Source organism: Streptomyces sp. bgisy027, assembly GCF_057710365.1.
Genome location: NZ_JBYIVZ010000055.1, coordinates 1 through 56100 on the forward strand (window position 1 = coordinate 1; position 56100 = coordinate 56100).

Below are 56100 nucleotides of genomic sequence, written 5' to 3' on the forward strand. Positions count from 1 at the left end.
AGTTCTGAGACAACGACCGTTGTCGGCTTAGAGCAGAACAGACAAAAGAAAAGTGTGCTTGTTCGCTCGAAACCATTAGGGTTTCGGTGGTTATAGCGTGAGGGAAACGCCCGGTTACATTCCGAACCCGGAAGCTAAGCCTTACAGCGCCGATGGTACTGCAGGGGGGACCCTGTGGGAGAGTAGGACGCCGCCGAACAATCTTTGGAGGACCCCTGGTCCCAGCGTTCAGCTGGGACCAGGGGTCCTTTTGTTTTTACAATGATTGCGGTACTGAAGACAGGAGTCACCCATGTCCACCAACTCTCCCGACGACCGACCGGAGCGCGACCAGCGGCGACGGGACGGCGGTGACCGCGGTGATCGAGGCGGTTACCGGGGAGACCGCGGTGACCGTGGTGGCTTCCGTCGTGACGACCGGGACCGTGGCTTCCGGCGGGATGACCGCGGTGACCGTGGCGGGTTCCGTCGTGATGACAGTCGCGGTGACAGCCGTGGTGGCTACGGCCGACGTGACGACCGCCGAGACGATCGGCGGGACGACCGTCGTGATGACCGCCGCGACGACCGTCGTGACGTTGACCGTGGGCCCCGTCCCTCCTTCCGTCGTGACGACCGGCCGGGTGGGCCGCGTCGGGACGACCGGGATCGTGACCGTGGGTTCCGGCGGGACGGTGACCGTCCGTCCTTCCGTCGTGACGACCGGCCGGGTGGGCCGCGTCGGGACGACGACCGCGGCGGGTACGGCCGGCGTGACGACAGGCGCGACGACAACCGTGGTGGCTACGGGCGTCGCGACGACCGCCGGGGCGATGACCGCGACCGTGGCTTCCGGCGGGACGACCGCCGGGATGACCGGCGTGACGGTCGGCGCGATGACCGCCGTGATGATCGGCGCGACGACCGTCGGGATGATCGGCGTGATGACCGCCGGGACGACCGTGGTGGCTTCCGTCGTGACGACCGGGACCGTGGCTTCCGGCGGGATGACCGGGGTGACCGCGGTGACCGCGGTGGGTTCCGTCGGGACGATCGGCGCGACGACCGTCGTGACAGTAGCCGTGGCGAGCGCGGCGACCGTGGTGGTTTCCGGCGTGACGACAGCCGCGGTGACCGCGGTGACCGCGGTGGTTTCCGGCGCGACGACCGTCGGGATGACCGCCGTGACGATCGGCGCGACGACCGCCGCGACGGTGACCGTGGCGAGCGCGGTGGGTTCCGTGGGCGGGACGACCGCGGTGGGCGTGGGCCGCGTCGGGACGACCGTGGCGGGCGTCCCGGAGGGTTCCGTGGGCGTGACGACCGGCGTGACGACCGGCGGGACGACCGGCGTGGTGGCGGGCGGTTCCGGGATGAGCGGGACCGTGACAGGGACCGCGAGCCGATCAAGCGGCTGCCGATCCCCGAGGACGTCACGGGCGACGAGATCGACAAGGACGTACGGCAGGAGCTTCAGAGTCTGCCGAAGACGCTCGCGGAGGACGTCGCCAGGAACCTGGTGATGGTCGCGCGGCTCATCGACGAGGACCCTGAGGGTGCCTACGGCTACTCCAAGGTGGCCCTTCGGCTCGCGTCGCGTGTCGCGGCCGTACGGGAGGCGGGCGGGTTCGCCGCGTACGCCAACCAGAAGTACGCGGAGGCGCTCGCCGAGTTCCGGGCGGCCCGGCGGATGACCGGTGGCGTGGAGCTGTGGCCGCTGATGGCCGACTGCGAGCGTGGGCTCGGACGGCCGGAGAAGGCGCTGGACATGGCCGGGGCTCCCGAGGTGCAGAAGCTCGACAAGGCCGGGCAGGTGGAGATGCGGCTCGTCGCGGCCGGCGCCCGGCGTGACATGGGGCAGCTGGACGCGGCCATCGTGACGCTGCAGAGCCCCGAGCTCGCCTCCAACTCCGTACAGCCGTGGACCGCGCGGCTCAGGTATGCCTACGCGGACGCGCTGCTCGCCGCCGGACGGCAGGGTGAGGCGCGTGAGTGGTTCGCGAAGGCCGTCGAGGCCGACAAGGACGGCAGCACGGACGCCTCCGACCGGCTCGCGGAGCTGGACGGTGTGGAGTTCGTCGACGCCTTCGAAGGGGACGAGGACGAGGGCGACGAGCGGGAGGCTCGCGGCGAGGCCGACGAGGACCGCGGCGAGTAGCGACGAGTGACGTGAGGGGCGGGATCCGGCAACGGGTCCCGCCCCTTCGGCGTTCTAGAGGTCCAGGGCGCGCAGTACCAGGCCGGACGCCGGCTTCGGGCCGAACGACGTCGACTTGCGGGGCATGGTGACGCCCTGGCGGGCCAGGTCGCGTACGACGTCCTCGCGGACGGGGTGCATCAGGACGGCCGTACCGCCGTCGCGTTCCGCCTTCTCGACGGTGGCGGCGGTGTCGTGGATGTACGCGATGCGGGTGGGGTCGTCCTCGGGGACGTGCCAGACGTGGGCGAGGAGCGTGGCGTGCAGGACCGTCGCGTCCAGGGTGCGCCAGGCGGCGGGGTGGTCGCCGGGGACCGTGCGGGCGAGGAGGGCGGCGTCCGGCTGGTCGACGAGGTGGAAGGCGCCGTCGCCGGCGATGAGGAAGGCGTTGCCCGCGCAGGCCGCGTCGGCCAGGGTCTCCAGCGCTGCGGCGAGCGGGACTTCGAGGCGGCGGACGCGGAAGTGGCCGTCGAGGGCGGCCAGGGCGTCGGGGACCGGCATGCCGTGCAGGAGGCGGTGGATGGCGCGCACGCGCAGGGGGTAGCGGGCCGTGTCGACCAGGAGGACCAGGCCGTAGTCCCAGGGGCTCGGCGAGCCGTGCTCCGCGCGTAGACGTCGATAGGTCGCCCAGCGGTGATGGCCGTCGGCGATCAGGGCCTGGCGGTGGATCAGGTCCGACTGGATGCGGGCCAGGTCGGCGGGGTCGGTGATCGACCACAGGCGGTGGCTGAAGCCGTCCTCGGTGGTGGTCGCGAGAAGCGGTGGGCCTTCGATGGTGCGCTCGATGACCGAGGAGGTGTCGGCCGCCGTCCCGTTGCCCCGGTAGGTCAGCAGCAGGGGTTCGAGGTTCGCGGACGTGGCGCGCATCAGGTCCGCCCTGTCGGCGACCACGTGCGGCATGACGTCCTCGTGCGGCAGGACCAGGCCCTCCGAGGGCTCCGACACACGCAGGGCGCCGATGACGCCGCGTTGCAGCATGCCGTCGCCGTCGGCCTGTTCATAGACGTAGAGACCGGGGTCGGTGTCGGTGGTCAGTACGCCTTCGGACTGCCAGCGGTGCAGGGTCCGGGCCGCCTGTTCGTTGCGGGCGGCCGGTGTGTCGGCCTGGGGCAGGATCAGGCGGACGATGTTGTGCGGGTCCGAGTCCTGGAGGTGGTGCAGGCCGTCGGGGCGGACGACGACGTCGTACGGAGGGGATGTCACGGCGGCCAGGCTGCCGACCCGGTCGGGGTCGTACCTCAGCCCTCGGAACGGGGTCAGTTCGAGGCCTCGGCGCGCCGTTGCTTCCGGGTGACCTGCTGTGTTCATCCCGGCATCGTACGGGTGTCGGTGGCATGGGGGATGATCGGGGGAAAGCCGTCGAACGAGGAGCGATGCCAAATGAGCCAGAGCGTCAGGACGAGGCCCTCGGGCAGTGGCCGGGCCCTGAGCGAGGCGTACGACACGGCGCTGCTCGACCTCGACGGTGTGGTGTACGCGGGCGGGAACGCGATCGTGCACGCCGTCGAGTCGCTCGCGGCGGCGCGGACGGACGGGATGCATCTCGCGTACGTCACGAACAACGCCCTGCGGACGCCGGACGTCGTGGCCGCGCATCTGACGGCGCTGGGGATACCCACGGGCGCCGACGACGTCATCACCTCGGCACAGGCGGCCGCGCGGCTGATCAGCGAGCAGGTGCCGGAGGGCGCCCGGGTGCTCGTCATCGGCGGCGAGGGGCTGCGGGTGGCCCTGCGCGAGCGCGGTCTTGAGCCGGTCGAGTCGGCGGACGACGATCCGGCGGCCGTGGTGCAGGGGTACGGCGGACCGGAGCTGGTGTGGGGGCGGTTCGCGGAGGCGTGCTACGCCATCGCGCGCGGGGTGCCCTGGTTCGCGTCCAACACCGACCTGACGATCCCCGGCGCCCGCGGGATCGGGCCGGGCAACGGCGCCGCGGTGGAGGTCGTACGGATCGCCACCGGCGCCGAGCCGCAGGTGGCGGGCAAGCCGTTGCCTCCCATGCACCGCGAGACGATCCTGCGTACCGGCGCCGAGCGGCCCTTGGTGGTCGGGGACCGGCTGGACACGGACATCGAGGGCGCGTTCTGCGGGGAGGTCGACTCGCTGCTCGTCCTGACCGGTGTGACCGACGGCGCCCAGTTGCTCGCCGCGCCGCCGCAGCACCGGCCGACCTATGTCGACGCCGATCTGCGCGGGCTGCTCACCGGGCAGCCGGACGTCGCCGAGCAGGCAGAGGGCTTCCGTTGCGGTGGCTGGACGGCGACCGCGCGGGCGGACCGGCTGGAACTCGACGGTGACGGGACGCCCTTGGACGGGCTGCGGGCGCTGTGCGCGGCGGCCTGGACGGCGGCCGGCGACGGCTCGTGCGCCCTGGACTCCGGGAAGGTGCTGGCGCGGCTGGGGTGGTGAATCGCAGGACGGCCGCGGTGTGAGGGAGCACATGCAGCGGGATCGTGGCTGAATGGGAGGGTAGGCTAACCTAACTGCGTGTTGGTCGACAGTCCTCCCGAACAGCGCGCGGAGTCCGTGTCCGCGCCGCCAACCCGACGGGCGATACGCGCCGTTGGGTTGCTCGTCTCTGTCCTGATCCTGTTGGCCGTTGTGCTGGCCAGCATCGCGATCGGGGCGAAACAGCTGTCCCTGGGGGAGGTCTGGCACGGGCTGTTCCAGAGTTCGGGCACCTACGGCGACGTCGTGGTCGACGACCGGATCTCGCGCACCCTTCTCGGACTGCTCGCGGGCGCCGCGCTGGGTCTCGCCGGGGCCGTGCTCCAGGCGCTCACCCGCAACCCGCTGGCCGATCCGGGTCTGCTCGGCATCAACGCGGGCGCGTCCGCGGCGGTCGTCACCGCCATCACCTTCTTCGGCATCACCAGCCTGAACGTCTACGTCTGGTTCGCCTTCCTCGGTGCCGCCGCGGTCGGGGCGATGGTCTGGTTCCTCGGCGGCAGCAGGGGCGCCACGCCGGTCCGGCTCGCGCTGGCCGGTACGGCGATCAGCGCGGCCCTGTACGGCTATCTCCAGGCCGTGATGATCATGGACAGTGCGGCGCTGAACAGGATGCGCTTCTGGACGGTCGGTTCGCTGACCTCGGCGACGGACTCCACCATCAAGCAGGTGCTGCCGTTCCTCGTGGCCGGCATGGTCCTCGCGTTCGCTCTCGCCCGGCCGCTCAACGCCATGGAGATGGGCGACGACACCGCCAAGGCGCTCGGCGCCGACCTGAACCGCACCCGGGTGCTGTCGATGCTCGCGGCCACCGTGCTGTGCGGTGCCGCGACCGCCGCGTGCGGGCCGATCGTGTTCGTCGGCCTGATGGTGCCGCACGTCGTGCGCTCCTTCACCGGGCCCGACCTGCGCTGGATCCTGCCGTACGCGGCCGTCCTGTCGCCGGTGCTGCTGCTGGGTGCCGACATCATCGGCCGGATCGTCGCCCGCCCCTCCGAGCTCCAGGTCGGCATCGTCACCGCCATCCTCGGCGGACCGGTCTTCATCTTTCTCGTACGACGGCGGAGGACGGCCCAGCTGTGAGGACCGCGGTGAAGAGCGAACCGAGGGCCGATGCGCCGGACGCGGTGAAGTCCGGCCGCGCCAACCGTGCCGTACGAACCCCGGGCGGGCTCTCCGTCCTTCTGGACGTGCGGGCGCTGACCGTCGTCCTGCTGCTGCTGCTCGCCGGGCTCGCCGCGAGCGTGCTGCTGATCGGCACCGGCGACTTCCCGATCGGGGCCGGCGACGTCCTCAGGACACTGTTCGGTGAGGGCAACGCCGGGCAGGAATTCATCGTCAACGAGCTGCGCCTGCCGCGGGTGCTGGTCGGGCTGCTGGTCGGGGCCTCGCTCGGCCTCGGTGGCGCGCTGTTCCAGGCGCTGTCCCGCAACCCGCTGGGCAGCCCGGACATCCTCGGCCTCGGACAGGGTGCCACGGCCGGCGCGCTCGTCGTGATCGTGCTGTTCTCCGGGAGCGCGGGCCAGGTCACCGTCGGCGCACTGGTGGGCGGACTGGCGACCGGTCTCGCCATCTATCTGCTCGCCTGGAAGCGGGGTGTGCACGGCTATCGACTGGTCCTGGTCGGTATCGGCATGTCCGCGATCATGACGGCGGTCAACGGCTATCTGCTGACCAAGGCCGACCTGGTCGACGCGGCCCGCGCGGTCGTGTGGATGACCGGCTCGCTCAGCGGCCGTGACTGGGCCCAGGTCTGGCCGCTGCTCGCGCTGTGCGGCATCCTCGTGCCGCTCGTCCTCGCCAACGCGCGCGGGCTCAGGATGATGGAGATGGGCGACGACGTGTCGTACGCCCTCGGGGTGCGCGTCGAACGCGTACGGCTCCTGCTGATGCTGGCCGCCGTGCTGCTGACCGCGGCCGCCACCGCCGCCGCCGGTCCCGTCAGCTTCGTGGCGCTCACCGCCCCGCAGCTCGCCCGGCGCCTGACCCGCTCGCCGGGGCCGAACCTGCTGCCCTCCCTGTGCATGGGCGCCGCGCTGCTCGTCGCCGCCGACTGGATCTCCCAACGGGTCTTCGGCGCCGACCAGATGCCCGTGGGCGTGGTCACGGGTGTGCTCGGCGGCGTATATCTGCTGTGGCTGCTGGTCACCGAGCGCAAGGCGGGCCGGATATGAGCGACGGCGGCAGCAGGAACAGCAAGGGCCTCAGCAGCGGGCCGGACAACCGAAGGAGCACTGTGAACCGCCTGTCCGCCGACAACGTCACCCTCGCCTACGACCAGCGGGTCATCGCGGAGCAGCTGTCGGTGGAGATACCCGACAACTCCTTCACCGTGATCGTCGGCCCGAACGCGTGCGGCAAGTCCACGCTGCTGCGGGCACTGTCGCGGATGCTCAGGCCCAGCCAGGGCCGGGTGCTCCTCGACGCCCAGGTCATCCAGTCGATGCCGGCGAAGAAGGTCGCGCGCACGCTCGGGCTGCTGCCGCAGTCCTCGATCGCGCCCGACGGGATCACCGTCGCCGACCTGGTGGGCCGCGGCCGGTACCCGCACCAGGGGATCCTGCGCCAGTGGTCGACCGAGGACGAGCGGGTCGTCCAGGAGTCGATGGCGCAGACCGGCGTCGCCGAGCTCGCCGATCGCTATGTCGACGAACTGTCAGGCGGCCAGCGCCAGCGTGTGTGGATCGCGATGGCGCTCGCCCAGCAGACGCCGCTGCTGCTGCTCGACGAGCCGACGACCTACCTCGACATCCAGCACCAGATCGACGTCCTCGACCTGTGCGCCCAACTGCACGAGGAGCAGGGCCGCACGCTCGTCGCCGTGCTGCACGACCTCAACCACGCGGCCCGCTACGCCACCCACCTCATCGCCCTGCGCGGCGGGGCCGTCATCGCCGAGGGCGCGCCGAACGACATCGTCACGGCCGAGCTGGTCGAGGAGGTCTTCGGGCTGCGCTGCCAGGTCATCGGCGACCCGGAGACCGGCACGCCGCTGGTGGTCCCGGCGGCGCGCAAGGCGCGAGAACAGGTCAAGAAGGAGCAGGGCCCGAAGAACCCGGCCGAGCGGGAGGCCGCCGAGCCGGCCCGGGGCGACAAGGTGGCGGCTACAGAAGCTTCCTGAGCAGCAGCAGGTCGCGCATCCCCGCGTGCAGTTTCACGCGGCCCGCGCCCCAGGCCTTGGCGAAGTGCAGCTCGCCCGCCACCAGGGCGACCAGGTCGTCGCCGGTCATGCTCAGCCTGATCTGGGCTTTTTCGCGGGGCGCGCCCTGGAGTGTGTCGTGGACGTGGATCCGGCCGCCCGCCATGCGGCCGGCGAAGGTGACGTCCAGGTCGGTGATGTGGCAGCTCACCGAGCGGTCGAGGGCCGCCGCCGAGCGGGCGTCCCCTTCGGCGTGCTGCATGTTGTCCGAGAGCTTTTCGAGTGCGGCGCGGCACTCCTCAATCGTGGCCATCGCGATCGACGGTACCCCAGCGGTTCGGGGTAGCGTCTGGGCATGAGCGACACGGTTCCGCAGACGCAGATCCCGGTGGCGCAGGCCGAGGCGGAGACCGCGGCCGAGGACGCGACCGGGCTCGCGGCCGAGCCCGAGTACGACCCGGCCGCCCCCGCCCCGCTGAACGTCCCCCGCGTCCCCACCGGCGACGCCGAGGTGGACGCCCGGCTGGAGCGCCTCGGTGACGCCGACCACCTCGCCACCGACGGGCACCTGGAGGTGTACGAGGATGTACACCGGGGGCTGCGCGACGCGCTGACCGCGCTCGACGCCCGCCCGGGACCTCCGGCGCCCCCGTCGATGCCTGGGATGAGGAGCTGAACCGAACGTGGCAGGAGTCGCACGCCGCCGTCTTGACGCGGAGCTGGTCCGCCGGAAGCTCGCGCGCTCGCGTGAGCACGCCAGCCAGCTGATCGCCGCCGGACGGGTGACCGTCGGCAAGACCGTCGCGACCAAGCCGGCCACTCAGGTGGAGACCGCGGCGGCGATCGTCGTCCAGGCCGGCGCCGGTGATCCCGAGTACGTCTCGCGCGGCGGGCACAAGCTCGCGGGCGCGCTGGAGGCGTTCGTGCCGCAGGGGCTCGAGGTGCGCGGGCGGCGGGCGCTGGACGCCGGCGCGTCCACCGGAGGCTTCACCGACGTGCTGCTGCGGGCCGGAGCAGCGCACGTCGTCGCCGTGGACGTCGGATACGGACAACTCGCCTGGACTCTCCAAAGCGATGAACGCGTCACCGTCAAGGACCGTACGAACGTACGCGAGTTGACGCTCGAAGCGATCGATGGGGAACCAGTGGATCTTGTCGTGGGGGATCTGTCCTTCATCCCGCTCGGCCTGGTACTGCCCGCCCTGGTGCGGTGCGTGAAGCCGGACGCCGATCTGGTGATGATGGTGAAGCCGCAGTTCGAGGTGGGGAAGGAACGGCTGGGCAGTGGGGGAGTCGTACGGAGTCCGCAACTGCGGGCGGAGGCCGTGCGCGGTGTCGCCGAGAAGGCGTGGGATCTCGGGCTCGGGGTGAACGGGGTCACGGCGAGTCCGTTGCCCGGACCCTCCGGGAATGTCGAGTACTTTCTGTGGCTGCGTGCCGGGGCGCCTGCTCTGGACCCGGCCGACGTTGACCGAGCAGTGGCGGAGGGGCCGCGTTGATGCAGAACTCAGCTCGTACTGTTTTTCTCCTCGCCCACACCGGGCGGCCGGCGGCCATCCGCAGCGCCGAGCTGGTGGTCAAGGGACTGCTGCGGTCGGGGATCGGCGTGCGGGTGCTGTCGGCCGAGGCGCAGGACCTGCCCCTGCCGGACGAGGTGGAACTCGTCAAGGAGGCGACCCCGCAGTGTCTCGACGGATGCGAGCTGCTGATCGTGCTGGGCGGCGACGGGACGCTGCTGCGCGGCGCCGAGTTCGCGCGGGCGTCGGGGGTGCCGATGCTGGGTGTGAACCTCGGGCGTGTCGGGTTCCTCGCGGAGGCCGAGCGGGACGACCTGGACAAGGTTGTCGACCGGGTCGTCACCAAGGCGTACGAGGTCGAGGAGCGGATGACGGTCGACGTCGTCGTGCACCAGAACGGCGACATCGTGCACACGGACTGGGCGCTGAACGAGGCGGCCGTGCAGAAGGCCGGCGCCGAGAAGCTCCTGGAGGTCGTGCTGGAGATCGACGGGCGGCCGGTGACGGGGTTCGGCTGCGACGGCATCGTGCTGTCCACGCCGACCGGGTCCACGGCGTATGCGTTCTCCGCGGGCGGGCCCGTGGTGTGGCCCGAGGTCGAGGCGCTGTTGATGGTGCCGATCTCGGCGCACGCGCTGTTCGCGAAGCCGCTGGTGACCTCGCCGGACTCGGTGCTCGCCGTGGAGGTGCTGCCGCACATCCCGCCGGGGGTGTTGTGGTGTGACGGGCGGCGGACCGTGGAGTTGCCGCCGGGGGCGCGGGTGGAGGTACGGAGGGGGGCCGTGCCGGTGCGGCTGGCTCGGTTGCATCACGCGTCGTTCACCGATCGGCTCGTGGCGAAGTTCGCGTTGCCGGTTTCCGGGTGGCGGGGGGCGCCGCATTAGCCCGTTCGCCGTGGCGTGAAGGGGTGCGTCGGCGACTGCGGGCCCGTTGCGGCCGGTCGCGCCCACGCGGCGGAGCCGCAGATCGATACAGCCCCGCGCCCGTGGGTATCTCCACTCGGCCGAGTGACAATGTGCTGTCGGTACGCATTCGTCACCTGGACCTTCACATGACTGGGACCGGGGGGCGTCGCGTCCCCGGTACCTGACCTCGTAAGGTCGTGTCCGTGTTGGAGGAGATGCGGATACGGTCGCTCGGAGTCATCGACGACGCGGTCGTCGAGCTGTCGCCGGGGTTCACCGCCGTCACGGGCGAGACGGGTGCGGGCAAGACCATGGTGGTCACCAGCCTGGGGCTGCTGCTCGGCGGGCGGGCGGACCCGGCACTCGTACGGATCGGGGCCGAGAAAGCGGTCGTGGAGGGGCGGATCACCGTCCCCAAGGGCACGTCGGCGGTCGTACGGGCGGAGGAGGCCGGGGCGGAGCTCGACGACGGTGCGTTGCTCATCAGCCGTACCGTTTCCGCCGAAGGGCGGTCCCGGGCCCATCTGGGCGGACGCAGCGTGCCCGTGGGGATGCTGGCCGAGCTCGCCGACGAGCTGGTGGCCGTGCACGGGCAGACCGACCAGCAGGGCCTGCTGAAGCTCACCCGGCAGCGGCAGGCGCTCGACCGGTACGCGGGCGACGCCGTCGCGGTGCCGCTCGCCAAGTACGGCGAGGCCTACCGGCGGTTGCGGGCGGTCGCCGTCGAGCTGGAGGAGATCGTCACGCGCGCGCGTGAGCGGGCCCAGGAAGCCGACATGCTGCGGTTCGGGCTCGACGAGATCGCCGGTGTCGAGCCGCGCGCGGGCGAGGACGTGGAGCTCGCCGAGGAGGCCGAGCGGCTCGGGCACGCCGAGGCCCTGTCGTCCGCCGCCACGGCCGCTCACGCCGCTCTCGCCGGGAATCCGGAGGACCCCGAGGGCATCGACGCGGCCACACTCGTCGCGGGCGCCCAGCGGGCCCTGGACGCCGTCCGCTCGCACGATCCGGCGCTGGCGGCCCTCGCCGACCGCATCGGGGAGATCGGGATCCTGCTGGGCGACGTCGCCGGGGAGCTGGCGGGGTACGCCGACGACCTGGACGCCGATCCGCTGCGGCTCGCGGCCGTCGAGGAGCGGCGGGCCGCGCTGACCACGCTCACCCGCAAGTACGGCGAGAACATCGCCACCGTGCTCGCCTGGGCCGAGGAGGGCAGCAGCCGGCTGACCGAACTGGACGGCGACGACGACCGGATCGGCGAGCTGACCGCCGAGCGGGACGCGCTGCGCGCCGAGCTGGGCGGCCTGGCGCAGGCACTGACGGACGCGCGCACGGAGGCGGCCGAGCGCTTCGCCGCCGCCGTGACGGCGGAGCTGGCCTCGCTCGCCATGCCGCACGCGCGCGTGTCGTTCGCCCTGCGGCAGACCGAGGACCCCGAGGGCGTCGAGGTCGGCGGCCGAGCGGTCGCCTACGGCCCGTCGGGCGTCGACGAGGTAGAGCTGCTGCTCGCCCCGCACCCGGGAGCGCCGCCCCGGCCGATCGCCAAGGGCGCCTCCGGCGGTGAGCTCTCACGCGTGATGCTGGCCGTGGAGGTCGTGTTCGCGGGGACCGATCCCGTGCCGACGTACCTCTTCGACGAGGTGGACGCCGGCGTCGGCGGCAAGGCGGCCGTGGAGATCGGGCGCCGGCTCGCCCGGCTGGCCAAGAGCGCGCAGGTCGTCGTCGTGACGCACCTGCCGCAGGTCGCTGCGTTCGCCGACCGGCAGTTGCTCGTCGAGAAGACCGACGACGGGTCGGTCACCCGCTCCGGCGTGAAGGTCCTGGAGGGCGAGGAGCGGGTCCGGGAGCTGTCCCGGATGCTGGCAGGTCAGGAGGACTCGGAGACCGCCCGGGCGCACGCCGAGGAACTGTTGGAGACGGCCCGGTCCGACGGCTAGGGATGCCGTGGCGCGTGTCGCCGGCATGATCGGGAAGACACCCACGGGCGCGTGCCAGGGGCCCGTAGGGTGGCCGGATGATCAGGCGACTCGCGCTCTCCGCCGCCCTCACCCGCGCCACCGCGGGCGCCCTGCGCGCCAAGCCCCCCGGTGGACGCGAGCGCTGGGAGCGGAAGAACTACGCGGGGCGGCACGTGGGGTTGTACGCCGGGCCCGCCTCGGCGCTGGCCGTCGCGGTCGGGACGGGGCGGGTGTCGCCCGCCGCCGGGGTCGCCGTGGCGGTCGCCGGGATCTGCGGGGCGTACGACGACATCGCCGGGGCGGATGACGCGCGACGCGGCTTCCGGGCGCATCTGCGCGCCCTGCGGGACGGCGAAGTCACCAGCGGGGCCGTCAAGTTGTTCGGGATCTCGGCCGCCGGACTCGTCGCGGGGGCGTTCCTGAAGGAGCGGCCGCTGGACAAGCTGCTCTCCGGGGTCGTGATCGCCGGCGCCGCGCACTTCGTGAACCTCGTGGACGTACGGCCCGGTCGGGCCGCCGCCTCGGTGCTCGCGCTCGGCGCGCCGGGGCTGCTCCGTGCCGGTGCCGGGATCGCCGCCGCCGCCATGGGCGCCGCCGCGGCCGTACTGCCCGACGACCTCGGTGAACGGGCGATGATCGGCGACACCGGAGCGCATGCGCTGGGCGCCGCCCTGGGGGCGGCCGTCGTGGTCGGGAACAGCCGCGCCGGACTGGTCGCGCATGCGGCCGCTGTCGTGGCCGCGGCGGTGTACGGGGACAAAGTGAGCGAAAAGATACGGACGTTGGGCGGGGCCTGAGCCACAGGGGGCTCCGGTCGTTGAGACATGCGCCACGTGCGCGTGTTCGTGCACGACGTCCACCGCGACTCACTCGTGCAGGTGACTCCGGCCGCCGCGTTGCCCGCCCTCGTACTCCCGACGGTCCCGGAACACCCGTGCGTCCTGGCATCCTTGGCGTAAACACGTCGTACGCGAAGGGATCCTCGCGGTACACCCCCTCCGCCCGATCCTTCTGTACGTTCTTCGTGACCGTCCCACCCACGACCAGGAGCCCCGGCCACGTGACCCCCGTGAGCAGCCACTCACCGCACGGCCAGTCGTCGCTGCGCACCGTGCAGGTGCTGGGCGGCGGCAACGCCGGCAGCAGCGCGCACGTGCGATCGCTGGCCTCGGGACTGGTCGCGCGGGGCGTGCGGGTCACCGTGTGCGCCCCTGTCGAGGCCGACCGCTCCTACGACTTCACGGGCTCCGGCGCCGAACACGTACACGTGCCGCGCAGCAGCGATCCCGCCTCCGTGGCCGCGCTGCGGGCGGTGTGCGCGGACGCCGACCTGGTGCACGCGCACGGGCTGCACGCCTCCTTCCGCGCGGTGCTGGCGCTCAGCGGACGGCGCACTCCGCTCGTCGTCACCTGGCACGACCGGGCACACGCCGAGGGTGCCCGCGCCCATCTCGTGCGGCTGTTGGAGCGGCGGGTCGTCAAGGCCGCCTCCGTCGTCCTCGGCACCACCTCGGCGCTGGTCGACCGGGCCCGCCGCACCGGTGCCCGGGACGCGCGGCTCGCTGCCGTCGCCCTGCCCGGCCGCCGGCCGGAGGCCGAGAAGGACGACCCCGACCGGCGGCGGCCCAAGGTGCGTGCCGAACTCGGCGCCACCGGACGGCCGTTGCTCATCGCGGTCGGATCGCTGGAGCGGCACCGCGGATACGACGTACTGCTGGACGCCTCGCGCGCGTGGCGCAAGCTCGACCCCGCCCCATTGGTCGTGATCGCGGGAGAGGGGGCGCTGCGGGCCGGGCTCCAGCGCCGTATCGAGGACGAGGAGCTGCCCGTGCGGCTCATCGGGCGCCGCGACGACGTCTCCGAACTGCTCGCCGCCGCCGACATCGCCCTGCTGTCCAGCAGTTGGGAGTCGCGGTCCGTCCTCGCGCAGGAAGCCCTGCACGCGCGCGTGCCGCTCGTCGCCACCGACGTCGGCGGCATGTCCGAACTCGTCGGCGACGCCGCCGAACTCGTCCCGTACGGCGACGCCGGCTCCCTCGCCGACACCGTCGTACGACTGCTCGCGGACCCCGAGCGGCAGGACCTCCTGCGGGAACGGGGTGTGCGGCAGGCGGCGACCTGGCCGACCGAGGACGAGACGGTGGCCCAAGTGCTGAGCGTCTACGACGAGTTGACGCAGCCCCGGCCCATGATCTGAGCGCGGCTCTAGGCGACGTGCCGTCTGGCCCGCAGTGCCAGGCTCAACGCCAGCACCGTCTGCGGGTCGTCGAGGTCGGTGCCGAGCAACTCTCCGATGCGGGCGAGGCGGTTGTAGAGCGTCTGCCGGTTCAGGTGCAGTTCGCGGGCTGTCTCCGCCTTGCGGCCCGCGTGCGCCAAGTACGTCTCCAGGGTGGGCAGCAGAGGCGGCCTGGAGCGGTCGTCGTGGTCGCGCAGCGGGCCGATCGCCCGGTCCACGAAGGCCGCGAGGTCGGGATGGTCGCGCAGCCGCCACAGCAGCAGGTCGATGTCCAGACGGCGGGCGTCGTACCAGGGGCGGTCCGCCAGGCCCTGCGCCGCCGTAGCCGTCTCCGCCGCGTGCCGCAGGCCCGCCGAGGCCGCCGTCCAGCCGCCCGCGACGCCGACCACCACGACCGGTGGACGGGCCCCGGGACGCTGGATCCCGGCCCGCTCCACGCCCGCCCGCAGCGCCACCGCGACCCGGTCCGCGACCGCCGAGCGCTCCGTCTCCGCACGCAGGCCCACCAGCAGCGGCACCCGGCCCTCCACCGGCCGCACGCCCAGCAGCACCGGCACCCCCACCGAGGCCAGCTCCTCACCGACGGCGCGCGCCAGCACCGCCCAGCCTCCCCCACTCTCGAATCCGCTCGAGCGGGAGGTACCCCCACCCGGCGACAGCACGTCCCCGAGCCGCATCACGACCGGCAGCAACGGGCCGTCACCCGGCTTGAAGCCCAGCACGCGCGCCTGCGCCGGGGCGTCCTCGGCGGCGACCCGGCCCTCCGCGAGATCGGTCAGGAAGTCGCCCCGCCCGCGTGCCGCCAGCTCCTCCTCCTGGCGGGCCTGCATCAGCACCACGGCGAGGATGCCCGCGGCCCGCTCGGCGGCCATGCGGTGCACCGGTGCCAGCGGGCCCAGCACGGGCAGCAGGACGATCCGGCCGCGGACCGACCCCGCGCCCTGCCCGCCGCCCGGCACGTCCACCAGCACCGAACCCGTGGGCGGCGGCACGTCCTTGTGCTGCCCCCGCAGCCCCTCCCACACCTGCAACGGGTCCGCGCCCTCGGGTCCGGCGCCGGCCGCGTACAGCAGCCGCCCGTCCGTGGCCTCCAGGAAGACCGGGTTGCCGCTGAAGTCCGCGAGGATGCCGAGCACTTGGGGCACGCCACCGCCGCCGAGCAGGGCCTCGGTGCAGCGGCGGTGCACCTCCTCCGCCCGTTGCAGCAGCGCGTAGTGGCCGTTGACGATCTCGGTGTGGATCTCCTCGGTGACGGTCACGAAGGGGACCTGGCGATGCAGCTGGACGAGTGGGAGTCCGGCCGCGCGGGCCGTGTCGACGAGGGCCGCGGGCAGCCGGGTGAAACGGGCACCCAGCTCGATGACCAGCGCCGCGATGCCGCGCTCCGCCAGGGTGCGCACGAACGCGCGCTGGTCGGCCGGGCGGGTACCGAGGCCGTAGCCCGTGGTCAGCAGCAGTTCCCCGCCCTTGAGCAGGGAGGCGATGTTGGGCACTTCGCCCGCGTGCACCCAGCGCACGGTCCGCCCCAGCCGGTCGGCGCCCGCGAGGATCTCGGGCAGCCCGCTGCGCAGACCGGGCAGCTCCAGCGCCCGCCGGACGGTGATCCCGGCGCCGTGAGTGTCGAATCCGCTGTTCGTCGCGCTGTCCATAGGCGGACGCTACCTGTGCGGCCGGCCTCCTGACATCTCCGAGGGCGTTCATCGGCAGGGGGTGCACGGACGCCGACGGGGCCCGGCGGGAGCCTGACCGTACGGGCCGCTCAGGCCGGCCTGATGTTGTGGTTGAAGCGGAACACGTTGTCCGGGTCGTAGCGGCGCTTCAGGTCGGCCAGGCGGCGGGTGTTCTCCGGGCCCAGTCCGGCGACGACCCGCTCGGCGCCCTCGTCGCCGATGAAGTTGAGGTAGACCGCGCCCGTGCTCCACGGCTGTGCCGCCGCGCGCACGTCGCGGACCCACTTCACACAGCGCTCGTCGTCCGCGGGGTCCTCCCAGATCGCGAAGGGGTGCACGGCCCAGGGCGCGTCCCGGTAGGGCACGGGGTACTCGTGCGGGCCCGACGCGATCGCCCCGCCCTGCGGGAACAGCACATGAATGGTGCCGGTCGGCGGCATCGCGTCGCCCCCGGCGCAGAACGCGTCCAGGTAGGCGTCGGGCGCGCTCGTCAGATACTCCGCCGACCAGTAGTTCCGCATCCCCGGCGGATCGTCGAGCATGCACTGGACGTCGGCGTACGGCATCGCCCCGACGAGCGCCGACTCGTGCGGCAGCGCCAGCAGGGGCTCGGCCAGCTTGCGCATGTCCTCCTCGGGCCCGGCGTACGTCAGCAGCGCACCGCACAGGAGTTTGCCGACCAGGTGCGGCGGTACGAACTCCTCGGGCGGGCCGGTGAGATACAGCACGCCGCCGCTCGCCTCGTCGGGGGCCAGTGTGATGAGCTCGCGGTAGGTGCGGGTGACCTCGCGGCCGTACTCCGGGAGGTACAGCACCAGCGCGATGGAGAACTCCGGCAGTTCGTGGAGCTTCAGGGTGAGCGCGGTCGCGACGCCGAAGTTGCCGCCTCCGCCGTGCAGGCCCCAGAACAGCTCCGGGTTCTCGTCGGCGCTCGCGTGCACCCGCTCGCCGTCCGCTGTGACGAGTTCGACGCCGACCAGGTTGTCCACGGCCAGCCCGCACCAGCGGTCCAGCCAGCCGGAGCCGCCGCCGAGGACGAACCCGCCGACCCCGGTCGTGGAGGCCCGGCCGCCGGTCGTGGCGAGGGCGTGCGGCTGGCAGGCGCGGTCCAGGTCGCTCATCGTGGCGCCGCCCGCGACCCGTACCGCCTCGGCCGCGGGATCGACGCTCACCGCGCGCATGTGCCGCAGGTCGACGACCAGGCCGCCGTCGTTGACCGCCGTGCCCGCCACGCTGTGCCCCCCGCCGCGCACCGCGATGTTCAGATCGAGGTCCCTTCCGAACCGCACGGCCCGCACGACGTCGTCCTCGTCCACGCACTGGGCGATGACCGCGGGCCGGCGGTCGATCATCGCGTTGAAGACCGTGCGGGCCTCGTCGTAGCCCGCGTCCGAGGGGGCGAACACGTCGCCGACCAGATCCTCGCGCAGCGCGGCGAGGGCCGCGCCCGCCTTCGATGGGGAGGCCATGGGGCGCCCCCTTTCGTGCAGGGGCTGATGCATCCCAGCGTAGGCAGGCTTCGGCCGGCGGTCCTGTTCAGCCGCCGTAGGCCCCCGAGGCCGTCAGGCGCAGCGCGGTGTCGATCAGCGGAACGTGGCTGAAAGCCTGCGGGAAGTTGCCGACCTGACGCTGGAGACGGGGGTCCCACTCCTCGGCCAGCAGACCGAGGTCGTTGCGCAGCGACAGCAGCCTCTCGAACAGCTTGCGGGCCTCGTCCACGCGGCCGATCATCGCCAGGTCGTCCGCCATCCAGAAGGAGCAGGCGAGGAAGGCGCCTTCGTCACCGGACAGGCCGTCGACGCCCTCGTGCTCGCCCTGCGTCGGGTAGCGCAGGATGAAGCCGTCCGACGTGGACAGCTCGCGCTGGATCGCCTCGATGGTGCCGATCACGCGCTTGTCGTCCGGCGGCAGGAAGCCCATCTGCGGGATCAGCAGCAGGGAGGCGTCCAGCTCCTTGGAGCCGTACGACTGCGTGAACGTGTTGCGTTCCTTGTCGTAGCCCTTCTCGCACACGTCCCGGTGGATCTCGTCGCGCAGTTCCTTCCAGCGCTCCAGCGGGCCGTCCGCGTCGCCGGACTCGATCAGCTTGATCGTGCGGTCGACGGCGACCCAGGCCATCACCTTGGAGTGCACGAAGTGCCGGCGCGGGCCGCGCACCTCCCAGATGCCCTCGTCCGGCTCCTGCCAGTGGTCCTCCAGGTAGCGGATCAGCTTCAGCTGCAGCAGGGAGGCGTAGTCGTTGCGGGCCAGGCCCGTCATGTGGGCCAGGTGCAGGGCCTCGGTGACCTCGCCGTAGACGTCCAGCTGGAGCTGGTGCGCGGCGCCGTTGCCGACCCGGACCGGCGCGGAGTTCTCGTAGCCGGGCAGCCAGTCCAGCTCGGCCTCGCCGAGCTCGCGCTCGCCGGCGATGCCGTACATGATCTGGAGGTTCTCCGGGTCGCCCGCGACCGCCCTGAGCAGCCACTCGCGCCAGGCGCGGGCCTCCTCGCGGTAGCCGGTGCGCAGCAGCGAGGACAGGGTGATGGCCGCGTCGCGCAGCCAGGTGTAGCGGTAGTCCCAGTTGCGGACGCCGCCGATGTCCTCGGGCAGGGAGGTCGTCGGGGCGGCGACGATGCCGCCCGTGGGGGCGTAGGTCAGCGCCTTGAGGGTGATCAGCGAGCGGATGACCGCCTCGCGGTAGGGGCCGTGGTACGTACAGTGCTCGACCCACTCGCGCCAGAAGTCCTCCGTCGCCGTCAGCGACTGCTCCGGCTCGGGCAGCGCCGGGGGCTGCTTGTGCGAGGGCTCCCAGGAGATCGTGAACGCGATCCGCTCGCCCGGGGCGACCGTGAAGTCCGAGTACGTCGTCAGCGACTTGCCGTAGGTCTCGGCCTCCGTGTCGAACCACACCGAGTCCGGGCCCGCGACGGCGACCGTGCGGCCCTCGTGCTTGTGCACCCAGGGCACCACCCGGCCGTACGAGAAACGCATCCGCAGCGTCGAGCGCATGGGCACCCGGCCCGAGACGCCCTCCACGATCCGGATCAGCTGGGGCGCGCCGTCACGCGGGGGCATGAAGTCGATCACCCGGACCGTGCCGCGCGGCGTGTCCCACTCGGACTCCAGGATCAGGGAGTCGCCGCGGTAGCTGCGCCGGGCCGCGGTGGGCGGCGGGGAGTCGGAGGCGTGCGCGGGGCCGAGCCGCCAGAAACCGTGTTCCTCGGTGCCCAGCAGTCCGGCGAAGATGGCATGCGAGTCGAAGCGGGGCAGGCACAGCCAGTCCACCGTGCCGTCCCGGCAGACCAGCGCGGCGGTCTGCATGTCTCCGATGAGTGCGTAGTCTTCGATGCGCCCGGCCACGTGCAACTCCAGTCGAACGGCCACGTCACCCCCTCTTGGGAACAAGGGGGCTCTCGCTAGTGCGGTCAAGGGGTGTTGTAAATCGTCGTTGAGCGGTGAAGCAAAGCAGCCGCTTCGGCCGTGAGGCAAAACGACTGTCGCTTCTCGACAATCTCTGCTCAACGAACTGACGAGCTCTCGTTGTTCCGGAGGCTACGGGCGAGGGGTGGTGCCGTGTTACCGGCCGGGCTCGGCAGCGAATGTCCGAGCAGGATACGACGCACGTAGATGATCTGCGTGCCGCTCCGGGCAACCCGGGTCCGCCGAACGGGTGAGCAAGGGGTGAGAAACCGGGACGGTCGTGCAGGTTCGTGGCGGGACGTGTGCGGAGCGTGGCCGGAAGCCATCGGTTCCGGTCGCTGATACCCTGGTAGCCCGTGGACCGGTGGGAGAGAAACCCCCGAACCGCAGCGACGGCGACCCCGGAGATCTCTCCGGCCAGGCAGCCGCACCGCACCCCAGATCGCGACCACGGGAGCTCCCTCTTGGCCATGCCGCCCAAATCCACGACGACCAAGCACATCTTCGTCACCGGGGGTGTCGCCTCCTCGCTCGGCAAGGGCCTGACGGCCTCCAGCCTCGGCATGCTGCTCAAGGCGCGGGGCCTGCGCGTGGTGATGCAGAAGCTGGACCCGTACCTCAATGTCGACCCTGGCACGATGAACCCCTTCCAGCACGGCGAGGTGTTCGTCACCAACGACGGCGCCGAGACCGACCTGGACATCGGCCACTACGAGCGGTTCCTCGACCGTGACCTGGACGGTTCCGCGAACGTCACCACCGGCCAGGTGTACTCCACCGTGATCGCCAAGGAGCGGCGCGGCGAGTACCTCGGCGACACCGTGCAGGTCATCCCGCACATCACCAACGAGATCAAGCACCGCATCCGCCGCATGGCGACGGACGAGGTCGACGTGGTGATCACGGAGGTCGGCGGCACGGTCGGCGACATCGAGTCGCTGCCGTTCCTGGAGACCGTCCGCCAGGTCCGTCACGAGGTCGGTCGTGACAACGTCTTCGTCGTCCACATCTCGCTCCTGCCGTACATCGGCCCCTCGGGAGAGCTGAAGACGAAGCCGACCCAGCACTCGGTTGCGGCTCTGCGCAACATCGGTATTCAGCCAGATGCGATCGTGCTGCGCTGCGACCGCGAGGTACCCACCGCGATCAAGCGGAAGATCTCGCTGATGTGCGACGTCGACGAGGCGGCCGTGGTCGCCTGCCCCGACGCCCGCTCCATCTACGACATCCCCAAGACCGTGCACGGCGAGGGCCTGGACGCCTATGTCGTCCGCAAGCTGGACCTGCCGTTCCGCGACGTGGACTGGACGACCTGGGACGACCTGCTCGACCGCGTCCACAACCCCGACCACGAGATCACTCTCGCGCTGGTCGGCAAGTACATCGACCTGCCCGACGCCTACCTCTCGGTCACCGAGGCGCTGCGCGCGGGCGGCTTCGCCAACAAGGCCCGCGTGAAGATCAAGTGGGTCACCTCCGACGACTGCAAGACCCCGGCCGGCGCCAAGCAGCAGCTCGCCGACGTGGACGGCATCTGCATCCCGGGCGGCTTCGGCGACCGCGGCGTACTCGGCAAGGTCGGCGCGATCAAGTACGCCCGCGAGAACAAGATCCCGCTGCTGGGCCTGTGCCTGGGCCTGCAGTGCATCGTGGTCGAGGCGGCCCGCAGCCTCGCCGACATCGGCGACGCCAACTCCACCGAGTTCGACCCGGCGACCTCCCACCCGGTCATCTCCACCATGGCCGAACAGCTCGACATCGTCGCCGGTGAGGGTGACATGGGCGGCACCATGCGGCTCGGCATGTACCCGGCCAAGCTGGCCGAGGGCTCCATCGTGCGCGAGGTGTACGACGGCAAGGAGTACGTCGAGGAGCGGCACCGTCACCGGTACGAGGTCAACAACGCCTACCGGGCGGAGCTGGAGAAGAAGGCGGGCATCGTGTTCTCCGGCACGTCCCCGGACGGCAAGCTCGTCGAGTACGTGGAGTACCCGCGCGAGGTCCACCCCTACCTGGTGGCCACGCAGGCCCACCCGGAGCTGCGCTCGCGCCCGACGCGCCCGCACCCGCTCTTCGCCGGCCTCGTGAAGGCCTCGGTCGAGCGCAAGAATTCGAAGTAACACACCAGTTGTACGGTGGCCGGGGTGCAAACCTTCAAAGGTGCGCACCCCGGTTCTCTTTGGCGGGTTCTTTCTGAAAGCGTGTGGAAGGGCAGGGCATGACGATCAAGGACACCCCCGAGGAGTGGGAGATCCGGGCGACGGACACCCCCTTCGTGGGCAACAAGACCTCCGTCCGCACGGACGACGTGGTCATGCCCGACGGTTCGGTCGTCCGGCGCGACTACCAGGTCCACCCCGGTTCCGTGGCCGTGCTGGCCCTCGACGACCAGGACCGCGTCCTGCTGATCAGGCAGTACCGCCACCCGGTGCGGCAGAAGCTCTGGGAGATCCCGGCCGGCCTGCTCGACATCCCCGGCGAGAACCCGCTGCACGCCGCCCAGCGCGAGCTGTACGAGGAGGCGCACGTCAAGGCCGAGGACTGGCGGGTGCTGACGGACGTCTACACCACCCCCGGCGGCTGCGACGAGGCCATCCGGATCTTCCTCGCACGGAACCTGTCCGAGGCCGACGGGGAGCGCTTCGTGGTGGAGGACGAAGAGGCCGACATGGAGCACGCGCGCGTGCCGGTCGACGAGCTGGTGCGGGGTGTGCTCGCGGGCGAGCTGCACAACAACTGCCTTGTCGTGGGTGTGCTGTCGCTGGTCGCGGCGCGTGCCTCCGGCGGGCTTGACGGGTTGCGGGCGGCGGATGTGGAGTGGCCGGCTCGGCCGTTCGACGCGTAGCGCTTCGCCGGGAGGGTCATGCGGATTCGCCGTAGGGGCGCCGTGATCTGCGGGCTGCGGCTGCGCCGGCTGGTCGCGCAGTTCCCCGCGCCCCTTGAGGGGCGCGGTCCTCACGCCCCGCTGAGTGGTGCCGGTCCTACCATCTGCTGATCCGGTCGGGGGATGTGTCCGTCGTGCTGCGCCCGGAACGTAGCAGAGCGTGAACTAGGCTCTGATACACGCCCGAACCGGAGTCCCGGCGGGCTTGCGCGTGCGTGGGACGGGAGTGTGGCCCGTGACGGATCAGGTGGTGGACACAGGCGGCGTGCAGGTGTCGGCACGGACCTCCGGTGCAAACCAATTCCTGGGCCGAACTCGCGAGTTGAAGGAGCTGCGCGCCGACATCGAGCGCGCCGGCCTGGACACGCTCTCCGGCCGCAAGGCGCCACGCGCGCGCGTGCTGCTCATCGCGGGCCGCCCCGGCTCCGGCCGCACCGCTCTCGCCGAGGAACTCGTACGGCAGGTGGCGGACCGCTACCCGGACGGGGTGCTGCGCGCCAGGCTGACCGACCCCGACGGCACCCCCGTCCCCGTCGAGCGCACCGCCCGCCTGCTGCTCACCGCCCTGGACCGGCCCACCCCGCCCGGCGCCCCCGAGGACGACCTCACGGCGGCGCTGCGCGAGGCCCTCGCCGACCGCCGGGCCCTGCTGCTGCTCGACGACGCGGCCGAGGCCGACCAGGTCGACGCCCTGCTGCCGGACACCCCGGAATGCCTGGCCGTGGCCGTCTCCGGCGGTCCGCTGACCGGGATCTCGGACGTCCGGCCCTGCACGCTCGGCGGCCTCGACACCAAGTCGGCCGTCGAGCTGCTGTCCCGGCATGCCGGATCGGTGCGCATCACCGTCGACCCGCGGGCCGCCGAGGGCCTGGTCGAGGTGTGCCAGGGCCAGCCCGCCGCGCTGCGGCTGGCGGGCGGCTGGCTCGCCGCCCGGCCCAAGTCCGCCGTCGCCGACCTGGCCAAGCAGCTGCGGGCCGGCGAGGAGGGCACCCCGCTCAGCCGGGTCTTCCGCCTCGCCTACACCGGCCTGCCCGCCCCCGCCGCCCGCATACTGCGGCTGCTCTCCCTCGCCCCCGGCGGTCTGATCGACCCGCACACGGCCTCCGCGCTGGCCGGGTCCTCGGTGGACGGCGCCCACACCACCCTGGACGACTTCGTCGCCCTCGGCCTGCTGCACGCCGTCGACTCGCCACTGCCCCAGTACGAGGTCCCGGCCTGTCTGCACCCGCTGCTCACGGCCCTCACCGAGACCCAGGACCGGCCCGCCGAGCTCCAGCTCGCCCGCGCCCGGATGCTGGAGCGGACCGTACGGCTGCTGCAGTCCTGCCGGGCGATCACCGAGACCGACAGCCCCGAGACCCGGCAGAAGCTCCTCGGGATGCCGCGTGCCCTGCGCTTCCCCAACCCCCGGGCCGCCGCCGACTGGCTCAGCATCCGCAGGCCCGCCCTGCTGGCCTCGGCCCGCGCCGCGGTCGCCGACGGGGAGCTGGACACCCTCGCCAGACGGCTGATGTCCCAGCTGGTCAGAGCCATGGTCGCGCACTTCGGCACCAAGGCCGCCGCCCCCGACCTGTACGACGTGCACACCCTGGTCCTCGACGTGGCGCAGCGCCGCAACCTGCCCCGCGAGCAGGCCGCGGCCCTGCTGAACCTCGGCGACCTCGACGTCCGGACGGGGCGCACCCGGGAGGCGCTGGTGCGCTTCCGGGCCGCGCTGGACGCCGGACGGGAAGGAAGCGACCCGTACGCGACCGGCCGCGCGATGGAATCCGTAGGCGGCGCGCATCTGGAGCTCGGGGACTACGACCGGGCCGCCGACTGGTTCGGCCGCGCCCTGGCCGAGCGGCAGGCCCGGGCCGAGCGGGTGGACGAGGCCCGGCTGCACGGCCGGATCGGCGAGGCGCACACCTACGCGGGCCGGTACGGCGAGGCGCAGCGGAGCTGGCGGGCCGCGGTCGCCGGGCACCGCAAGAACGGTGATGTGGGGGGCCACGCCCGGGCGTTGAGCGAGCTGGCCCGGGTCCAGGAGTACGCCGGGCGGCTGGCGGAGTCGCTGCGTACCTGCCAGGAGGCGGTGGACTGGGCGCGGCGCGCCGAGGACGCGCGGCTCCAGGGCGCGCTGTATCTGCGGCTCGCCGACACCCTGGACCGCCTGGGCGATCCCGCGGCCGCGCAGCTGCACCGGGGCGCCGCCGAGCGGATGCTGGGAGAGGAGCCCGGGGACTGCGATCCGGCCGAGTCCGAGCCCCGGCAAGACGCAATCGAGCCGGAACCAGACTCTAACGCCTGCGAAATCCGTAGTGCATCCAAAGAAGATTGATGCAATGAAAGGCTAGACAGCGGGAACACCTTCATTAGACTGGCTCTGCCGCACCTTCTCCTGCGGTGTCTCCCGGTGTGCCCTGCACGCCTGGGTATGTATGGAAATGCCCCCACACCCTCTGAGCCAAGGACCGTGATCGACGTGAAGGTCGGCATCCCCCGCGAGGTCAAGAACAACGAGTTCCGGGTGGCCATCACCCCCGCCGGCGTGCTGGAGCTGGTGCGCCATGGCCACCAGGTCGTCATCGAGCAGGGCGCCGGTGTCGGCTCGTCGATCCCGGACAGCGAGTACGTCGCCGCCGGTGCCCAGATCCTGCCCACCGCGGACGAGGTGTGGGCCACCGCCGACCTGCTGCTGAAGGTCAAGGAGCCCATCGCCGAGGAGTACCACCGCCTCCGCAAGGACCAGACGCTCTTCACCTACCTGCACCTGGCCGCTTCCAAGGAGTGCACGGACGCCCTCATCGAGTCCGGCACCACGGCGATCGCGTACGAGACGGTCGAGCTGCCCTCCCGGGCCCTGCCGCTGCTCGCCCCGATGTCCGAGGTCGCGGGCCGCCTGGCCCCGCAGGTCGGTGCCTACCACCTGATGCGCGCCAACGGCGGCCGCGGTGTGCTGCCCGGCGGCGTCCCCGGCGTGCTCGCGGGCCGCGCCGTCGTCATCGGCGGCGGTGTCTCCGGCTGGAACGCCGCGCAGATCGCCATCGGCATGGGCTTCCACGTGACCCTGCTCGACAAGGACATCAACAAGCTCAAGGAGGCGGACAAGATCTTCGGTACGAAGATCCAGACCGTCGTCTCCAACACCCTCGAGCTGGAGAAGGCCTGCCTGGAGGCCGACCTCGTCATCGGTGCCGTCCTGATCCCGGGCGCCAAGGCCCCGAAGCTCGTCACCAACGAGCTCGTGTCGCGCATGAAGCCGGGAAGTGTCCTTGTCGACATCGCGATCGACCAGGGCGGTTGCTTCGAGGACTCGCGTCCCACCACGCACGCCGAGCCGACCTTCCCGGTCCACGAGTCGGTCTTCTACTGCGTCGCCAACATGCCGGGCGCGGTGCCCAACACCTCCACCTACGCGCTCACCAACGCGACGCTGCCGTACATCGTCGAGCTGGCCAACCGCGGCTGGGTCGAGGCGCTGCGCCGTGACGCCGCGCTGGCCAAGGGCCTCAACACGCATGACGGCAAGGTGGTTTACCGCGAGGTGGCGGAGGCGCACGGCCTGGAGCACGTGGAGCTCGAAACGCTGCTCGGCTGAGCCGATCGCCTAAGTCACTTTCTGGTAAAGGCGATACGTCAACACCACTCGTCAACCGTACGCACCCGGCCGGACCTTGCCCGAAAAGGTCCGGCCGGATGTGTGTATGGTCACTTTGCGACTCTCGGTCAACTCGCCTCGAACGCAACCCTTCGACCGATTCGCACACCGGTGAAACCTGCCGTGCGACGGCCGTACGCCCTTGACAGCGGGATGTTTCATTGTCGACACATCTGCCCGGTCCGGCGGATTGTGTTGCTGCGGACGCCCGACACGCCATAGAGTCGCCAACCGTCGGCATGGTGCCACGCTGACCTGTCTAGAAGTTTCCTGGTCACCAAGGAGGTAAGACGACTTGTGAATGAGTCGACATTTTCTCCCGGGGGTGGTCAACCAGGAATGCCGGTACGGGGCCAGGGTCCCGCGGGGTTCGAGGCTGTCGGCTCCGTCGCGGTGCGCACCTTCGCAGCCCACCAGGGTCACCAGGCCCCCTCAAGGGTGACTCTGCCAGCACACATGAGCATGGATGGCCATCACGTGAACGCCATGGCCGGCGACGGAAGTGGCGCGCCCCACAACCACTTCGCCGACTACGACGAACTGCCCGAAGGGCACTTCTACGACCCCGACGCGGAGTACGAGCCCGACCCCGAGTACGCGGCCACGCTCGCGCCCGACGCTGCCCGGCAGCGCCGTGAGCGCATCGGCCCGACCGGGCGTCCGCTGCCGTACTTCCCGATCCCGGGTCCGCTGACCGACCACGGTCCCGCGAAGATCATCGCGATGTGCAACCAGAAGGGCGGCGTCGGCAAGACGACGTCGACCATCAACCTGGGCGCCGCACTCGCGGAATACGGACGCCGGGTCCTGCTCGTCGACTTCGACCCTCAGGGCGCGCTCTCGGTCGGCCTCGGCGTCAACCCGATGGAGCTCGACCTCACCGTCTACAACCTGCTCATGGAGCGGGGCATGTCGGCGGACGAGGTGCTCCTGAAGACGGCGGTCCCCAACATGGACCTGCTGCCGAGCAACATCGACCTGTCGGCCGCCGAGGTCCAGCTGGTCAGCGAGGTCGCGCGCGAGTCGACGCTCCAGCGCGCGCTGAAGCCGCTGATGGACGACTACGACTTCATCGTGATCGACTGTCAGCCCTCGCTCGGCCTGCTCACGGTCAACGCGCTGACGGCCGCCCACAAGGTGATCGTGCCCCTGGAGTGCGAGTTCTTCGCGCTGCGCGGTGTGGCGCTGCTGACCGAGACCATCGAGAAGGTCCAGGAGCGGCTCAACCCGGAGCTGGAGCTCGACGGGATCCTCGCCACGATGTACGACTCGCGCACGGTGCACAGCCGTGAGGTGCTCGCGCGTGTGGTCGAGGCGTTCGACGACCACGTGTACCACACGGTCATCGGGCGCACGGTGCGCTTCCCGGAGACCACGGTCGCCGGTGAGCCGATCACCACCTACGCCTCCAACTCCGTCGGTGCCGCCGCCTATCGCCAGCTCGCCAGGGAGGTGCTCGCCCGGTGTCACGCCGAGTGAGTCTGCCGGGGGCCGACGAACTGTTCCGTACGACAGGGGGTATGGCGCTCCAGCCGTCCACTCCCCGGCGTCCCGCCAACGGCGAGGCCCGGGTGCCGGCTCCCGCGGGGGAGAGCGACTCGGCCGCGGCCGTGGAGGACGCGCCGCAGTCGGTGCCCGCACAGGGCGGTGACGGCGACGGCGCGGAACACGTGGCGGCCGACGCGGAGTCGGCCGATGCCGGCGAGTCCCGCAGCCGGTCCGCCGCCGCGGAGCGCTCCTCGCGTCGGCAGGCGGCGCAGGAAGGTTCTGCCGGAGCGCCCGTGAGTGCCGCCGGTGCCGGCGCCGCCTCCGGTGCGGCCGCCGCAGCGCCGCGCAAGCGTGGGCGCTCCGCCTCGCGCCGGCCCAGTGGCCGCGAACGGCACGACGAGAAGATCACCGTGTACGTCTCCGCCGAGGAGCTCATGGATCTGGAGCACGCCCGGCTGGTGCTCCGCGGCGAGCACGGGCTGGCCGTCGACCGCGGGCGGATCGTCCGCGAGGCGGTGGCGGTGGTCCTGGCGGATCTGGAGAGCCGCGGAGACGCCAGCATCCTGGTCCGACGGCTTCGCGGGCGGTAGCGGTAGCCTGCGGGGGCCATGACCTCGAACGATGTTCCCGCCCGCGGTGCCGGTGCCTCCGGCGGCCGTCGGCGTGCGCTGGGGCGGGGGCCGGGAACGGCGCCGGTGTCCGTGCCGGATCCTGTTGCTCCGGAGCCGGAGCCGGAGCCGGAGCGCGAGCCCGAGGTTGCCGAGGTACCCGAAGCCCCTGAGGTTTCCGCGGTTCCCGAGGTCGTGGTCCCGCAGCCGCAGCCCGAGCCCCCGGTCTTCGTGCCGGAGCCCCCGGCCGTTGTGCCGGAAGCCGGTCCTGAGCCGGTCCTGGATCTCGGTCCTGAGCCGGTCCCGGATCCCGGTCCCGAACCCGAGGCCGCCGCCCCGCAGGACGGGACCGAGGCCGGTGACGGCGGTGACGAGGGCGGTGTCTTCAAGGTCCGGCTCGCCAACTTCGAGGGCCCCTTCGACCTGCTCCTCCAGCTGATCTCCAAGCACAAGCTGGACGTCACCGAGGTCGCGCTGTCCAAGGTCACCGACGAGTTCATGGCGCACATCCGGGCCATGGGGCCGGACTGGGACCTCGACGAGACGACCGAGTTCCTCGTCGTCGCGGCGACCCTGCTCGACCTCAAGGCGGCCCGGCTGCTGCCCTCCGCCGAGGTGGAGGACGAGGCCGACCTCGCGCTGCTGGAAGCCCGGGACCTGCTGTTCGCGCGACTGCTCCAGTACCGGGCGTACAAGCAGATCGCCGACATCTTCAACCGCCGGCTCGACGAGGAGGCGCGGCGCTATCCACGCACCGTCGGGCTCGAACCGCACCATGCCGAGCTGCTGCCCGAGGTCGTCATCAGCATCGGGGCGGAAGGATTCGCCAGGCTCGCGGTCAAGGCGATGCAGCCCAGGCCCAAGCCGCAGGTCTACGTCGATCACATCCATGCGCCGCTGGTCAGCGTGCAGGAGCAGGCCGGGATCGTCGTCGCGCGACTGAAGGAGCTCGGCGAGGTCAGCTTCCAGGCCCTGGTCGAGGACACCGACGACACCCTGACGGTCGTCGCGCGCTTCCTTGCCCTGCTGGAGCTGTACCGCGAGAAGGCGGTCGCCCTCGACCAGGAGACCGCGCTCGGCGAGCTCCTGGTGCGCTGGACCGGCGGGGAGGGCGACGAGGCACCGATGGTGACCGACGAGTTCGACCGGCCGCCCGAGCCGCCCAAGGAGGAGAAGAAGTCGTGAGTGAGGAGACCACAGAGCTTCCGGCCGGGCTGCGAACCGTCGCGGACCTCGACCTCAAGCCCGCCCTGGAGGCGATGCTCATGGTCGTGGACGAGCCCGCGACCGAGGAGCACCTCGCGAAGATCCTGGAGCGGCCCAGGCGCCAGGTCGCCGACGCTCTGCGGGAGCTCGCCGACGAGTACGCCGTGCAGGGCCGCGGCTTCGAGCTGCGGTTCGTCGCGGGCGGCTGGCGCTACTACACGCGTGCCGAGTACGCCCCGGCCGTGGAACGCCTGATCCTGGACGGCCAGACCGCCCGGCTCACCCAGGCCGCCCTGGAGACCCTCGCGGTCGTCGCCTACCGCCAGCCGGTCAGCCGCAGCCGGGTCTCCGCCGTACGCGGAGTCAACTGCGACGGTGTGATGCGCACCCTCCTCCAGCGCGGGCTGGTCGAGGAGGCGGGCGCGGAACCCGAAACAGGTGCGATCCTGTACAGGACGACGAACTACTTTCTGGAGCGGATGGGCCTGCGCGGTCTGGACGAGCTCCCGGAGCTCGCGCCCTTCCTCCCGGAGGCGGAGGCGATCGAGGCCGAGACCCAGGAAGGTGTGCCGTCGTTCGACCCGGACGCTCCCGATGACGGTCCGGGCGCCCCGGCACCACGGGGCACCGACGACGTAGACGACCAGACGGAATTTTGATGCGAAGCAGCAGCGGCAGGAACAGCAGCGGAAACAACGGCGGGAGCCGTGGTGGCAACAGCGGCGGCCGCGGCGGAAGCAGCGGTGGCCGCGGTAATTTCCGTGGCGCCGGTAACAACCGCGACGACAAGCAGGGCGGGCGGCCGAAGAGGCCGCGCCCGGAGGAGCGGCGCTACGACGTGGGCCCCGGCGCCACCCAGGACGGTCCGAAGTCGGGGCGTGGCGCCTCGGCGCGCGGCGGCGCCAAGGGCGGCCCCAAGCAGTCCCAGGGCACCGGCCGGGGCCGCTCGGCTCCGGCGACGTCCCGCGAGTACGACGCGCGGGCCGAGGAGCGCAACCGCGAGCGCTACGCCGGCAAGAAGGACGTCAAGCTGCCCAAGACGTTCCCCGGCGCCGAGCAGGAGGGTGAGCGGCTGCAGAAGGTCCTCGCGCGGGCGGGCTACGGCTCGCGGCGTGCCTGCGAGGAACTGATCGAGCAGGCCCGCGTCGAGGTCAACGGAGAGATCGTCCTCGAACAGGGCAAGCGCGTCGACACGGAGAAGGACGAGGTCAAGGTCGACGGCCTGACGGTCGCGACGCAGTCGTACCAGTTCTTCTCGCTGAACAAGCCCGCCGGTGTCGTGTCGACGATGGAGGACAACGAGGGTCGGCAGTGCCTCGGTGACTACGTCACCAACCGGGAGACGCGGCTCTTCCACGTCGGGCGGCTCGACACCGAGACCGAGGGCGTCATCCTGCTCACCAACCACGGTGAGCTGGCGCACCGGCTGACCCATCCCCGGTACGGCGTGAAGAAGGTCTACCTCGCGCACATCGTGGGTCCGATCCCGCGCGACCTGGGCAAGAAGCTCAAGGACGGCATCCAGCTGGAGGACGGGTACGCGCGCGCGGACCACTTCCGGGTCGTCGAGCAGACCGGCAAGAACTACCTGGTCGAGGTCACCCTGCACGAGGGCCGCAAGCACATCGTGCGCCGCATGCTCGCCGAGGCGGGCTTCCCGGTCGACAAGCTGGTGCGCGTCGCCTTCGGGCCGATCACCCTCGGCGACCAGAAGTCGGGCTGGCTGCGACGCCTTTCGAACACCGAGGTCGGGATGCTGATGAAGGAAGTCGACCTCTAGGAATCCCATAGGAATCCCATAGGAATCCCGACAGGAAGTCCGACAGGAAGTCCGATGTGTCGGCCGGTCCCGGAACCGTTCCGGGACCGGCCGATGCGTTTTCGCCCCCGCGCCGGTCTGTACTGGTGACGGAGGGAGCGGGGATGAGTGCGACCACTGCGGACCGGGACGAGTTCATCCGGCTGACCGACCCGTACCGGCGGGAGCTGCTCGCGCACTGCTACCGGATGCTGGGCTCGGTCGACGAGGCCGAGGATCTGGTGCAGGAGACGTATCTGCGGGCCTGGCGGTCCTACGACGGTTACGAAGGCCGCGCCTCCTTGCGGACCTGGCTGCACCGGATCGCCACCAACACGTGTCTGACGGCCCTGGAGAGCCGCGCGCGACGTCCGCTGCCCCCGGGGCTCGGCGGGCCCGCAGAGGCGCCTGAGGAGCCGCTGACGACCCCCTTGACGGACGTTCCGTGGCTCCAGCCGCTGCCCGACGCGCTCGTCGACCCGGCGAACGTCGTGGCCGCGCGGGGGAGCCTGCGCCCGGCGCCGGTCGCGGCGCTCCAGAATCTGCCGGCGCGGCAGCGGGCCGTGCTGATCCTGCGGGACGTGCCGGCGTGGCGGGCGGCCGAGGTGGCCCCGCTGCTCGGCACGTCCACCGCGGCGGTGAAGAGCAGCCTGCAACGCGCGCGTGTCCGTCTCGACGAGGTCGCGCCGGAGGAGGACCTCGTGGAGGAGCCGGCGGGCGCCACCGACCGGGAGGTGCTCCACCGGTACGTGGCCGCGTTCGAGAACGCCGACCTGGACTCGCTGATCGACCTCCTCCGGGACGGCGTCGAGCCGGAGATGCCGCCGTACGCGCAGTGGTACCGCGGCAGGGCGGACGTGCTGCGGTGCCTCAGGGCGCGGGTGCACGAGAAGGGCACCCCGCGGATGCTGCGCACGCGCGCGAACGGGCGGCCGGCCGGGGCGATGTACGTACGCGGCGCGGACGGCGTCTTGCGCGCGCACTCCGTGCAGGTGCCGACCGTGCGCAAGGATTCACCGGCCCGCGTCACCGCCTTCCTCGATCCAGAGGTGCCGGCCCGGTTCGGACTGCCGAAGGAGCTGCCGTGAACTCCGGGGAACTGCTGGAGCGTTCGCTCGCCTACACGCTGGGGAGCGTCGCGGAGATCGGGTCCGTGAACCTGGGGCGCGGGACACCCTGCGCCGAGTGGGACCTCGGGGAACTGCTCACCCACATCGACGACTCCCTGGAGGCGCTGTACGAGGGGCTGACGGGCGGGCGGATCGGGCTGTTCCCGCGTGCCGACCGGGTGTGCGGCCTGCGTACGCGCGCGTGCGCGGTGCTCGGCGCCTGGGCCGCCGGGCCCGCCGAGGAGCGCGTCCTGGTCGGTGAACGGCCGCTGGACGTGCGGGTGACGGGTGCCGTGGGCGCCGTCGAGATCGCCGTGCACGGCTGGGACGTCGCCCAGGCCTGCGGCCGGCCCAGGCCCATCCCGGCCGCCCTCGCCGCCGAACTGCTGAGCGTCGCCCGCCTGGTGGTCGCGGAGGAGGACCGGGGCGTGCGCTTCGGCGCGCCGGTCGACGTGGCGCCACGCGCGCGTGCGGACGTGCGGCTGCTGGCCTTCCTGGGCCGCCGCGATTCCTTTCCGGGGTGAGCCGGGTCTGCCTTCCGTGAGTGACCCGAGCGACTCACGGAAGGCACGGCCATGACCGACACCTTCAAAGCCCCACCACTGGGCACGCCACCCGCCGAACGGGCCCCGACCCGGCGCGTGTGGACCGTCGCCCTCGCCGGCCTCGGCGCGCTGCTGTGCTCCCTCGACGTCGTGGTCGTCGCCACCGCGCTGCCCGCGCCGCGCGCGGACTTCGGGGCGAGCCTGTCCGACCTGGAGTGGACGATCAACGCCTACAACCTCGTCTTCGCCTGCCGCTGGCGACCGTGGGCCTGACGGGCCTCGCCTGGGCGCCGGTGCGGGCGCCCGAGGCCGGCTGGGGGAGTGTCGAGGCGCTGACCGCGCTGGCGGTCGGGGCGGTGTTCGTCGCGGGGTTCCTGGCCCGGGAACGCGCCGGCGCCCGCTACCCGATGCTGCCCCTGTCGCAGTTCCGGCGGCGCGACTTCTCGACCGCCAACGCCTCCGGCTTCCTCCTCTTCGCCTCGCTGCTCGGCGCCCTGTTCATGATCACGCAGCTCTTCCGGCTCGGCCTCGGCTGCTCCCCGCTGGAGGCGGGCGTCCGCACCCTCGTCCGGAACGCCACGCCCCTGCTGGTCGCGCCCATCGCCGGGGCGCTCGCCGACCGGGCCGGGAACCGGCCGTTCATGCCCGGCGGTCTCGTCCTGCAGGCGACGGGCCTCGCTCTGCCGGCCGCACGGCTCGAACCCGGCGTCGGATACGGCAGCCTCGTCCTCCCGCTGATCGTCGCGGGCATCGGCATCTCCATGGCGTTCCCGAGCGTGGCCGACGCCGTGACCTCGGCCGTCCCGCTGGGCGACGCGGGCGTCGCGGCCGGCGTCAACAACGCGCTGCGCGAGCTGGGCGGCGTTTTCGGGGTCGCCGTCGCCGCGGCCGTGTTCACGACGTACGGCGGCTACGGCTCGCCCGGGGCGTTCATCGACGGCGCCGGGGCGGCGCTGTGGGTGAGCGCGGGCGCGGCGGCCGTCGGAGCAGCGGTGGCGGCGTTCGCGCCCTCCCGCGGCCGGACCTGGGCAGGGGGTTGCCGTAGTCCTCCCACCCTCTTTATAGTCGTAGTGACTATTAAGGGGGTGGGTTCGTATGGGCCACGACACGTCGGAGTACGACAAGTACGCCCATGAACCCTTCGCCGTCACCGCCGACCTCGCCGTCCTCACGATCCTCGACGGCGTCCTGCACGTCCTGCTCGTCGAGCGCGGACAGGAGCCGTACAAGGGGCACTGGGCGCTGCCCGGCGGGTTCGTGCAGCCGGACGAGTCGGCGGAGACGGCCGCCCGGCGTGAACTCGCCGAGGAGACCGGCCTGTCGGACGTCTCCGGGCTGCACCTGGAGCAGCTGCGGACCTACAGCGAACCCGACCGCGATCCCCGGATGCGGGTCGTGACCGTCGCGTTCACCGCGCTGCTGCCCCACCCTCCCGAACCGCACGGCGGCAGCGACGCCGCGCAGGCCCGCTGGGTTCCGTACGACACCGCGGGGCCGCTCGCCTTCGACCACGACCGGATCCTGGCCGACGCCCATGAACGCGTCGGCGCGAAGCTGGAGTACTCCGGTCTGGCCACCGCCTTCTGCCCGCCCGAGTTCACGCTCGGCGAGTTGCAGCACGTCTACGAGGTGGTGTGGGGCACCGCCCTGGACCGGCCCAACTTCCGCCGCAAGGTGCTCGCCACGCCGGGCTTCGTCGAACCCGTCCCCGGCGCCGCCCGGCTCACCGGCGGCCGCGGCAAGCCGGCCGCGCTGTACCGCGCCGGCACCGCCACCGCTCTTCACCCGCCCCTGCTGCGGCCCACTTCGGAAGGACCCGCATGACCACGACCACCGTCCGCAAGCGTGCCGCCACCGGCTCCCTGCTCGGCCTCGCCCTCGGGGACGCGCTCGGCTTCCCGACCGAGTTCAGCGACGTGCCGTCGATCCTCGCCAAGTGCGGCCCGTGGCGCGGGATGGAACTGCCGACGCCGGCCATCGTCACCGACGACACCCAGATGACGCTGGCGTTGGGGAAGGGGCTGCGGACGGCGATGGACCGGGGTGTTCTGGGGCCGAAGCGGCTGGCGCGGCCGGTGCGCGAGGAGTTCGTGGACTGGTACCGGTCGCCGGAGAACAACCGGGCGCCGGGCCGGACCTGCCTGGTCGCCTGCAATCTGCTGAAGGACGAGAACCTGCCCTGGCAGGACGCCGGCCAGATCGGCTCCAAGGGCTGCGGCGCCAACATGCGCGTCGCGCCGATCGGGCTCGTCCCCGGGCTCAGTGACGAACAACGGGCGGGTGCCGCCCAGTTGCAGTCGGCGCTCACCCACGGGCACCCGACGGCGCTCGCCGCGTCCGACCTGACCGCGCACGCCGTACGGCTCCTCGCGCAGGGTGCCGAGCCGACCGGGCTGGTCGGGCTGCTGCGGTCGTACGCCTACGAGAACCGCACCCAGTACCACGAGCGCTGGCTCGGCGATCTGTGGACGCGCAGCCAGGACCCCTCGGCCGAGCACTTCATCGCACGCGGCTGGGGCGAGTGCCTGGCTGTCCTGGACCGCCTCCAGGAGGCCCTGCGCACCGCCTCGCCGGAGACCGACCCGTGCCTGGCGACCGGCGAGGGCTGGATCGCCGAGGAGGCCATGGCCACCGCGCTGCTGTGCTTCCTGTGGTTCGTCGACGAGCCGCTGACCGCGCTGCGGCGGGCCGCCTGCACCGCCGGGGACTCGGACTCGATCGCCTGCCTGGCCGGGGCGTTCGCGGGCGCCTGGCTCGGCGCGGACGTCTGGCCGACGGAGTGGGCGGACCGGATCGAGTACCGGGGGGACCTCATGACCCTCGGGGCGCTCTGGGACGCTTGAGGGGTGATCGACGCCCTGGACATCGACCTCGCGCCCGTCGTCGCCGAACAGCCCGACCCGGTGCTCTTCGCGACCGTCTCCGGCGCGCATCTGTACGGCTTCCCGTCGCACGACTCGGACGTGGACCTGCGCGGAGTGCACCTGCTGCCGGCCGCCGACCTCGTCGGGCTGCGCGAGCCGGACGAGACACGGTCGCGGATGTGGCTGCGGGACGGCGTCGAGATGGACCTGGTCACGCACGACGTGCGCAAATTCGTACGGCTGATGCTGCGCCGCAACGGCTACGTGCTGGAGCAGCTGCTCTCGCCGCTCGTCGTGCACACCACCGACGCCCACCGGGAACTGGCCGACCTCGCTCCCGGCGTGCTCACCGGCCACCACGCGCATCACTATCGGGGCTTCGCCGGTACGCAGTGGCGGCTGTTTCAGAAGACCGGCGAGCTCAAGCCGCTGCTCTACACCTTCCGGGCGCTGCTCACCGGGGTGCATCTGATGCGCAGCGGTGAGGTGCAGGCGCATCTGCCCACGCTGCTCGGCGAGGTCGACGCGCCCGGCTACCTGCCGGAGCTGATCGCGGCCAAGGCGGCGCGGGAGCACGGGTCCGCCGACGTCGACCACACGCGCGTGGCGGCCGACGTGGAGCGGCTGCACGGTGTGCTGGACGAGGCGCAGGCGGTCTCAGCCCTGCCCGACGCCCCCGCTGCCCACGACGCCCTGCACGCCTTCGTCGTACGGATCCGGCTGGAGGGCTGAGGCGCGGCGGACGCGGACCAGGAAGTCCTCCACCCGGCGGCGGTCCGGTTCGGCCGGCAGCGGGCTCGCGCGAAGGGCCTGATCCGCCTCGTCCGCCAGGCGGGTCATCCGGGACTCCACCTCCGGCCAGGGGACCTCGCCGCGCTTGACCCGGAGCAGCGGCTCGCGCAGATCACCGACGTCGATCGTCAGCTGCCCGGCGCGCAGCAGGTCGCGGGCGCTCGTCAGCAGGCGCAGCAGGTGCATCGCGTGCTTCCAGCGCGGGGCGCCGTGCAGCCGGATGTCGGCCTCGAGCTTCTTGCGCTGGCCGAGCGCGTAGCGCGTGAACGTCTCGTACGCCTGCCGGGACAGGAACGCCTCGCGCAGGGCGAGCAGCTCGCGGCCGGTGCCGTCGACGTGCTCCACGAGCGGGGAGTGCAGGCACTCCAGGATGTTCGGGTTGGCGCGCAGGGCCAGCTCGCAGAAGCGCTCCAGCTCCCAGCTGAACTGTTCCTCCAGCGGGCCCTCGACATGCGTCGGCGGCTTGTCGAAGCGCCAGAAGAGCGGCGTGGGGGCGAGGAACACGCCGCGCCGGTCGGTGTCGCTGCCGTCCGTGGCCAGACCGAAGGCGCGCGAGCCCATCACACAGGCGTAGACCGTGTGGTCGCGTACCAGGGTCTCGGGATGCATGTCCCGGAGCGTACGCGGCGGATCACGCCAGGCTGATCGAATTTCCGTCCACGACGATGTTCATCGCAGGCAGTGGCTTCGTGGCCGGAGGGTTGGCGACCGCGCCGTCGGTGATCTCGAACTTGCTGCCGTGGCACGGGCAGTTGATCGTCCCGTCCGAAACGCTGCCGACCAGGCACTGCTGGTGGGTGCAGATGGCGGAGAAGGCCTTGAACTCGCCCTGCTGCGGCTGGGTCACCACCACCTTCCGGTCCTTGAAGATCGTGCCCCCGCCCACCGGGATGTCGGCCGTGTCGGCGAGCTTCTCGCCCGCGCCGTCCTGGCCGGGGGCGGTGGTCGTGGCCGACGCCGAGTCGCCGCCGCCGTCGTCGGAACCGCCGCAGGCGGCGACGAGCGCCGTCGCGCCCGTCGCGCCCGTGGCGATGAGGATCGTGCGCCGCGTCGGACGGTTGGTCATGTCGTCACTCCGAAGGTGCGGAAGAAAGCCAGAGAGCGGTGGCCGGCCCGGAAGCCGCTCAGAGCGGATCAGCAGCATCTTTGCATCGAAAGCAACAAAGGCGAAGCAACCTGGGATGGAGTGGGTGAAAACATACGAACCGTGCGTCTGGCGGCCCGGCGGGGCCGGTCGTCTCAGCGGGCGGGCGAGAGGCGTGAGCCGTACGCGGGCTGACTAGGCTGGACTTCCGAAGAGCCGATCCATGACTCAGCAAGGAGCAGCGCCGTGGCGGTACGAGCGGTCCGGGGGGCCGTCCAGCTGGAGCGGGACGACGCCGGCCACATGGACGAGCAGGTGGGGGCCCTGCTCACCGCGATCCTGGAGCGGAACGACCTCGCCGCGGACGACCTGATCAGCATCTGGTTCACGGCCACGCCCGACCTGCACAGCGACTTCCCGGCGGCCGCCGCCCGCAAGCTCGGCCCCGGCTTCGCCGACGTACCGCTGATCTGCGCCCGGGAACTGGACATCGAGGGCGCCATGCCCCGGGTCGTACGCGTCCTCGCGCACATCGAGTCCGACCGGCCCCGCGCCGACATCGCACACGTCTACCTCGGCGCCGCGGCCGCCCTGCGCAAGGACATCGCCCAGTGAGAACCGCACTCGTCATCGGCACCGGCCTCATCGGTACGTCCGCCGCGCTGGCGCTCGCCGCCCGCGGTGTCGTCGTCCACCTCGCCGACCACGACCACGAGCAGGCCCGCACCGCCGCCGCGCTCGGCGCCGGCACGGACGAGGCCCCCGACGGGCCCGTCGACCTCGCGATCGTCGCCGCCCCGCCCGCGCACGTGGCGGGGGTGCTCGCCGACGCCATGCGCCGGGGCGTGGCGCGCGGCTACCTCGACGTGGCCAGCGTCAAGGGCGGTCCGCGCCGCGAGCTGGAGGCGCTCGGGCTCGACCTGTCGTCGTACATCGGCACGCACCCCATGTCCGGCCGCGAGAAGTCCGGCCCGCTGGCCGCGACCGGCGACCTCTTCGAGGGCCGGCCCTGGGTGCTGACGCCGACCCGCGACACCGACACCGAGGTGCTGAACCTCGCCCTGGAGCTGGTCTCGCACTGCCGCGCGGTGCCGGTGGTGATGGACTCCGACGCCCACGACCGCGCGGTCGCCCTGGTGTCCCACATGCCCCATCTGATGTCCAGCATGGTCGCCGCCCGCCTGGAGAGCGCCGAGGAGACGGCCGTACGGCTGTGCGGCCAGGGCATCCGGGACGTGACCCGGATCGCGGCGTCCGACCCCCGGATGTGGATCGACATTCTCTCCGCGAACCCCGGACCGGTCGCCGACCTGCTCACCGACGTCGCCGCCGACCTGGAGGAGACGGTGCGGGCGCTGCGCGCGCTCCAGTCGTCCGACGAGGACAAGCGGACCGAGGGCACCGCCGGGATCGAGGACGTGCTGCGCCGCGGGAACGCGGGACAGGTGCGGGTTCCCGGCAAGCACGGGGCCGCTCCGCGGGTCTACGAGGTCGTCGCCGTGCTCATCGACGACCAGCCGGGACAGCTGGCGCGGATCTTCGCGGACGCCGGCCGGGCCGGGGTCAACATCGAGGACGTGCGGATCGAGCACGCGACCGGGCAGCAGGCCGGCCTGGTGCAGCTGATGGTGGAGCCGAAGGCGGCGACGGTGCTCAGCGCCGCGCTGCGGGAGCGGGGCTGGGCGATCCGGCAGTAGGCCGCCGAGCAGGCGCGGCCGGACGAGTGACGGGAACCCAGTAACCTTGTGCGGGGCGCCTTCGCGTCCCCGCACTCCCGCCACACCGCACCAGGAAGGTGTCCCCCCGTGGAAAACGGTGCCGCCAAGCCCGTGATTGTCGCCATCGACGGCCCCTCCGGCACGGGCAAGTCGAGCACGTCGAAGGCCGTCGCCGCGCAGCTCGGGCTGAGCTACCTCGACACCGGCGCCCAGTACCGGGCCATCACCTGGTGGATGGTGACCAACGGCATCGACATCGAGGACCCGACCGCGATCGCGGCCGTCGCCGGCAAGCCCGAGATCATCTCCGGCACCGACCCGGCCAACCCCACGATCAACGTCGACGGCACCGACGTGGCCGGTCCGATCCGCACCCAGGAGGTCACCTCCAAGGTCAGCGCGGTCAGCGCGGTGCCCGAGGTCCGGGCCCGGATCACCGAGCTCCAGCGCTCGCTGGCGACCTCCGCCGAGTACGGCATCGTCGTCGAGGGCCGCGACATCGGTACGACCGTGCTGCCCGACGCGGACCTGAAGATCTTCCTCACCGCCTCCCCGGAGGCCCGTGCCGCCCGCCGCAGCGGTGAGCTCAAGGGCGCCGACGTCAACGCCACCCGCGAGGCCCTGATCAAGCGTGACGCGGCCGACTCCAGCCGCAAGACCTCGCCGCTCGCCAAGGCGGGCGACGCGGTCGAGGTGGACACCACCGCGCTCACGCTGCAGCAGGTCATCGAGTGCGTCGTCACGCTCGTCGAGGAGAAGCGAGCCGCGAAGTGAGCGCCCGCCCGTCACCCGACCACCACCCCTCAATGAGGCGCTGTGCCCCGCCCCGGCTGCCTTCCGAGCGGGGTGCCGACGTCGGCCGGCGCATCGGCGTCGGCCTGATGTTCGGGCTGTGGCGGCCGCGGGTCCTGGGCGCCTGGAAGGTGCCCGCGACCGGTCCGGTGATCCTCGCGGTGAACCACAGCCACAACATCGACGGGCCGATGGTGATGGGCGTGGCGCCCCGCCCCGTGCACTTCCTGATCAAGAAGGAAGCGTTCGTCGGCCCGCTCGACCCCTTCCTGACCGGCATCGGCCAGCTGAAGGTGGACCGGCACGCCGCCGACCGCACGGCCATCACGCAGGCCCTCGACGTCCTGCGGAACGGCGGCGTCCTCGGCATATTTCCCGAGGGCACCCGGGGTGAGGGCGACTTCGCCTCGCTGCGCTCCGGACTCGCCTACTTCGCCGTGCGCGGCGACGCCCCGATCGTCCCGGTCGCGGTTCTGGGAAGCTCCGAGAGGCGCGGACGGTTGGTCAAGGGGCTGCCTCCGCTGCGGCACCGGGTCGACGTCGTCTTCGGCGAGCCCTTCGAGGCGGGGGACGGCAGCGGGCGGCGCACCCGCAGGGCGCTGGACGAGGCGACCGAGCGCATCCAGAAGGAGCTCACCGAGCACCTGGAAAACGCCAGGCGGCTGACCGGCCGCTAGGCGACACTGAGTAGTGGATCAGCCGGGCGAAACCGGGCGTTCCACCGATCACCACGATGAACGACGAGGTACGGACTTCATGAACGACCACATCCACTCCGAGGGCTCGGGCGAGGAGCACGACCACGGAGCGCTTGGCGACGCCGAGTACGCGGAGTTCATGGAGCTCGCCGCGGAAGAGGGCTTCGACGTCGAGGACGTCGAGGGCGCCATCGAGGCGGCCGGCCACGGCCCGCTGCCCGTCCTCGCCGTCGTCGGACGGCCGAACGTCGGCAAGTCGACCCTCGTCAACCGCATCATCGGCCGCCGCGAGGCCGTCGTCGAGGACAAGCCGGGCGTCACCCGCGACCGCGTGACCTACGAGGCCGAGTGGGCGGGCCGCCGCTTCAAGGTCGTCGACACCGGCGGCTGGGAGCAGGACGTCTTCGGCATCGACGCCTCCGTGGCGGCGCAGGCCGAGTTCGCGATCGAGGCCGCCGACGCCGTCGTGTTCGTCGTCGACGCCAAGGTGGGCGCCACCGACACCGACGAGGCGGTCGTACGACTGCTGCGCAAGGCCGGCAAGCCCGTGGTGCTGTGCGCCAACAAGGTCGACGGCCCCAGCGGTGAGGCCGACGCCTCCTACCTGTGGTCCCTCGGCCTCGGCGAGCCGCATCCGGTCTCGGCGCTGCACGGCCGTGGCACCGGCGACATGCTGGACGCCGTCCTGGAGGCGCTGCCGGAGGCGCCGCGCGAGGCCTTCGGCGGAGCCGGTATCGGCGGCCCGCGCCGCATCGCCCTGATCGGCCGCCCGAACGTCGGCAAGTCCTCGCTGCTGAACAAGGTGGCGGGCGAGGAGCGCGTCGTCGTCAACGAACTGGCCGGCACCACCCGTGACCCGGTCGACGAGCTCATCGAACTCGGCGGTGTCACCTGGAAGTTCGTCGACACGGCGGGCATCCGCAAGCGCGTCCACCTCCAGCAGGGCGCCGACTACTACGCCTCGCTGCGCACCGCGGCCGCCGTCGAGAAGGCCGAGGTCGCGGTCATCCTGATCGACGGCTCCGAGTCCATCTCGGTCCAGGACCAGCGCATCGTCACCATGGCCGTCGAGGCGGGCCGGGCGATCGTCATCGCCTACAACAAGTGGGACACCCTCGACGAGGAGCGCCGCTACTACCTGGAGCGGGAGATCGAGACGGAGCTCGGCCAGGTCGTCTGGGCGCCCCGGGTGAACGTCTCGGCGCGCACCGGACGGCACATGGAGAAGCTGGTCCCGGCGATCGAGACGGCTCTCGCGGGCTGGGAGACCCGGGTCCCGACCGGTCGGCTGAACGCCTTCCTCGGTGAGCTGGTCGCCGCCCACCCGCACCCGATCCGCGGCGGCAAGCAGCCCCGCATCCTGTTCGGCACCCAGGCGGGCACCAAGCCCCCGCGGTTCGTGCTCTTCGCCTCCGGCTTCATCGAGGCGGGCTACCGCCGCTTCATCGAGCGCCGGCTGCGCGAGGAGTTCGGCTTCGAGGGGACGCCGATCCACATCTCGGTGCGGGTCCGCGAGAAGCGCGGCAAGAAGAAGTAGAAGTAACGGACATGGCTGAAGGGCGGCCCGCAATGGGCCGCCCTTCGCATGTGTTCAGCCTCGGCGCGCCGGCGGCAGCGCGGCCGGGACATGGTGCATCCCCGAGCCCGAGCCCTGCTGGCCGATGTGCCCTACCCGCTGCCACTGAGGCTGCTGACCGCTGCCGTGGCGGGCGCTGTGCGCCCCCGCGCTGTAGGCGCTGTACGAGCTGCTGAACGACCCCGGGCGATGCCCGCCGTACGGGCCCGTACCGCGCTGGATGTTCCCGAAGGCGATGAACCCCAGGTCCTCCTCACCACTGCGATCACCCGGCAGCGAACGGAAGGACTTGACGTACTCGGCGTAGAGCGCGTCGTAGATAGGCGTGGGCGATGGGCCGCCCTGATGGCGGGGAACGTCGTATGCATGCACGTATGTCCAAACGACCCGGCTCCGGAAGAGATGCGGCCGGGCCGCGTCCTGAAGGGGCGCGGGGAACTGCGTGCCAAGCCACCGGTGACCCGCAGCCGCCGGCCTTCGCGCAGTCCCCGCTGAACAGGCGCTTCTCACGTGCCGGCAAGCGGCAGCGCCGCCGCGACCAGCTTCCCGTTCGCCGCAGCCTTGTCCAGCGCGTCCCGCAGCAGGTCCTCGCGGGGCTGACGCCCGATGGATCCCACCGGCGCGGCGAACATCAGCACCTGCTGGTGCTTGTTCGCGGCGGCCCGCCACCCGTCCGTCACCAGCAGCGGCTGATGCGCCTGCCACCACGCGACCGGCTGCCCGCCGTTCGTGCCCGGCTGGAGCACCGCGTGCAGCTGCCCCATGGCCAGCAACACCGACCACCCGTGCAGCACCGGCGGCACATCGGACAGCTCGGTCGCCGGCATGAACCCCTGTTCGATGAGCAGCGGCAGGAAGTCGTCCCCGGCGCCGACGGCCCCGGGGCGCACGATGGGCCCGGTCGGCTCGACGACGAGCGCGGGGTGCAGTTCCCCGGCGATCAGCACCAGTCCGCTGGTCACGCCGAGCACGGCCTGCTCCGGCACGATCGCGTCCGGCTCCGGGGCGACCCGGTCTCCGGTGATGGACTTCACGGCGCCCTGCAGTTGCTCCTCGGTGACCTGGACGACCTGTGACGGCAGGCAGGTGGCGTGGGCGAAGGCGAGGACGGCGGTCTCGTCGCCGATGAACAGGACGGTGCTGGTGCGCTCCTGTCCGGAGTCGCCCGGGGTGCGGCAGGACGTGCAGTCGTAACTGCCGGGGGCGTTCTCCCCGGCGAGCAGCCGGTCGGCTTCCTCGTCGCCGATCTCGGCACGTACCTCGTCGCTGACATCGAGCATGCGCGGCACGGGTGGCTCCTCGGGATGTGGTGCGTGGCGGGGCCGGGTGGCTCCCGGTCCGTGAACCGGGCGGGTCCCGGGCTCATGAAGAAGACAACGGGCGATCTGTGGCGGGAGTCACGCACGACAGCGAACGGAATCGAACCATCCGACGCGCAGGGTCACCTTGCGTGCGGAATTGCCCACTCACCGTCAAGTCCTTGGAAATGCAAGGAAGTTGGTTGCGTGGGGTGTATCACAGATCGTCGGGGTCGCTGGTCGACAAATCCGGAAATCAGGGAATGAAGTGGGTGGCCGAAAATCGCCGATACCGGAGGTAACTGCGAACTGGCCTGGACCGACGAGGAGTTGGTTGATCCCGGCCGGTCGATGTCCCTACATTCCTCCGCCGTGTGCAGCGAGCACCGCTCGGGTACGTCCGCCGAACGCACCGACAGGCTTCACCGCACGACCTTGCGGCGGACGGGGCGAGCGCGATCCACACGCCCCATGGCGTGGCGGATGGCGTTTTGTCCTGGGGGAGCCCGGGTCCTTCGAGAGGGACCTACATGTCCGAATGTGCCGATAACACTCACAGCAACGCTCGGAAGGCGCCGAAGGCTTCGAACGGAAGCCGGACACGTACGACGGCGGTCCTGGCCGGGGCGGCACTGCTCGCCCCGCTCGGACTGCTGGCCGCGACCGGCAACGCCGCAGCGGCGGACAGCGGAGTGTGGGACCGCATCGCACAGTGCGAGAGCGGCGGCAACTGGCACATCAACACCGGCAACGGCTACTACGGCGGACTTCAGTTCTCCGCCTCCACCTGGCGCGCGTACGGCGGTACGGCCTACGCGCCGACGGCGGACGGGGCCACCAGGGCCCAGCAGATCGCCGTGGCCACCAAGGTCCAGCGCGCCCAGGGGTGGGGCGCCTGGCCGACCTGTTCGGCCCGGGCCGGCGCGTACGGGAGCGCACCCGCGGCCTCCGCGGGCGGTTCGACGTCCTCCGCGGGCAAGGCGGCCCCGTCGACCGCCAAGTCGGCGCCCGCCGCTCCGTCACGGGCGCCGGAGCGCTCCTCGGGGAACACGACCCGTGACTCGTCCCGCGGCGACTACACCGTCCGTGCGGGCGACACGCTGAGCGGCATCGCCGCCCGGCACGGGACCACCTGGCGGCAGCTCTACGCCGCCAACCGGTCCGTCATCGGCGTAGATCCCCACCTGATCATGCCGGGGCAGCGTCTCGAACTCTGAGCAGCGCGCTCAAGGCCCCGCCCGGTCCGCCGACCGGGTGGGGCGCTCGCGGTCGTCGGACGCGCCGCACCGGTCGTCGGCAATAAGCTGCCTAGCGTGCTGATATGAAATACGCACCGCTTACGATCGCCCTGGCCACCGCCCTGTTGACCGCCGTCGGCCCGGGCACGTCGCACGCCACGTACGCGCCCCAGGTGGCGTCTCCGCTACCGGCCTCCGGTCCCCCTCCCAAACCCGCGTCCCTGGCCTGTGCCAAGAGTCATTGGCCCTGGGGCTGTGTCGCCAAGTGCGAGAGCGGCGGGGATTGGCACATCAACACCGGCAACGGCCACTACGGCGGGCTTCAGTTCTCGCAGCGGACCTGGGCCGGCTTCGGCGGGCTGAAGTACGCCCCGCGCGCGGACCTCGCCAGCCGCAAGGAGCAGATCGACATCGCCCGCAAGGTCGTGGCCGTGCAGGGCTGGGGGGCCTGGCCGCACTGCTCCAGACGGTACGGGCTCAAAGGCCGTATGAAGCTGGAGAAGCCCCAGGTCGACGTCACCAGGAACCGCCTCGCGCCCGGCCTGCTGGTCATGCCGAGGGGCGCGAGGCTGAACGCCGCGCTGCCCGGCGCTCGTACTCGCCCGTCTCTCCGCTGAACACGACAGCGCCCCGCCGCAGTTCGTGAACGACTGCCGCCCGGCCCCGCAGGCCGGGCGGCAGTCGTTGCTCCGCGACGACCACGCACGCGTCGAGGCCGCTCAGCAACGCGTACGTACGGGCGGCGACCGGGGGCGACATGCCCTGCGCCGGCTCGTCCACGAGGACGACACGCGCGCGTGCCAGCAGGGCCCGGGAGAGCGCCAGCATGCGCTGCTCGCCGCCGGACAGCGTGCCCGCGCGGCGCGCGAGGAGGGGTTCCAGCGGCGGGTAGGCGTCCAGGGCGATGTCGTACGACCGGGACGCCAGTTCGAGGTTCTCGCGCACGGTGAGGGAGCCGAAGACCGCCTGCCGCTCCGGGACCAGGCACAGTCCGCGGCGGGCCCGCTCGTGGGCGGGCATCCGGGTCACGTCGACGCCGTCCCACACCACGGCGCCCGCGGACAGCCGTACCGTTCCGGCCAGTGCGCGCAACGCTGTCGTACGGCCCGATCCGTTCCGGCCCAGCAGGACGGTGAGGCCGGGGCCCGCGGCGGCGACCGTGACGCCGTGCAGGGCCTCCAAGGGGCCGTAGCGCACGCGCGCGTGACGCAGCGAGACGGTCGTCATGCGGGGGCCTCCCGGGTGCCTGCCGTGTCGGGTACGTCGAGTACGCGGTCGGGTGGGCCGGAGGCGACGATGCGGCCCGCCGTCATGACGTGCACGGTGTCGGCGAGGTCGGCGACCAGGTCGAGGTCGTGTTCGACGACCAGCAGGGCCATGCCGTCCGCGGCGAGGGCCTTCAGAACGCGGGCGAGCGCGGTGACTTCCGCCGTGTCCAGGCCGGCGGCGGGTTCGTCGAGCAGCAGGACGCGGGGGGCGCCGGCGAGGGCGCGGGCCAACTCGACGCGTCTGAGGGTGCCGGTGGGCAGACCCGCGGCGGGCAGGGAGCGTACGGGGCCGTCCAGGCCGAGGAGCCTGAGGGACCTCTCCACGGCCGACGGGTCCTGGAGCCTGCCCTGTTCGGCGCCCACGCGAACGTTCTCGGCGACCGTCAGTGAGGGGAAGACGGCCAGTTGCTGGAAGGTGCGGGCGACGCCGAGGCGGGTGCGGGCGTGGGCGGGCAGGCGGGTGATGTCGCGGGTGCCGAGGCGCACTTGGCCGTGCGCGGGGCGGTGGGTGCCGGCCAGGCAGTGGAACAGGGTGGACTTTCCCGCGCCGTTGGGGCCGACGACGGCGGTGACGTGGGCGGCCGGGACGGTGAGGGTGATGTCCTGGAGGGCGGTGAAACCGTCGTAGCGGGCCTGGAGGCTGAGGATGGTGAGGGCGGGGGCGGGTGGCCCCTGCGGGGGCTGAGCGGCCTCGGCGGGGCGGCGGGCCCTCGGCCGTCGCAGTGGTTCGGCCGCTGTCCGTTCCTCCGGGCCGGTCGCCGTGCGTCGCCCTTCGCGCGCTGCTTCCTCGGGGCCGGTCGCCGTGCGTCGCCCTTCGCGCGCTGCTTCCTCCGGGCCGGTCGCCGTCCATCGCCCTTCGCGCGCTGCTTCCTCGGGGCCGGTCGCGGGCCGCTGTCTCTCGCGCGCTGCCGCCCGCTCCTGCCGGGCTGGTGCCGCCCCGGCGCCCGACGCGGTCAGGCCTGTCAGGGTCGGGCTCGGGGCCGGTTCCGGGGGCCGTGGGCGCAGCAGATGCCGCACACGTGTGCCCTGCGCGGTGAGGCGGGGACGGCGGCGCAGGCGGGCCGTGGCGGTGCGAAGGGCCTCGTACGGGCCGCCGGGGAAGCGGCCCACCAGTACCGCCAGTACGCCGATGAGCGCTGCCGCCACGCCGCCGCGGGCGCCCGCGTCCAGGCCGACCAGGAGGGCCGCGGCGGCCAGGGCGCCCAGGGTGCTGTCGGCGCCCAGGACCACCACCGCGGCGAACCAGAGCAGGCCGCGGACCGGGTCGTAGGCGGCGGGGTCGAAGGCGCGCAGGCCCATGCCGAGCATGCCGCCGCCGAGGGCGGCCAGGGCGGCGCCGGAGACGAAGGCCGCGAGCTTGAGGGAGGGCACCTGGACGCCCGCCGCCGACGCCCCGGACTCGTGGTCCCGCATCGCCGCCAGCGCCCGGCCCGTGCGGCCCCGGCGCAGCAGCCAGGTCGCCAGCAGGGCCACCGCGAGGAGGGCGAGTTCCAGGACGTAGTACGCGCGGTCGCTCTCGAAGCCCGCCGGGCGGCCGAGGGACAGGCCGGCGATCGCGTAGGGCTGGGCGAAGACGAAGCGGCTCACACCGACGCCGACCGCGAAGGTGGCCAGGGCCAGCGCCAGGCCGCGGCGGCTGATCGCCGGCCAGCCGGTCAGCAGGCCCAGCGGGGCCACCAGGACGACCGCCAGGGCCAGTGCGGCGAGTTCCGGCAGGCGGGGCAGGCCAGGGAAGCGGCCGGCCGCCAGCAGGGCCGTGAACAGGGCGCCCAGGCCCGCGTAGGCCGCCTGCCCGAGCGAGATCTGGCCGCCGCGGCCGGTGACGACGACCAGGGACAGCAGCACCACGCCCAGCGCCGGCACCTGCACCGACGTGTGCAGGTCCGAGCCCGCGAAGCCGAGCGGGAGCAGGAAGAGGACGATCGCCACGATCCAGGCGCCCGGAGGGGTCGGCACGCGCGCGGTGGCCGTGCGCGGGAGCGCGTCGCGGGTGCCCACGCCCGGCATGACCAGGGCCGCGATCAGCAGGGCCACCACGAAGAGGTTCGTGCCCACCGCCTGGAGCAGCGGCGCGCCCCAGCCCGACGGATGCAGCCGGGTCAGCTGGCTCTGCGCGACACCGATCGCCAGCGCCGTCACCACCGCGACCGGCAGACTGCGCATCCTGGCGGCCACCGCGACCGCGACGACCTCCATCACCAGCAGCGGCATGCCGTACGGGTCCAGGCGCACGTACGGGGCGAGCAGGACGCCCGTCAGGCCCGCCGTGAACGAGCCGAACGCCCAGCCCGCCGCCGCGACCCGGTCGGCGTCGATGCCCCCGAGGACGGCCAGCCGGCGGTCGTCGACCACGGCCCGCAGCTCCCGGCCGAAACGGGTCCAGCGGATCACCGCGCCGACCGCGGCCGCCAGCAGCAGGGCCACCGCGAGCTGGCCCCAGGGATCCGCCGACACCAGCTCCGGCGCGTCGGCCCGTGCGCCCTGCCCCCACAGCAGCGCCGCGCCGCCCACGAGCAGCACGAACACTCCGATGGACGCGACCAGGGTCTGCGCCGGGTCACTGCCCAGGACGGACAGCGGCCTGAAGACGAACCGTTCCAGCAGCATCCCGATGCCGGGCGCCAGGACCAGCAGCGTCACCGTCGCGCCCGCCCACAGCGGCCAGCCCCACTCCACCACGCACTGGCGCAGCACATACGCGCACACCATCGCGATCGCCCCGTGCGCGAAGTTCAGCACGCCCGTCGAGCGGTACGTCACGACCAGGCCGATCCCGGTGAGCGCGGCGGCGCTGCCGACCGAGAGACCGGCCAGCGTGAGGTCGTACGTCAGCGAGGACATCAGTCATCCGCTTCGGCGGGCTCACAGATCGGGCACGGGCCCAGTTCGCCGCTCCTCACCAGCTTGGCATCGACGGGGACGGCCTCTGCCTTCCCGGCGACCAGCGGGCAGTCCGCCCGGTGCCAGAGCGTGCCGCCGGGCACCATCAGCAGGTCCCCGCTGACCGCCAGAGGCGCCGCGGCGGACTGCCCGGACTCCTCGGCGTCGGCGGGCTCCGCGGCCACCAGAAGGCCGTACAGCTCCTCCACGCGCGCGGCGGCGAGGGCGCCCCGGCCATGGGTCAGCAGGACCGCCCCGGCGACGATCAGCGCGGCGCCGGGCACCGTGCAGGACGCCAGGTACGGCAGCTGACGCTCGGCGAACCGCTCGCCGGAGACGCCGTACCAGCCGATGACGCACAGCACCGCGCCGGCCGCGAGCGCGGCCCAGCCGGCCCACAGGACGGGGTGCACGGTCCGCAGTCGGGCTGTCCGCATCGCTGGCTCCCACACGTCGGGTTTGTGTGCACGCACACGGGGTTTCTGCGCATGTGCCTGTCCATGTCAGCCAATGGCTTGCACTATGCCTCCTGCAAGCTGACCCTGAAAGCACCGGGCGCACACGGCCCGGATCGACACCCGGTGGTGAGCCAGATGGTTCTCGGGAGCGACCTCAGGCGACACGAAACACGCAGGCGGCGGGGGACGGCACTGGCGGCCGCCCTGCTCCTCTCCCTCGGCCCGGCCCTCGCCGCGTGCAGCGACGACGAGGGCGGCGGCAGCGAGACACCGCCGACTCCGACCGTGGAGCAGACCCAGCAGTCGCCGGCCGCGACGGCGCCCGCCGACGCGGGGGCGGCCGAGACCGAGATCAAGCAGAACTGGCAGAAGTTCTTCGACCCCGAGACCTCCCTGAAGGACAAGCAGACCGTCCTGGAGAACGGCGCGCAGATGGCGCCGGTCCTCCAGGCGTTCAGCGGCGACGAGCGCGGCGGACAGGTCGAGGCGCAGGTCTCCGAGATCGAGTTCACCTCGCCCACCGAGGCGGACGTGACCTACGACCTGACCCTCAAGGGCGCCACCGCCCTGCCGAACGCCTCCGGAACCGCGGTCGAGCAGGACGGCACCTGGAAGGTGTCCGCCAAGACCCTGTGCGCGCTGGTCCAGTTGAGCGGCAATGGGTCACCGATCCCGGGGTGCTGAGGCGGCGATCGCCGTGCTGCTGCTGACACTGGGTACGGCGTGCGGCAGCCGGTTGCCCGAGAGCGACTTCGAACACCGGGACCGGGGCAGCCCCTCGGAGCCGGCCCGGGACCGCACCCCGATCCGCGTCGGCGTCCTCACCAGCGCCACCAGCCCCGTCGGCGGCAACGCCTTCACCGGCCCGCGCGACGGCGCCAAGGCGTACTTCGACCGCCTCAACGCGCGCGGCGGCATCGACGGCCGCCGCGTCGAGGTGCGCCTGTGCGACGACGGCGGCAGCGGCATCGGCAACAACGAGTGCGTGCACCGGCTGATCGACGAGGACAGGGTCGTCGCCCTGGTCGCCACCACCGCACTGGACTACGCGGGCGCCTCGCGCGTCTCACGCGCACGCGTGCCCGACATCGGCGGCCAGCCCATCGGGGCCGCCTACGACACCTGGCCGCACCTGTACGGCATCTACGGCAGCCTCGCCCCCCGTGACGGCACCACCGGCTGGGACGGCGAGCAGTACGGCGGAACAGAGGTCTACCGCTACTTCAAACGCGAGCACGGCGCCCGGACGGCCGCCGTCGTCTCCTACAACCAGCCCGCGTCGGCCGCCTACGCCCGGCTCGTCGAACGGGGACTGAAGGCCGAGGGCTACAAGGTCGTCACCGAACAGGTCGACTTCGCGCTGCCCAACTTCCGCGCGGCGGCGGCCGACCTGAAGGAGCAGGGCGCCGACCTCGTCTTCGACGCCATCGACACCCACGGCAACGCCCGGCTGTGCGAGGCGATGGACGACGTCGGCGCCGATGTCACCGCCAAGGTGACGAACGTACAGAACTGGACGTCCACCGTCGCCGAGGACTACAAGGACGCACCGCGCTGCCGCAACGCCCTGTGGGCGACCGGGTCGTCCCGCAACTTCGAGGACACCGACCAGGACGCCGTACGCGAGTTCCGGGACGCCACCGAGGGCCTGGACAGCCACTCCCAGTGGCAGCTGGAGGGCTGGGCGGCGGCCGAGTGGTTCACGGACGCGGCGAAGGCGTGCGCCCCGAAGGCCGTCACGCGCGCGTGCGTCGACGACCACATGAACCACAGCCAGGGCTACACCGCCGGCGGACTGCTGATCCCGGTCCGGTTCGAGCGGCTGCCCGAGCCGCCGAAGAGCCGCCGGACCTGTCTGTCGGTGGCGCGCTGGGCGGACGGCAGGGGCTGGGTGTCCCAGGGAGACATGAACGACACGTGCTTCGAGGTCCCGCAGCTGCCGTACCGGCCCTGACGGGGCAACCGAACAGCCGGTTCGCCGGTCCAACCCACGAAGCGGAGAGACACCGAGGAGGAACCCCAGCGCATGACCCCCGTGTCGCACGCCGTACCCCTGCGCGCCGACTGCATAGCGGACTCGGCCGGCGGGCTGACCTTCGACGTCAGCGCGACCGGGGCGGCCGACACGGCCCATCTCGTCCTGCGCCACCGTGAGGGCCCCGAGGAGGTCACCCTGCCCCTCGCTCCGGCGACGAAGGGCCGCCTGCGGGCAGCGCTGCCCAGCAGCGTGTCCCTGCTGGAGGGTCACTGGGACGCGTACGCCAGCGTGAGGGACGAGGAGTCGGACCACCGGGTGGCCTCGGGCGACATGGAAGTCCACCCGCATGCCTCCCGGGTCCCCTACGAGACCCGCGGCGGCAACCTCAGCGTCGAATGCCGGTTAGGGGCAGCGCCCATGCGGGGCGCGGGGAACCGAGCGACCGGCCACAATGGATCCGCACTCGCCCCTGGACCCGTACCCCCGATCTCTTAGGCGCCGCATGCTGGACACCTCCGCAAGACTCCTGCGGCTGCTCTCCCTCCTCCAGGCCCATCGCGACTGGTCCGGCGCCGAACTCGCCGACCGCCTCGGCGTCACCCCGCGCACCGTCCGCCGCGACATCGAGCGGCTGCGCGAACTGGGCTACCCCGTCAACGCCAGCCCCGGCACCGGAGGCGGCTACCAACTGGGCGCCGGCGCCGAGCTGCCGCCCCTGCTGCTGGACGACGACGAGGCGGTCGCCGTCGCCGTCGGCCTGCGCACCGCCGCCGGCCAGGGCATCGAGGGCATCGGCGAGACGTCCGTACGGGCCCTCGCCAAGCTGGAGCAGGTCCTGCCGAACCGGCTGCGCCGCCGCGTCGGCGCCCTGCACGCCTTCACCGTGCCGATGCTGCGCGGCCCCCAGCCCTCCGCCGTGGACCCCACCGTCCTCACCGAGCTCGCCCACCTGTGCCGGGACTCGGAGCGACTCAGGTTCGAGTACCGCGACCATGAGGGCGCATCCACCCGCCGCAGCGTCGAACCGCACCGCCTGGTGTGCAGCGAGCGCCGCTGGTACCTGGTCGCCTGGGACCTCGACCGCGAGGACTGGCGTACGTTCCGAGTCGACCGCGTCACCCCGAAGCCGCCGCACGGCCCGCGCTTCGCCCCGCGCACTCCACCCGCCGAGGACCTCGCCGCGTACGTCTCCCGGGGCGTCTCCACGCGCGCGTACGCCTCACAGGCCGTGATCCGGCTGCTGGTGCCCCTGGAGGAGGCGGCCGAGAGCGTCTCGCCCACGGCAGGGCAGCTGGAGGCGGAGGGGCCCGGCAGCTGCCTGCTGCGCACCGGCGCCGGGAGCATCGACGTGATGGTGATCCACGTGATGCTGATGGGCTTCGAGTTCGAGGTCGTGGAGCCGGTCGAGCTGGTCGAGGCGATCAGGACGGCTCAGGGCCGGCTTGCTCGCTCTTTGGCTCGGGCTGCGGAGCCTCCAGGGCATGGTCCGGGTGGTGCAGATCGAACGCCGGGGACTCCGAGCGCACCTTCGGCAGCGTCGTGAAGTTGTGCCGCGGGGGCGGGCAGGAGGTCGCCCACTCCAGGGAGCGGCCGTAGCCCCAGGGGTCGTCGACCTCGACCTTCCTGCCGTACTTGGCGGTCCTCCAGACGTTGTAGAGGAACGGCAGCGTCGACAGGCCCAGCAGGAACGCGCCGATCGTGGAGATGGTGTTCAGCGTGGTGAAGCCGTCGGCCGCGAGATAGTCCGCGTACCGGCGCGGCATGCCCTCCGCGCCCAGCCAGTGCTGCACCAGGAACGTGGTGTGGAAACCGACGAACAGCGTCCAGAAGTGCATCTTGCCGAGCCGCTCGTCGAGCATCTTGCCGGTGAACTTCGGCCACCAGAAGTGGAACCCGGCGAAGATCGCGAAGACGACCGTGCCGAAGACGACGTAGTGGAAGTGCGCGACCACGAAGTACGAGTCGGAGACGTGGAAGTCCATCGGCGGCGACGCCAGGATCACCCCGGTCAGACCGCCGAAGAGGAACGTCACCAGGAAGCCCGTCGCCCACAGCATCGGTGTCTCGAAGGACAGCGAGCCCTTGATCATGGTCCCGGACCAGTTGAAGAACTTCACGCCCGTCGGTACGGCGATCAGGAAGCTCATGAAGGAGAAGTACGGCAGCAGCACCGCGCCGGTGACGAACATGTGGTGCGCCCACACCACGATCGACAGACCGGTGATCGCCATCGTCGCACCGACCAGCGTCAGATAGCCGAAGATCGGCTTGCGGCTGAAGACCGGGATGATCTCCGTGATGATGCCGAAGAACGGCAGCGCGATGATGTAGACCTCGGGATGCCCGAAGAACCAGAACAGGTGCTGCCACAGCAGCGCCCCGCCGTTGGCCGCCTCGAACACCATCGAGCCGAACCGGCGGTCGGCCTCCAGCACGAGCAGGGCCGCCGCCAGGACCGGGAAGGCCATCAGGATCAGGATCGACGTGAACAGGGTGTTCCACACGAAGATCGGCATCCGGAACATCGTCATGCCGGGGGCGCGCATCCCGATGATGGTGGTGATGAAGTTGACCGCGCCGAGGATCGTGCCGAAGCCGGCCAGCGCCAGGCCCATGATCCACAGGTCGGGGCCGATACCGGGGGAGCGCTCCAGGCTGTTGAGGGGCGCGTAGGCGAACCAGCCGTAGGAGGCGGGCCCGTCCGGCACGATCAGTGAGCCCATCACGATCAGGCCGCCGAACAGGAACAGCCAGTACGACAGCATGTTCAGCCGGGGGAAGGCGACGTCCGGGGAGCCGATCTGCAGCGGCATCAGCTCGTTGGCGAAGCCCGCGAAGGTCGGGGTCGCGAACAGCAGCAGCATGATCGTGCCGTGCATGGTGAACAGCTGGTTGAACTGCTCGTTGCTGACGATCTGCATCCCGGGCCGGGCGAGTTCGGCCCGCATCACCAGGGCCATGGCGCCGCCGGCCAGGAAGAACACGAACGACGTGATCAGGTAGAGATGGCCGATCTTCTTGTGGTCGGTGGTGGTCAGCCAGTCGACGACCACACGGCCGCCCGGTTGCCTGCTTCGCATGGGTCGTGCCGTCGCCTGTACGGTCTGCGTCCCCATCGCTCGCTCGCCCCTTCGCTCGTCGCGTCCCGGGCCCGCTGAAGCCCGCGTCGCACGCGCCGACGCGAGCTCACGTCATGATGCTCGCGTCGACAGCGCTCTGACAGAGGGCGTACGGAGGTCCTGTGGTGGAACCGTGTGCTTTCTGTGTGGTACCGGCTCCCGCGGCCCGCGCGGAATCGGAGGGAAAAGGAGTCCGCGGGCAGTTCTCCGGGCACTTTTCCGCTGCGATATCGGACCGGTCCGCGCGACACGCGGGAATTACGATCGAATGCCTGCGGAAGGCCCAGAGAATCCCTCGTCCGTGTGACGGTCCGTCGATGTCCGAGTGACCGAAACGCGTGTCGTGATTCTGTGACAAAAGCGTGACCCCGGAGGGACGTGTGCCCTCGGATGGCCGCTACAAAGGTTCACCGTCCGCACTGGCCCGATCCCTCGGCGAGGCCCTAGCGTTGGCCGCATGGCACCCATTCCGAAACCCCCCGCAGATCCCCAGGACAACCCGGATGCGTATGTCGGACTCGACGCCGACGGGGCCGAGCGGCTCGCCCGCGAACGAGGTTGGAGCACGGTGCGTTCGCTGCCGCCGGGGGCGATCATCACCATGGAGTACCGCGTGGGACGGCTGAACTTCGAGGTGAAGGACGGCCAGGTGACGCGGGCCTGGAAGGGCTGACACACGGCGACGGCCCCGGTTCCTGCTCAGGAACCGGGGCCGTCGCCGTGCGGTCGGTCGTGCGTACCGGACCGCGCCGTGGGGGGTGGGTCAGCCGCCCGTGAGGGGGCGGGCCGCCGGGGCCCCGCCGCGGCCGATGCGGTCCGTGTGCGGCGGGCGGCGGCTGCCGGCCGGGGTGACCGGCGTGCGCTCCCCACGGGCCGTGTGCGGGCCTGGAGCCAGGTACACCGGCGCCCGCGGCGACCGGGCCGGCGACGACGCCTCGCGCGCGGCGGCCTCGTCGTCGCAGGCCGTGGGGCGCGACTTGAGCAGCACCGGAGCCTCGACCGGGACCGGGACGGTCGCGGGCAGGGCGCCGGCCCGGCGGGCCCGCCAGCGGTCGCGCAGGGCGAACAGCCAGGTCTCGGTGCGGGCGATCAGCGGCTCGAACCACGGCAGGGCGAGCAGGATCAGCAGACCGGCGGCCCAGCCGAGCAGTACGTCGCTCAACCAGTGCGTACCGAGGTAGACGGTGGACAGACCCACGCCCAGCGAGGTCACCGCCGACAGGGCCGACAGCCAGCGGCGAGCTCTCGGGGTCGAAGCCAGATAGGCCAGGATTCCCCAGGTCACCACGGCGTTGGCGGTGTGGCCGCTGGGAAATATATCGCCGCCCAGACCCATCTCGTTCGATCCGATGGTGGTCGCGTAGTGCGGGCCGAGCCGGCCCATGCCGAGCTTGGCGGCACCGACGGTGACGTTCAGCAGCAGCAGCGAGACGCCGAGCGCGAGCAGCGGACGCAGGGTGTGCTGCCGCCACGAGCGCCAGCCCAGCCAGGCCGCGACCATCACGGCGGTCGGGCCGCGCTGGCCGAGCACCACGTAGTAGTCGACGAACGCGTGGATCTCCGCCCACTGCTGGTAGGGGCGGAAGAACATGACCTGCCAGTCGAGCCGGACGA

At 72.0% G+C, this 56100-nt stretch carries 53 protein-coding genes, 1 rRNA gene and 2 pseudogenes (1 of these 56 only partly in view); 41 read left to right on the top strand and 15 right to left on the bottom strand.

What is annotated here, in order from left to right; genetic code table 11:
* Positions 1-82: 82 nt before the first annotated feature.
* The 3 genes from rrf to AC3ETA_RS38690 all read left to right on the top strand — a co-directional run bounded on the left by rrf (position 83) and on the right by AC3ETA_RS38690 (position 2137).
* Positions 83-199, top strand: a 5S ribosomal RNA gene (gene rrf / locus AC3ETA_RS38680).
* A 151-nt stretch (positions 200-350) separates the two neighbouring features.
* The gene (locus AC3ETA_RS38685) at positions 351-1502 is read left to right on the top strand and encodes a hypothetical protein (RefSeq protein ID WP_432197635.1); all 1152 of its coding nucleotides are present in this window, start codon (positions 351-353) and stop codon (positions 1500-1502) included.
* On the top strand, positions 1394-2137 hold the full coding sequence (locus AC3ETA_RS38690) for a hypothetical protein (RefSeq protein WP_432197636.1): 744 nt from the start codon (positions 1394-1396) through the stop codon (positions 2135-2137). The genes AC3ETA_RS38685 and AC3ETA_RS38690 overlap by 109 nt, the downstream gene beginning before the upstream one ends.
* Before the next feature lie 54 nt (positions 2138-2191).
* On the opposite strand, the gene AC3ETA_RS38695 is transcribed toward AC3ETA_RS38690, so the two are convergent.
* Entirely contained in the window at positions 2192-3484 is a 1293-nt protein-coding gene (locus tag AC3ETA_RS38695; RefSeq protein ID WP_432197586.1) for a DUF1015 family protein, read from the bottom strand.
* A gap of 72 nt (positions 3485-3556) precedes the next feature.
* On the opposite strand from AC3ETA_RS38695, the gene AC3ETA_RS38700 reads away from it, so the two are divergent.
* From AC3ETA_RS38700 to AC3ETA_RS38715, 4 genes are all read left to right on the top strand, one after another.
* Positions 3557-4585, top strand: coding sequence for an HAD hydrolase-like protein (locus tag AC3ETA_RS38700; protein WP_432197587.1), 1029 nt, complete (start codon positions 3557-3559; stop codon positions 4583-4585).
* A 78-nt stretch (positions 4586-4663) separates the two neighbouring features.
* Positions 4664-5707, top strand: a complete 1044-nt coding sequence (locus tag AC3ETA_RS38705) for a FecCD family ABC transporter permease (RefSeq protein WP_432197588.1) — start codon at positions 4664-4666, stop codon at positions 5705-5707.
* An 8-nt stretch (positions 5708-5715) separates the two neighbouring features.
* Positions 5716-6798, top strand: a complete 1083-nt coding sequence (locus AC3ETA_RS38710) for a FecCD family ABC transporter permease (protein ID WP_432197589.1) — start codon at positions 5716-5718, stop codon at positions 6796-6798.
* A complete protein-coding gene (locus AC3ETA_RS38715; RefSeq protein ID WP_432197590.1) occupies positions 6795-7745 on the top strand; it encodes an ABC transporter ATP-binding protein in 951 nt (316 codons plus the stop codon). Before AC3ETA_RS38710 ends, AC3ETA_RS38715 begins: the two co-directional genes overlap by 4 nt.
* Here the strand turns inward: AC3ETA_RS38715 and AC3ETA_RS38720 are convergent.
* Complete coding sequence (locus AC3ETA_RS38720) at positions 7729-8076, bottom strand: sterol-binding protein (RefSeq protein WP_432197591.1); 348 nt, start codon at positions 8074-8076, stop codon at positions 7729-7731. The two genes, AC3ETA_RS38715 and AC3ETA_RS38720, sit on opposite strands and share 17 nt — an antisense overlap.
* Positions 8077-8118: 42 nt before the next feature.
* Between AC3ETA_RS38720 and AC3ETA_RS38725 the strand changes: the two genes are divergently transcribed.
* From AC3ETA_RS38725 to AC3ETA_RS38750, 6 genes are all read left to right on the top strand, one after another.
* Positions 8119-8439: a hypothetical protein gene (locus AC3ETA_RS38725; protein WP_392858425.1), complete on the top strand. Its 321-nt coding sequence runs from the start codon at positions 8119-8121 to the stop codon at positions 8437-8439.
* Between the two features lie 7 nt (positions 8440-8446).
* Positions 8447-9262, top strand: a complete 816-nt coding sequence (locus AC3ETA_RS38730) for a TlyA family RNA methyltransferase (RefSeq protein ID WP_432197592.1) — start codon at positions 8447-8449, stop codon at positions 9260-9262.
* Positions 9259-10164 (top strand): NAD kinase, encoded by a 906-nt coding sequence (locus AC3ETA_RS38735; RefSeq protein ID WP_093745506.1) that lies wholly within the window; start codon positions 9259-9261, stop codon positions 10162-10164. Before AC3ETA_RS38730 ends, AC3ETA_RS38735 begins: the two co-directional genes overlap by 4 nt.
* A gap of 236 nt (positions 10165-10400) precedes the next feature.
* Positions 10401-12119 (top strand): DNA repair protein RecN, encoded by a 1719-nt coding sequence (gene recN, locus AC3ETA_RS38740; RefSeq protein ID WP_432197637.1) that lies wholly within the window; start codon positions 10401-10403, stop codon positions 12117-12119.
* A gap of 77 nt (positions 12120-12196) precedes the next feature.
* Complete coding sequence (locus tag AC3ETA_RS38745) at positions 12197-12937, top strand: hypothetical protein (RefSeq protein WP_432197593.1); 741 nt, start codon at positions 12197-12199, stop codon at positions 12935-12937.
* Positions 12938-13200: 263 nt separating this feature from the next.
* Positions 13201-14337, top strand: coding sequence for a glycosyltransferase family 4 protein (locus tag AC3ETA_RS38750; RefSeq protein WP_432197594.1), 1137 nt, complete (start codon positions 13201-13203; stop codon positions 14335-14337).
* A gap of 8 nt (positions 14338-14345) precedes the next feature.
* Here the strand turns inward: AC3ETA_RS38750 and AC3ETA_RS38755 are convergent, their stop codons facing one another.
* The 3 genes from AC3ETA_RS38755 to AC3ETA_RS38765 form a co-directional block, all read right to left on the bottom strand.
* Complete coding sequence (locus AC3ETA_RS38755) at positions 14346-16025, bottom strand: PucR family transcriptional regulator (protein WP_432197595.1); 1680 nt, start codon at positions 16023-16025, stop codon at positions 14346-14348.
* Between the two features lie 110 nt (positions 16026-16135).
* Positions 16136-17515, bottom strand: coding sequence for an FAD-binding oxidoreductase (locus AC3ETA_RS38760; protein WP_432197596.1), 1380 nt, complete (start codon positions 17513-17515; stop codon positions 16136-16138).
* Positions 17516-17582: 67 nt separating this feature from the next.
* Positions 17583-19385, bottom strand: a complete 1803-nt coding sequence (locus AC3ETA_RS38765; protein WP_432197638.1) for a glycoside hydrolase family 15 protein — start codon at positions 19383-19385, stop codon at positions 17583-17585.
* Positions 19386-19915: 530 nt separating this feature from the next.
* Here AC3ETA_RS38765 and pyrG point away from each other — a divergent pair.
* From pyrG to AC3ETA_RS38845, 16 genes are all read left to right on the top strand, one after another.
* Positions 19916-21565 (top strand): CTP synthase, encoded by a 1650-nt coding sequence (gene pyrG / locus AC3ETA_RS38770; protein WP_432197597.1) that lies wholly within the window; start codon positions 19916-19918, stop codon positions 21563-21565.
* A 98-nt stretch (positions 21566-21663) separates the two neighbouring features.
* Positions 21664-22290, top strand: a complete 627-nt coding sequence (locus tag AC3ETA_RS38775; RefSeq protein WP_432197598.1) for an NUDIX domain-containing protein — start codon at positions 21664-21666, stop codon at positions 22288-22290.
* Positions 22291-22564: 274 nt separating this feature from the next.
* On the top strand, positions 22565-24649 hold the full coding sequence (locus AC3ETA_RS38780; protein WP_432197599.1) for a tetratricopeptide repeat protein: 2085 nt from the start codon (positions 22565-22567) through the stop codon (positions 24647-24649).
* 135 nt (positions 24650-24784) lie between these two features.
* The gene (gene ald, locus AC3ETA_RS38785; RefSeq protein WP_380854002.1) at positions 24785-25909 is read left to right on the top strand and encodes an alanine dehydrogenase; all 1125 of its coding nucleotides are present in this window, start codon (positions 24785-24787) and stop codon (positions 25907-25909) included.
* A 399-nt stretch (positions 25910-26308) separates the two neighbouring features.
* Positions 26309-27448, top strand: coding sequence for a ParA family protein (locus tag AC3ETA_RS38790; protein ID WP_432197600.1), 1140 nt, complete (start codon positions 26309-26311; stop codon positions 27446-27448).
* Positions 27433-28047, top strand: a complete 615-nt coding sequence (locus AC3ETA_RS38795; RefSeq protein WP_432197601.1) for a hypothetical protein — start codon at positions 27433-27435, stop codon at positions 28045-28047. Before AC3ETA_RS38790 ends, AC3ETA_RS38795 begins: the two co-directional genes overlap by 16 nt.
* An 18-nt stretch (positions 28048-28065) precedes the next feature.
* Positions 28066-29250: a segregation and condensation protein A gene (locus tag AC3ETA_RS38800; RefSeq protein ID WP_432197602.1), complete on the top strand. Its 1185-nt coding sequence runs from the start codon at positions 28066-28068 to the stop codon at positions 29248-29250.
* Complete coding sequence (gene scpB, locus AC3ETA_RS38805) at positions 29247-29930, top strand: SMC-Scp complex subunit ScpB (protein ID WP_269642727.1); 684 nt, start codon at positions 29247-29249, stop codon at positions 29928-29930. The genes AC3ETA_RS38800 and scpB overlap by 4 nt, the downstream gene beginning before the upstream one ends.
* The gene (locus AC3ETA_RS38810; protein WP_432197603.1) at positions 29930-31051 is read left to right on the top strand and encodes a pseudouridine synthase; all 1122 of its coding nucleotides are present in this window, start codon (positions 29930-29932) and stop codon (positions 31049-31051) included. The genes scpB and AC3ETA_RS38810 overlap by 1 nt, the downstream gene beginning before the upstream one ends.
* Before the next feature lie 143 nt (positions 31052-31194).
* A complete protein-coding gene (locus AC3ETA_RS38815; RefSeq protein ID WP_432197604.1) occupies positions 31195-32157 on the top strand; it encodes a sigma-70 family RNA polymerase sigma factor in 963 nt (320 codons plus the stop codon).
* A complete protein-coding gene (locus tag AC3ETA_RS38820) occupies positions 32154-32702 on the top strand; it encodes a TIGR03086 family metal-binding protein (protein ID WP_432197605.1) in 549 nt (182 codons plus the stop codon). The genes AC3ETA_RS38815 and AC3ETA_RS38820 overlap by 4 nt, the downstream gene beginning before the upstream one ends.
* 51 nt (positions 32703-32753) lie before the next feature.
* The gene (locus AC3ETA_RS38825; RefSeq protein WP_432197606.1) at positions 32754-32996 is read left to right on the top strand and encodes a hypothetical protein; all 243 of its coding nucleotides are present in this window, start codon (positions 32754-32756) and stop codon (positions 32994-32996) included.
* The gene (locus tag AC3ETA_RS38830) at positions 32987-33859 is read left to right on the top strand and encodes an MFS transporter (protein ID WP_432197607.1); all 873 of its coding nucleotides are present in this window, start codon (positions 32987-32989) and stop codon (positions 33857-33859) included. Before AC3ETA_RS38825 ends, AC3ETA_RS38830 begins: the two co-directional genes overlap by 10 nt.
* Positions 33819-34547, top strand: a complete 729-nt coding sequence (locus tag AC3ETA_RS38835) for an NUDIX hydrolase (protein WP_432197608.1) — start codon at positions 33819-33821, stop codon at positions 34545-34547. Before AC3ETA_RS38830 ends, AC3ETA_RS38835 begins: the two co-directional genes overlap by 41 nt.
* Complete coding sequence (locus AC3ETA_RS38840) at positions 34544-35566, top strand: ADP-ribosylglycohydrolase family protein (RefSeq protein ID WP_432197609.1); 1023 nt, start codon at positions 34544-34546, stop codon at positions 35564-35566. Before AC3ETA_RS38835 ends, AC3ETA_RS38840 begins: the two co-directional genes overlap by 4 nt.
* A 3-nt stretch (positions 35567-35569) precedes the next feature.
* Positions 35570-36319, top strand: a complete 750-nt coding sequence (locus tag AC3ETA_RS38845) for a nucleotidyltransferase domain-containing protein (RefSeq protein WP_432197610.1) — start codon at positions 35570-35572, stop codon at positions 36317-36319.
* Here the strand turns inward: AC3ETA_RS38845 and AC3ETA_RS38850 are convergent.
* From AC3ETA_RS38850 to AC3ETA_RS38860, 3 genes and pseudogenes are all read right to left on the bottom strand, one after another.
* Positions 36245-36988, bottom strand: coding sequence for a nucleotidyltransferase domain-containing protein (locus AC3ETA_RS38850; RefSeq protein ID WP_432197611.1), 744 nt, complete (start codon positions 36986-36988; stop codon positions 36245-36247). The genes AC3ETA_RS38845 and AC3ETA_RS38850 overlap by 75 nt on opposite strands.
* A 22-nt stretch (positions 36989-37010) precedes the next feature.
* Complete coding sequence (locus AC3ETA_RS38855; protein WP_432197612.1) at positions 37011-37445, bottom strand: Rieske (2Fe-2S) protein; 435 nt, start codon at positions 37443-37445, stop codon at positions 37011-37013.
* A gap of 57 nt (positions 37446-37502) precedes the next feature.
* Positions 37503-37622, bottom strand: a pseudogene (locus AC3ETA_RS38860) (DUF6529 family protein); the annotation flags it as partial.
* Positions 37623-37709: 87 nt separating this feature from the next.
* Here AC3ETA_RS38860 and aroH point away from each other — a divergent pair.
* The 5 genes from aroH to der all read left to right on the top strand — a co-directional run bounded on the left by aroH (position 37710) and on the right by der (position 42208).
* On the top strand, positions 37710-38078 hold the full coding sequence (gene aroH, locus AC3ETA_RS38865; protein WP_432197613.1) for a chorismate mutase: 369 nt from the start codon (positions 37710-37712) through the stop codon (positions 38076-38078).
* Positions 38075-39160: a prephenate dehydrogenase gene (locus tag AC3ETA_RS38870; RefSeq protein WP_376058813.1), complete on the top strand. Its 1086-nt coding sequence runs from the start codon at positions 38075-38077 to the stop codon at positions 39158-39160. Before aroH ends, AC3ETA_RS38870 begins: the two co-directional genes overlap by 4 nt.
* Positions 39161-39268: 108 nt before the next feature.
* Complete coding sequence (cmk, locus tag AC3ETA_RS38875) at positions 39269-39955, top strand: (d)CMP kinase (protein ID WP_346182670.1); 687 nt, start codon at positions 39269-39271, stop codon at positions 39953-39955.
* A 32-nt stretch (positions 39956-39987) separates the two neighbouring features.
* The gene (locus AC3ETA_RS38880; RefSeq protein ID WP_432197614.1) at positions 39988-40650 is read left to right on the top strand and encodes a lysophospholipid acyltransferase family protein; all 663 of its coding nucleotides are present in this window, start codon (positions 39988-39990) and stop codon (positions 40648-40650) included.
* 79 nt (positions 40651-40729) lie between these two features.
* On the top strand, positions 40730-42208 hold the full coding sequence (gene der / locus AC3ETA_RS38885) for a ribosome biogenesis GTPase Der (RefSeq protein ID WP_432197615.1): 1479 nt from the start codon (positions 40730-40732) through the stop codon (positions 42206-42208).
* Between the two features lie 54 nt (positions 42209-42262).
* Here der and AC3ETA_RS38890 read toward each other — a convergent pair whose 3' ends face one another.
* Together AC3ETA_RS38890 and AC3ETA_RS38895 are read right to left on the bottom strand one after the other, a co-directional pair.
* Complete coding sequence (locus AC3ETA_RS38890) at positions 42263-42619, bottom strand: hypothetical protein (RefSeq protein ID WP_432197616.1); 357 nt, start codon at positions 42617-42619, stop codon at positions 42263-42265.
* Between the two features lie 134 nt (positions 42620-42753).
* Positions 42754-43536 (bottom strand): hypothetical protein, encoded by a 783-nt coding sequence (locus AC3ETA_RS38895; RefSeq protein ID WP_432197617.1) that lies wholly within the window; start codon positions 43534-43536, stop codon positions 42754-42756.
* Between the two features lie 539 nt (positions 43537-44075).
* On the opposite strand from AC3ETA_RS38895, the gene AC3ETA_RS38900 reads away from it, so the two are divergent.
* Both AC3ETA_RS38900 and AC3ETA_RS38905 read left to right on the top strand, forming a co-directional pair.
* Positions 44076-44762, top strand: coding sequence for a transglycosylase family protein (locus tag AC3ETA_RS38900; RefSeq protein WP_432197618.1), 687 nt, complete (start codon positions 44076-44078; stop codon positions 44760-44762).
* 104 nt (positions 44763-44866) lie between these two features.
* A complete protein-coding gene (locus AC3ETA_RS38905) occupies positions 44867-45400 on the top strand; it encodes a transglycosylase family protein (RefSeq protein WP_432197619.1) in 534 nt (177 codons plus the stop codon).
* Here AC3ETA_RS38905 and AC3ETA_RS38910 read toward each other — a convergent pair.
* From AC3ETA_RS38910 to AC3ETA_RS38920, 3 genes are read right to left on the bottom strand one after another with little or no spacing between them, the layout of a single operon-like run.
* On the bottom strand, positions 45333-46010 hold the full coding sequence (locus AC3ETA_RS38910) for an ATP-binding cassette domain-containing protein (protein WP_432197620.1): 678 nt from the start codon (positions 46008-46010) through the stop codon (positions 45333-45335). The genes AC3ETA_RS38905 and AC3ETA_RS38910 overlap by 68 nt on opposite strands.
* Complete coding sequence (locus tag AC3ETA_RS38915; RefSeq protein ID WP_432197621.1) at positions 46007-48892, bottom strand: ABC transporter permease subunit; 2886 nt, start codon at positions 48890-48892, stop codon at positions 46007-46009. Before AC3ETA_RS38915 ends, AC3ETA_RS38910 begins: the two co-directional genes overlap by 4 nt.
* Positions 48892-49368 (bottom strand): hypothetical protein, encoded by a 477-nt coding sequence (locus AC3ETA_RS38920; protein ID WP_432197622.1) that lies wholly within the window; start codon positions 49366-49368, stop codon positions 48892-48894. The genes AC3ETA_RS38915 and AC3ETA_RS38920 overlap by 1 nt, the downstream gene beginning before the upstream one ends.
* Positions 49369-49524: 156 nt before the next feature.
* On the opposite strand from AC3ETA_RS38920, the gene AC3ETA_RS38925 reads away from it, so the two are divergent.
* From AC3ETA_RS38925 to AC3ETA_RS38940, 4 genes are all read left to right on the top strand, one after another.
* Positions 49525-50073 carry an MTB12 C-terminal domain-containing protein gene (locus tag AC3ETA_RS38925; protein ID WP_432197623.1) on the top strand — a complete coding sequence of 183 codons (549 nt, stop codon included), beginning with the start codon at positions 49525-49527 and terminating at the stop codon, positions 50071-50073.
* Positions 50048-51343 (top strand): ABC transporter substrate-binding protein, encoded by a 1296-nt coding sequence (locus AC3ETA_RS38930; protein WP_432197624.1) that lies wholly within the window; start codon positions 50048-50050, stop codon positions 51341-51343. The genes AC3ETA_RS38925 and AC3ETA_RS38930 overlap by 26 nt, the downstream gene beginning before the upstream one ends.
* Before the next feature lie 72 nt (positions 51344-51415).
* Positions 51416-51862, top strand: a complete 447-nt coding sequence (locus AC3ETA_RS38935) for a hypothetical protein (protein WP_432197625.1) — start codon at positions 51416-51418, stop codon at positions 51860-51862.
* Between the two features lie 7 nt (positions 51863-51869).
* Positions 51870-52910 carry a helix-turn-helix transcriptional regulator gene (locus AC3ETA_RS38940; RefSeq protein WP_432197626.1) on the top strand — a complete coding sequence of 347 codons (1041 nt, stop codon included), beginning with the start codon at positions 51870-51872 and terminating at the stop codon, positions 52908-52910.
* On the opposite strand, the pseudogene ctaD reads toward AC3ETA_RS38940, so the two are convergent.
* Positions 52909-54483: pseudogene (gene ctaD, locus AC3ETA_RS38945) on the bottom strand (aa3-type cytochrome oxidase subunit I); the annotation flags it as partial. The gene AC3ETA_RS38940 and the pseudogene ctaD overlap by 2 nt on opposite strands.
* A 460-nt stretch (positions 54484-54943) precedes the next feature.
* On the opposite strand from ctaD, the gene AC3ETA_RS38950 reads away from it, so the two are divergent.
* Positions 54944-55159, top strand: coding sequence for an I78 family peptidase inhibitor (locus tag AC3ETA_RS38950; protein WP_030967768.1), 216 nt, complete (start codon positions 54944-54946; stop codon positions 55157-55159).
* A 90-nt stretch (positions 55160-55249) separates the two neighbouring features.
* Here AC3ETA_RS38950 and AC3ETA_RS38955 read toward each other — a convergent pair whose 3' ends face one another.
* Positions 55250-56100 carry the 3' portion of a phosphatase PAP2 family protein gene (locus tag AC3ETA_RS38955; RefSeq protein WP_432197627.1) on the bottom strand. 178 nt of this gene lie beyond the right edge of the window, so 851 of the gene's 1029 nt are visible here — the last part of the coding sequence; its start codon lies off the right edge, out of view — the gene reads right to left on this strand; its stop codon occupies positions 55250-55252.

What these genes read in the sequence shown, in the direction of transcription:
- AC3ETA_RS38930 (WP_432197624.1), top strand. Translation starts at nt 50,048, where the DNA reads ATGGGTCACCGATCCCGGGGTGCTGAGGCGGCGATCGCCGTGCTGCTG.
- AC3ETA_RS38910 (WP_432197620.1), bottom strand. Translation starts at nt 46,010, where the DNA reads ATGACGACCGTCTCGCTGCGTCACGCGCGCGTGCGCTACGGCCCCTTG.
- AC3ETA_RS38920 (WP_432197622.1), bottom strand. Translation starts at nt 49,368, where the DNA reads ATGCGGACAGCCCGACTGCGGACCGTGCACCCCGTCCTGTGGGCCGGC.
- AC3ETA_RS38950 (WP_030967768.1), top strand. Translation starts at nt 54,944, where the DNA reads ATGGCACCCATTCCGAAACCCCCCGCAGATCCCCAGGACAACCCGGAT.
- AC3ETA_RS38810 (WP_432197603.1), top strand. Translation starts at nt 29,930, where the DNA reads ATGCGAAGCAGCAGCGGCAGGAACAGCAGCGGAAACAACGGCGGGAGC.
- AC3ETA_RS38840 (WP_432197609.1), top strand. Translation starts at nt 34,544, where the DNA reads ATGACCACGACCACCGTCCGCAAGCGTGCCGCCACCGGCTCCCTGCTC.
- AC3ETA_RS38880 (WP_432197614.1), top strand. Translation starts at nt 39,988, where the DNA reads ATGAGGCGCTGTGCCCCGCCCCGGCTGCCTTCCGAGCGGGGTGCCGAC.
- AC3ETA_RS38900 (WP_432197618.1), top strand. Translation starts at nt 44,076, where the DNA reads ATGTCCGAATGTGCCGATAACACTCACAGCAACGCTCGGAAGGCGCCG.
- der (WP_432197615.1), top strand. Translation starts at nt 40,730, where the DNA reads ATGAACGACCACATCCACTCCGAGGGCTCGGGCGAGGAGCACGACCAC.
- AC3ETA_RS38720 (WP_432197591.1), bottom strand. Translation starts at nt 8,076, where the DNA reads ATGGCCACGATTGAGGAGTGCCGCGCCGCACTCGAAAAGCTCTCGGAC.
- AC3ETA_RS38700 (WP_432197587.1), top strand. Translation starts at nt 3,557, where the DNA reads ATGAGCCAGAGCGTCAGGACGAGGCCCTCGGGCAGTGGCCGGGCCCTG.
- recN (WP_432197637.1), top strand. Translation starts at nt 10,401, where the DNA reads ATGCGGATACGGTCGCTCGGAGTCATCGACGACGCGGTCGTCGAGCTG.
- AC3ETA_RS38755 (WP_432197595.1), bottom strand. Translation starts at nt 16,025, where the DNA reads ATGGACAGCGCGACGAACAGCGGATTCGACACTCACGGCGCCGGGATC.
- AC3ETA_RS38715 (WP_432197590.1), top strand. Translation starts at nt 6,795, where the DNA reads ATGAGCGACGGCGGCAGCAGGAACAGCAAGGGCCTCAGCAGCGGGCCG.
- AC3ETA_RS38905 (WP_432197619.1), top strand. Translation starts at nt 44,867, where the DNA reads ATGAAATACGCACCGCTTACGATCGCCCTGGCCACCGCCCTGTTGACC.
- pyrG (WP_432197597.1), top strand. Translation starts at nt 19,916, where the DNA reads ATGCCGCCCAAATCCACGACGACCAAGCACATCTTCGTCACCGGGGGT.
- AC3ETA_RS38915 (WP_432197621.1), bottom strand. Translation starts at nt 48,892, where the DNA reads ATGTCCTCGCTGACGTACGACCTCACGCTGGCCGGTCTCTCGGTCGGC.
- AC3ETA_RS38925 (WP_432197623.1), top strand. Translation starts at nt 49,525, where the DNA reads ATGGTTCTCGGGAGCGACCTCAGGCGACACGAAACACGCAGGCGGCGG.
- AC3ETA_RS38725 (WP_392858425.1), top strand. Translation starts at nt 8,119, where the DNA reads ATGAGCGACACGGTTCCGCAGACGCAGATCCCGGTGGCGCAGGCCGAG.
- AC3ETA_RS38800 (WP_432197602.1), top strand. Translation starts at nt 28,066, where the DNA reads ATGACCTCGAACGATGTTCCCGCCCGCGGTGCCGGTGCCTCCGGCGGC.
- AC3ETA_RS38790 (WP_432197600.1), top strand. Translation starts at nt 26,309, where the DNA reads ATGCCGGTACGGGGCCAGGGTCCCGCGGGGTTCGAGGCTGTCGGCTCC.
- AC3ETA_RS38855 (WP_432197612.1), bottom strand. Translation starts at nt 37,445, where the DNA reads ATGACCAACCGTCCGACGCGGCGCACGATCCTCATCGCCACGGGCGCG.
- AC3ETA_RS38940 (WP_432197626.1), top strand. Translation starts at nt 51,870, where the DNA reads ATGCTGGACACCTCCGCAAGACTCCTGCGGCTGCTCTCCCTCCTCCAG.
- AC3ETA_RS38745 (WP_432197593.1), top strand. Translation starts at nt 12,197, where the DNA reads ATGATCAGGCGACTCGCGCTCTCCGCCGCCCTCACCCGCGCCACCGCG.
- AC3ETA_RS38760 (WP_432197596.1), bottom strand. Translation starts at nt 17,515, where the DNA reads ATGGCCTCCCCATCGAAGGCGGGCGCGGCCCTCGCCGCGCTGCGCGAG.
- AC3ETA_RS38850 (WP_432197611.1), bottom strand. Translation starts at nt 36,988, where the DNA reads ATGCATCCCGAGACCCTGGTACGCGACCACACGGTCTACGCCTGTGTG.
- AC3ETA_RS38775 (WP_432197598.1), top strand. Translation starts at nt 21,664, where the DNA reads ATGACGATCAAGGACACCCCCGAGGAGTGGGAGATCCGGGCGACGGAC.
- AC3ETA_RS38835 (WP_432197608.1), top strand. Translation starts at nt 33,819, where the DNA reads ATGGGCCACGACACGTCGGAGTACGACAAGTACGCCCATGAACCCTTC.
- AC3ETA_RS38695 (WP_432197586.1), bottom strand. Translation starts at nt 3,484, where the DNA reads ATGAACACAGCAGGTCACCCGGAAGCAACGGCGCGCCGAGGCCTCGAA.
- AC3ETA_RS38825 (WP_432197606.1), top strand. Translation starts at nt 32,754, where the DNA reads ATGACCGACACCTTCAAAGCCCCACCACTGGGCACGCCACCCGCCGAA.
- AC3ETA_RS38815 (WP_432197604.1), top strand. Translation starts at nt 31,195, where the DNA reads ATGAGTGCGACCACTGCGGACCGGGACGAGTTCATCCGGCTGACCGAC.
- AC3ETA_RS38935 (WP_432197625.1), top strand. Translation starts at nt 51,416, where the DNA reads ATGACCCCCGTGTCGCACGCCGTACCCCTGCGCGCCGACTGCATAGCG.